Source organism: Williamsia sp. D3 (assembly GCF_000506245.1).
Taxonomy (GTDB): domain Bacteria; phylum Actinomycetota; class Actinomycetes; order Mycobacteriales; family Mycobacteriaceae; genus Williamsia; species Williamsia muralis.
Window position 1 is genome coordinate 1 of sequence record NZ_AYTE01000018.1, and the last position, 57,671, is coordinate 57,671.

Consider the following 57,671-nt stretch of genomic DNA (forward strand, 5'->3'; position numbering starts at 1 on the left):
CGCGGGACCTCGGTGCCCGACCCGGTTGATCCCGGCGCTCTGACCGTGCGGCCCGTGTGCTCGGTGGGGAGGCGCCGTCTCCGCGCCTGGGTCGGGGCGCGTCGGGGGGCAGGGGATCACGCGGCACCCGTCGGCGTGAGGTCTCATCGGCTCGAGGTCTACGGGGAACGTCCGACTCGGTGCCGCGGGGACGTCGTCGCCCGCCGGTGGGACCCTCACCTGGAAGGGGCCGCTGATGACGGCCGCCGGTGGAGTTAGGGCGTCGCCCGCCTGACGGTCGATCCGAAGATGGACGGTCCACGGCGGTGAGCGCTCCTAACGGGTAGTGGACGGATGGCATCGGACGGAGCACGCCCCATCACCGGGAGAGTGCACCTGTTGAAGTAGTGGCAATGTTACGTGCGAATCCGTCTCTGCTCTGGGATGCCGGAAGCGGCGTGTACCGGACCACCGCGACGCGCAGGAGTGTGAATCTCGCCGTGCGAATGGCAGAGCACCTACGCAACCGGACATGATGGACCCCATGGCTACAGGCATGCGCTCTGTCATCGTGACCGGCGCCGGGGGGCAATTGGGCAAACAGTTGAGTACGCGCGCCGAGGGCGCGGTACGTGCGTTGACGTCGGCAGATCTGGACATCACCGACGAGGAGTCGGTGCAGTCGGTACTCGGTGACATCGGCCCGGGGGACGTGGTGGTCAACTGCGCGGCCTACACCGCTGTCGATGCCGCCGAAGACGACCGGGAGACCGCGATGGCGGTCAACGGCAAGGGGCCCGGCCAGATCGCCCGGCTCACCGCCCGTACGGGTGCGCACCTCGTCCACATCTCGACCGACTATGTCTTCACGGGGGTTGCGTCGGGTCCGCTCGAACCGGACGACCCCACCGGCCCGGCCTCGGTCTACGGCATCAGCAAACTCGCGGGGGAGAAGGCAGTGCGGTCGGCGGATGCCGACGCCACGATTGTTCGCACCGCATGGGTGTACACCGGCATGCCCGACTCGTCGGACTTCGTCAGCACGATGCGCCGACTGGAATCGCAGCGCGACACCGTCTCGGTGGTCACCGATCAGGTCGGTTCCCCGACGTATTCCGCCGATCTGGCCGACGGGCTGCTCGAACTCTCCGAACAAATCGTCCACGGCGACTCGCGGGCCCGGGGAGCGACTCTGCACGCATCGAACGCCGGCAGCTGTAGCTGGTTCGATCTGGCGCAGGCCGTCTTCGCCGAGATCGGCGCCGATCCGGCCCGGGTCCTGCCCACCACCTCGGCCGATTTTCCTCGGCCCGCGCCCCGCCCCGCGTATTCGGTGTTGTCGGGACGGGTGTGGCAGGAGGCCGGTCTCACCCCGCTGCGAGAGTGGCGCTCGGCGTTGTCTGCGGCGCTGCACGTCCGGTGAGCTCGGTCGACGGACTGTCCCACGGGGTGCCCGGCGACCCAGTGGTCTCCGGTTACGCTGAGCCGGTGACGACTGAGCCGGTTCCCGAGCGATTCGCAGTGGTGACGGTGACGTACTCGTCAGGCGAGTATCTGTCCCGTTTCATCCAGACGCTCGAACACGCATCGACCACCCTCCCGACGGTGATCCTCGCCGACAACGGTTCCGATGACGGCGCCCCTGAGGCGGCCGCGGAGAAGTACGACCACGTGTCGCTGCTGCACACGGGCGGAAACATCGGCTACGGGGGCGCGGTCAACCGTGCGGTCGCCGAGATCGACCCCTCCATCGAGTTCGTGGTGGTGGCCAATCCCGATGTCGAGTGGGGGCCCGGTTCCATCGATCAACTCCTCGAGGCAGCAGAGCGATGGCCGCAGGCCGGGGCACTGGGACCGCTGATCCACGAACCCGACGGCAGCATCTATCCGTCGGCCCGCCGAGTGCCCGACATCGTGTCGGGGACAGGGCACGCGGTCCTCGGAACCGTCTGGAAGTCCAACCCGTGGACTGCCGCCTACCGGCAGGCGGACGAGGACATCTCCGAACGGCCGGTCGGGTGGCTGTCCGGGTCATGTCTGCTGCTCCGTCGTCGCGCGTTCGATGCCATCGACGGATTCGACTCGCGCTACTTCATGTACATGGAAGACGTGGACCTCGGCGACCGGCTCGGCCGCGCCGGCTGGCTCAATGTTTACGTGCCAGACGCGGAGGTCCTGCATGCCAAGGGGCACGCCGCCGGTCGCAATCCCGAGCTGATGCTCCCCGCGCACCACCGCAGTGCCTACCGATTCCAGGCCGACCGTCACCCGCATTGGTGGCAAGCGCCCCTGCGGCTCGCACTCCGTGCCGGTCTCGGTGCGCGCTCGGCGGTTGTCGTGGCTGCGGCAAAACGAGCTCAACGACGTGAGAAGTCCCCAACCGGATCGGCGAAAGGTACTCCGTGACCACCATCGACACCGCCCAGACAACCAACGACGACCCGGCGCGGCACAGCGACGTCCAGGCGGTGATCTTGGTGGGTGGCAAGGGAACCCGCCTGCGACCACTCACCCTGTCTGCCCCCAAGCCGATGCTCCCGACCGCGGGACTTCCGTTCCTCACCCACCTCCTCGCGCGGATCAGCGCGGCGGGGATCACCAGGATCGTGCTCGGCACCTCGTTCAAATCCCAAGTGTTCGAACAGTATTTCGGTGACGGATCCAAGATGGGGTTGTCCATCACGTACGTCCACGAGTCCGAGCCCCTCGGTACCGGCGGTGGCATCCGGAACGTGCTGTCCGAGCTGACCGCGGAGAACATCCTCGTGTTCAACGGAGATGTGTTGTGCGGCACCGACGTCCGAGCGGTTCTCGACACCCACCAGACCTCCGGGGCGGAGGTGACCCTGCATCTGGTCCGGGTGGGCGACCCACGTGCCTTCGGGTGTGTGCCGACCGACGACACCGGCCGGGTGACCGCATTCCTCGAGAAGACCCAGGATCCCCCGACGGACCAGATCAACGCGGGCTGCTACGTCTTCAAGCGGTCGGTCATCGAGTCCATCCCCGACGATCGGCCGGTGTCGGTGGAGCGTGAGGTGTTCCCGCAACTCCTCGCCGACGACCACCATGTCCAGGGCCACGTCGACTCCGGTTACTGGCGCGACATGGGAACTCCCGAGGACTTCGTGCGTGGCTCGGCCGACCTCGTCCGCGGGATCGCGCCGTCGCCGGCACTCACCGGTCCGCGCGGCGAATCGTTGGTGCACGAAGGCGCCGGCGTGGGGCCGGGTGCACTTCTGATCGGCGGCACTGTGGTCGGACGCGGTGCGGAGATCGGCGCGGGCGCCCGCCTCGACGGCGCCGTGATCTTCGACGGAGCCGTCGTGGAGGCCGGCGCGGTGATCGAACGCAGCATCATCGGCTTCGGCGCGCGCATCGGACCCCGCGCCCTCGTCCGCGACGGTGTGATCGGTGACGGCGCCGACATCGGGGCGCGCTGTGAGTTGCTCCGTGGCGCGCGTGTGTGGCCTGGTGTGACCATCCCCGACGGTGGCCTGAGGTTCTCGACCGATGTCTGAGACGTCTCCCAGCTTCAAACGCTTTGTCGCCATAGGAGATTCGTTCGCCGAGGGCGTGGGAGACGTCGAACCCCGCTGCCCGAACGGGGTGCGCGGCTGGGCCGATCGGGTCGCGGAGGTGATGGCCAGGGAGGACCCCGAATTCCGGTACGCGAATCTGGCGATCCGCGGACGGCTGCTGCCCGCGGTACTCGGCGAACAACTCGAGCCCGCCCTGGCGATGAAACCGGACCTGGCGACCATCTGCGCAGGGGCCAACGATCTGCTTCGTCCCAGCGTCGACATCGACGCGTTGATCGAGTCGTACGACGCGGCGGTCGGCCGGCTCCAGGACGCAGGCGCGACCGTGATCGCTTTCACCGCGTACGACACCGGAGGGAAATCCGTCTTCGGCGCACTGCGCGGCCGGTTCGCCGTCTTCAACGAGTTGCTGCGCGAGGTCGTGGAGGAGCGCAACCTCGTGCTCGTCGACTTCTGGCGGATGCGGATCTTCCGCGAGCGCCGCATGTGGGAGTTCGACCGGATGCACATGTCGTCGGCCGGCCACGTCTACATGGCGATCGAGGTGCTGCGGGCGCTCGGCATCGAGCACGATCTCGTCCCGGTGGATTTCGGTCCGGCGCAACTGGTCTCGCCGACCCAGCGGCGCCGGGAGGGTCGTCAGTGGACGGTCGAGTACGCGATCCCGTGGGTCGGCCGTCGACTCCGTGGGGTCTCCACCGGCGACACCATCGCACCGAAGTATCCCGAGTTGACCGCGATGGCGCCCAGCGCCGACTGACTCGGCCTCACGCGAACCCTCGGCGGGTGGGGCAGACCGCTCAGCCGAGGTCCGTGCGTGCCTTGGCCGCTGCGAGCAGGCCCCGGCCGAGCGGGATCACCACCGGGAGCAGTGTGTCGTCATCGGCGATCAGCAAGGCGCCCTCACGCGCGGCCTGGGCCGCGGGGTCGGTGCTGGCAGGATCTGCGACCGTGCCGTCGGCCGACGCGTTGTGCACGATGAGGATTCCTCCGCCGCGCAGCAGACGCAGGCCCTCGGCGACGTAGCGCGGTTGATCGGTCACCGCGCCGTCGACGAACACCAGGTCGTAGCTCGCGTCGGCGAGGCGGGGGAGCACCTCGGCTGCCCGACCGTTGATCAACCGGGTCCGCGACGGGCTGATCCCGGCGGTGGTGAAGGCAAGTCTCGCTGCCCGGTGGTACTCGGCCTCGGCGTCGATGGTGGTCAGGACGCCGTCGGTCCGCATGCCGTTGAGCAACCACAGCCCGCTGATACCTGCGCCGGTACCCACCTCGACAACTGCTTTCGCGTCGACCAATCGCGCCAGCAGCGACAGGGTTGCCCCGACTGCGGGGGTGATCGCCGGCGCACCCAACTCGTCGGAACGTTCACGAGCGAGGCGCAGTGCCTCGTCTTCGACAATCGCGGATTCGGCGTAGCGGCTCAGCACGGCCGGGTCGATGGCGGGACCGGACGCCCCGGACGGGGCGGTCGCATCTGGATCGGCGGGGGAGCTGTGGTCGGACACAGGGTCGAGGTTAACTCCGGGGTCACCGATAGGGTCGCAGGCGCGCTGAGCAGCGATTCTGCCGCAGCGAGGGCCGCCACACTCTCAGGTAACACTCAGCCCGCTCATAGTGCCCGCACACCCCCGTCGGACAAGGTCATAGGGGAACAACGAGGCAGGCTTTGATGTTGACCGAACTGGGTATGAATACTTCAGCGAATCAGCTAAAAGGGTGCGAACCAATGACCGTCCACCGACGGTCCGCGGAGAAAGTGGAGCTGACCGTGGCTGATGTCAACCGAGACGCCGAGAACACCGGGACCGACGCAGTCGTGGGCGAGTTCGATCTCGCCCGGGAAGACGCGGTCGATGCGGTGGTGCCCGAGTCCGGGACGGCGCGGTTCGATGCCACCGGTGACACGGCTCTGATGCCCGCGTGGGACGACCTGGTTCGTGAACATGCCGACCGCGTGTACCGCCTCGCCTACCGGCTTTCCGGTAATCAGCACGACGCCGAAGACCTCACCCAGGAGACATTCATCCGGGTGTTCCGATCGCTGTCGAGTTACCGGGCCGGAACGTTCGAGGGCTGGCTGCACCGCATCACCACCAATCTGTTCCTGGACATGGTGCGTCGCCGCAACAAGATCCGCATGGAGCATTGCCAGAGGACTACGAGCGCGTGCCGGGCAACGACCCCAATCCCGAGCAGATCTTCCACGATGCGAACCTCGACCCCGACCTGCAGACCGCCCTCGATTCGTTGGCCCCGGAGTTCCGTGCAGCGGTGGTGCTCTGCGACATCGAAGGATTGTCGTACGAGGAGATCGCCGCGACGCTCGGAGTCAAACTCGGAACAGTCCGTAGCCGGATCCACCGAGGTCGTCAAGCCATCCGAGACAACCTCGCGGCCAGCGGCCACCACTCCGGTCGATCGGTTCTCGCTCACGATTTCTGAGCGCCGTCGCCGGACATCGGGCGCGTTGATGGGAACTCCGCCGCAGCGCTGACCGTTCTCCTTCCAGGAAATCCGTCAGTTTCGATGGGTTTCGTGCGGCGTGGAATGGCCGCAGTCCGTACAGTCGAGTCCGGGCAGCATCGAGTAGACGGCAGCGGAAGGGGCGATCGTGATGAGCGACCACACACCCGACGACTCCGCCGACGAGACGGTCGACGAGCGAGACGAGTCCAGGGGCATGCGCAATCGGCGCCGCGTCCTGGGGTGGTTGCCGACCTCGGCGATGGTCACCACCAACAAGAACTATCGGGCGCCCGGCACGCAGGGTGGTCGCAAGTTCCTGTCGACCGAACACCTCGCGACCGAGGCTGTCGCTGCTTACGTCGACGGTGAGTTACGGATGAACGCCTACATGCGAGCGTCTCAGCATCTCGAGATGTGTGCCCAGTGCCGTGCCGAGGTCGAGGCGCAGAGCGCTGCACGGTCGGCGCTCCGGCGCTCCGGCGAGATCCCGATGCCTGCCCGCTTGCTCGGCGAACTCAACCAGATCCCGACCCGGGAGATCGACCTCCGCGCGGCAGGTGACGCCGGTACGCAGGCCAAGGCCGATTCCCACCTCGACGCACCCGGATTCCCCGTTCATCGCGGTCAGCGGCGACGCGATCGTTAGCGACTGTGCCAGGTAGCCTCGGTGAGGATCTCACCGGCGCCGCCGGAGTGATCCTCCAGCGATCAGCCGCAAGCGAGGGGTTCGAGTTTTTCATGACACCGGTGACACGGGCGGGCCGATGACCGAGACCGACAAGCACGGCTCCACGCCATCATCGAATCCCTACACGGCTCCGCCTGCCGCCGGCACAGTCGGTCAGGCACCTCGACTCGCGCCCCAGCCCAACGATCATCCTCCTGTTCCCGAGCGAACGGCCGCCGTCTTCGGTAGGCCCGAGGGGGTCACAGGGGCCTTCGATGCCCCGGAGTATGCCCGGAGTCGTCCCCAGCAGCCCGTGGTCGCCAACCCCGACCCGGTATTGCGCGAGGCCTTCTCTCGGCCTGAGGGTGCCGGCACCCTGCAACGCGACCCGGATTCCCGCTTCGGGGAATCAGAGGAACCCGTGTCCACACCCGACCCCTGGCGGGACCCGGACGCTCCGGCGCAACTGAGTTCGCCTGCTGTGGACACCCCACCGCCTGCCGAACCCACGGTGCCCGGACGCAAACTCGGGGTCCGCGAAGTACTCTTCGACCGCAAGGTCAGCTGGCGGGCCCTGTCCCTGCTCGCCGTGATCGCGCTGGTGGTCGGGGTGATCGGTGGTGTGGTCGGTCGGGTCACCGCGGAGGTCACCGAACCCCTTCATTCGAATACCGTCAGCCTCTCGGGCAGCGATGACGACAACGAAGACGAACCACGTAGTCAGGTCGCCCGCGTCGCCGAAGCAGTGGAAAAAGCCGTGGTGATGGTCGATGTCCGGTTGCCGAACGGCGGGGGAACCGGATCCGGTGTGGTGATCGACAAGGCCGGCTACATCGTCACGAACAACCACGTGATCTCCATGGCGGCGAACGACCGCAGCGCGAAGCTAGAGGTGGTGTTCTCCGACCGCACCCGCGTTCCCGCCCGCATCGTGGGCCGCGACATCCGCACCGACCTCGCCGTGCTCAAGGTCGACGGGGTCGACAACTTGACGGTTGCCAAACTGGGCGACTCGGACAAACTCCAGATCGGCGAAGAGGTGGTGGCGTTCGGCGCGCCGCTGGGACTCGATCGTACGGTCACCAGCGGGATCATCAGTGCCACCAACCGGGCGGTGCCCCTGCGGCCCGACGAGACGTCCGACACCGACGCGGTCATCGATGCCATCCAGACCGATGCCGCGATCAACCCGGGTAACTCGGGCGGGCCCTTGGTCGACGACCAGGGCCGGGTGATCGGCATCAACACGGCCGGCCTGGCCCCGGGCGGCGGATCCATCGGTCTGGGCTTCGCCATTCCGGTCAACGAGTTCCTCCCCGTTGCGCAGTCCCTGATCAAGGACGGCCGAGTGGTTCACGCGCAGATCGGTGTCAACGCCAGTTCGGTTCGTAATGACAGGGTGCTCGGAGCGCAGGTGCGCAACGTCGTCGAGGCATCACCTGCCGCGGCGGCCGGTATTCGCGAGGGCGACGTCATCACCAAGTTCGGCGATCGTGTCATCGAGGATGCCGATGAGCTGACCGTGGCCGTCCGTACGTCGGAGATCGGCACACCGGTGCCGTTCCAGTACTGGCGCGACGGACGCACCTTCGACGGCACCATCACACCCGCCGCGGACTAGACCCAGCTGTGCTGCCGCCGACCGCCCACAGTGACTTGGCAGCCCGTTCGATTCGACAGAGCCGCCGAGGCCAGTAACCTGGAACGGTGTTCAGCAGTGTTGGTTGGGGTGAGATCGCGATCTTGATGATCGCCGGCTTGGTGATCCTCGGGCCCGAGCGTCTCCCGGGTGCGGTGACCTGGGCGATGAAGTCGGTGCGCCAGGTTCGTGACTACGCCACCGGGGCCACCGCGCAGCTCAAGGAAGACCTCGGCCCCGAGTTCGACGATCTGCGCAAACCACTGTCCGACCTGAACGAGCTGCGCGGTATGACCCCTCGATCGGTGATCACCAAGCACCTCCTCGACGGCGATGATTCCTTCTTCACCGGAAAGTTCGATTCCGGCGACGCCAAGATCAAACCGGTCTCCCAGCCACTGCCGACCACAGACGAGAACTCACAGGTGATCTCGCTGAACAAGGCAGGTACCGAGCCGTCGAAGCCCGAGGCTCTGGGCGCAGGCACCTCCACGTCATCACCCGATGCCAACACGGTCGCCCCCGCGCCCTCAGGTGTCGAGCGCTGGGACGCCACCTGAGTCAGCTCGTTCCCGGTCAGGTGCGCAGGCGCCGGTACGACCGCGCCGACAGAGCGATGAACACCGCACTGATCAGCAGTGGCCAACCCACAGCGAGCGGGATGGCCCACTCGGTCAACGGCCCCTCGGTGAGTCCGGTCGGATTCCCGCACAGATCGCGAACAGCGGTGGCGGTGGCGGAGATCGGGTTCCACGCCGCGATCGCTCCCAGCCAGCCCGGCATCGTCTCCGCGGACACGACCGCGGTCGACAAGAATCCCACCGGCCAGACCAGAACCTGAACGGCAGACGTTGCAGCGCTGCCGTGAAAGGTGAGGCCGAGGAAGATGCCCACCCACAGCAGCGCGAAACGCAGCAGCAATAGCAATGCGACGGCGGCCAGGGCAGAACCGACTCCGGCGCCGATCGTCCACCCGATGAGCAGACCTCCGACGATCAGGACAGCAAGCTCGACGACCGAGTTGATCATGTCGGCGCCGACGCGCCCGAGTGAGACCGCGGAACTGCTGATCGGCATCGATCGGAACCTGTCCGTGATCCCCTTCCTGGCATCGGCGGACATGGCCGAGGTGGTGGACTCGACACCGAACATCATCGTCATGGTCAGCATGCCGGGCAGCAGGAAGTCGATGTAGTCACCGCGGTCGGACCCGCCGGTCCCCGGGATCTCGATTGCGCCGCCGAACAGGAACCCGAAGATCAGCAACAGCATGATCGAGAACATCAGGCCGAAGATCGGGGTCCACGGATCTTTCACCCAGTGGGCGAGGTTTCGTCGGGTGATGACCCAGGCGTGCGTGAACAGTGCCGGCGTGGTGGCGATGGGCTGGGTGGATGTCATTTGTCGCCTCCGGTGATATCCGCTGCTTCCGTGGGCCTTTGGGGTGGTTCCGTAGCGCTGTGGTTTCCCTCTTCTGTGCCGCTCCCGGTGAGGTGCAGGAACACCTCGTCGAGTGTGGGTCGGCGCAATGTCAGGTCGATGGGTGTGATGCTCGCGGCCTCGAGCGCATGCACCACCGTGGCCAAACCGATGACCGAGGAGTCGATTTCGAACGTCGCCGAGTGTGTGTGCGCGTCAACCGAGGTCGCGGGGCTTCCGACGGCGTCGGCCAGGCTAGAGGTGAGCCGGTCGAGCGAATCGTCGGCTGTCACGGTCACGGTCACTCGATCGCCGCCGATGCGCCGCTTGAGTTCGTCAGGAGAGCCCTCGGCGATCACACGCCCGTGATTCATCACCGAGATACGGGCGGCCAATTGGTCGGCCTCGTCGAGATACTGAGTGGTGAGCAGCACCGTGGTCCCTGCTGCCGCGACCTCACGGACGGTGCGCCACACGTCATTTCGCCCGCGAGGGTCGAGGCCGGTGGTCGGTTCGTCGAGGAACAGGACGGCAGGCGTCAGGACCAGTCCTGCCGCGATGTCGAGGCGTCGCCGCATCCCGCCGGAGTAGCTGGAGACCGGCCGTCCTGCGGCATCGGTCAGGCCGAAGCCTTCGAGCAGCTCGTCGGCCCGCGCGCCCGCCCTGTTCTTGGTGAGCCCGAAGAGGCGGCCGAACATCACCAGGTTCTGGCGTCCGGTGAGTAGTTCGTCGACGGCCGCGTTCTGCCCGACCAGGCCGATCGCGCGTCTGACCGAACCGGCCCCGCCGCCGACGTCGTGGCCGGCCACCGTGGCGACTCCGGCGTCCAGGTCGATGAGGGTGGCCAGGGCCCGCACGGCAGTGCTCTTGCCGGCCCCGTTGGGACCGAGCAGGCCGTGGATGGTGCCGGCCTCCACGGTGAGGTCGAAGCCGTCGAGGGCGCGGGTGTCGCCGTAGCGCTTGTGGAGGCCGATCGCTGAAATCGAAGGAGGTGACGTCATCGGATCCTTACTTCGTATAGTGTACGAGGTTGAGTGCGAAAGTTCACCGTACACCACACGGGGATAGTGTGGGCGGATGGAAGACGCAGCCGAACAACCACCGAACGTCGACCGGACCCTGACTCTGCTGTGGCGGTCGAAGGTGGGGGAGCCGCAGGGGACGCGCGGCCCTCGGCAAAGGGTCAGTGTCGACGAGGTGGTCGCCGCCGGGATCGCGACCGCGGACGAGGAAGGGTTGGCCGCGTTCTCCATGCGCAAGGTGGCCGAACGCCTCGGCCTCGGCGTGATGTCGGTGTACACGTACGTACCGGGCAAGTCCGAGCTCATCGGGCTGATGGTGGATGAGGTGGCTGGAGAGGTCGATTATGCGCCGCACCGCGGTGACCTGCGCGAACGGATGACCGCCATCGCACGCCAGCTATGGGACGAGTATCACCGGCACCCGTGGTTGCTGCACGTGCAGAAGAGCCGCCCCTGGATCGGACCCCACGCATCGGCGCGGTACGAATGGCAACTCGCGGCCATCGAAGGGATCGGTCTGGACGATCTGGAGATGGATGCCACGCTCGCGGTCATCGCAGGCTTCACCGAGAGCGCTGCCCGCTCGTCGATCGAAGCTGCCCGGGCGCGTACCGAGTCCGGGATGTCAGACGAACAGTGGTGGGAGATCAACGCGCCCGTGCTCGCCCGATTGATGGACGGAGACGACTACCCGGTGTCCGGCCGGGTCGGTACGGCAGTGGGCGCGGAATACCAGTCCATCGGTAGTCCGGAGCGGTCGTTCGAGTTCGGGCTCGCCCGGATCATCGACGGCGTCGAGGCGTTGCTGGATCGCTGAAACCCCGCGGTGGCGTGCGTCAGTTGCGCCGAGTGGTGTCGATCCCGAGGTTCATCCCGGCCAGTCCCCGCTTGCGGATGGCCAGGCGATCGGCCACTTGACGCAGTGCTGCGCCGGCGGCGGAATCAGGGGACGAGAGGACCAACGGGACTCCCGCGTCTCCGCCCTCGCGCAGAGCCGGGTCGAGCGGGATCTGGCCGAGGAGGGGTACCTCCGCGCCGACGGCGATGGTCAGACGCTCGGACACCCGGGCTCCACCGCCGGAACCGAAGGGCTCGATCCGGCTTCCGTCGGGGAGTTCCATCCACGACATGTTCTCCACGACACCCATGATCTTCTGGCGGGTCTGCAATGCGATGGCGCCGGCGCGTTCTGCCACCTCGGCTGCGGCCTGCTGCGGAGTGGTGACCACCAGGATCTCGGCGCCGGGGATGAGCTGCGCGACCGAGATGGCGACATCGCCGGTGCCGGGCGGCAGGTCGAGGAGCAGGATGTCCAGATCGCCCCAGAAGACGTCGGCGAGGAACTGTTGCAGAGCACGGTGCAACATTGGTCCGCGCCAGACGACGGGGGTGTTGCCGCTGGTGAACTGGGCGATCGAGATGAACTTCACGCCATGACTCATCGGCGGCATGATCATCTTCTCGACCTGGGTGGGTTTCGCGTCGTTGCCGAGCATCCGTGGCACCGAGTGGCCGTAGATGTCAGCGTCGAGCACGCCCACCTTGAGGCCCCGATCAGCAAGTGCGGCAGCAAGGTTCACCGTGACGCTGGACTTGCCGACACCACCTTTGCCCGAGGCGACCGCGTAGACCCGGGTGAGTGAGCTCGGCTGAGCGAAGGGGATGACTGGTTCGGCGCGATCACCGCGCAAACTCTTGCGGAGTTCGGTGCGTTGCTCGTCGTTCATCACATCGAGTTCGACCGACACCGATCCGACCCCCGGCACGTCGGCCGCCGCCGCGGTGACCCGTTCGGTGATCTCGGTGCGCAGCGGGCAACCCGAGGTGGTGAGGTAGATACCGATACCCACACTGGAGTCGTCGGCGACGGTGATGGATTTGACCATGCCGAGTTCGGTGATCGGTTTACCGATCTCGGGGTCGTTCACCTTGGCCAGCGCGGCGCGAATCGATGATTCGGTCGGCAACGTTGCTTGTGTCATCAGCCCCGAGTTTACGCGCGCATCAACCTCCCGCCCCCACGGGCTGCCACTGCGCGCGCGGGCGTGCTATCTCGCCGGCGGCGGTGGTGGCGGGAGCGTGGGCAGCACGATCGTCGGCAGGCAGATGATCGGGCACGGTGTGGGCGTGGTGGTGGAGGGTTTGGACGACGACGGGCTCTCACTCGGCGGAGCACTGCTGCTCGGCGAGCTGGTCGACGATGTGCTCGGTGGGGTCGACGAACCCGACGTCGGCGCGGGCAGGGGACCGGTGTCGGTGGGGGTGACGCCCGTTGCGTAACCGGCCGCCCACGCCAGCACGTTGGCCGCGTACTCGGCGGAGTGGTTGTAGCGCATGACCGCGCTGACCTTGGTCTTCTCGGCCATGATGTCGGTGACTCCGGCACAGAGGTAACGGCCTGCCGAGTAGGTGGCGTCGAAGATGTTGTTCGGGTCGGACTTGCCGTCACCGTTTGCGTCGCTGCCCCACGACGCCCAGGTGGAGGGGATGAACTGCATCGGTCCCATGGCCCGGTCGTGGCCGGCGTCGCCGTCGAGACGTCCTCCGTCGGAGTCGACGATCACCTCGTTACCGGCGAGGGTGCCGTTCAGGATGGGTCCTGCGATGGGGGTCACCGTGGTTCCCGAGCTGTCGACATTGCCGTTGCCGGCATGCCCCGACTCGATACGGCCGATGCCTGCGAGCAGGAACCAAGGCAGTTTGCACTGGGGCGACTCTGCGCCGACCCGCTGTTCGGCCAGCTTGTAGGCCTGCAAGACGATGCCGGGGATACCCAGAGGTCCGTCGGGCAGTGCTGCCGCCCTCATCCGGGGGACTGCCAACGGATCCGGCATCGCGGGAAGTGCCGGGCTGACCGCCGGGGGGCGGAACTCGAGTTCGGGCCGGGCCGGGATGGGAAGGATCTCCGGGGCGGCCGCCGCGACCGTCTGATCCGCCGACGCGACGGTGAGGGTGGGCGCGGGTCCGATGTGCGCGCTCGAGCTGACCGCGGCCATCAATCCCACTCCGATGACAGCGCACCCGGTGAGCAGCTGAACGCGTCCCCACCGCACGGAGGAGAGGTCGAAAGCATGCTTCGACGGCTCTGTTCCTTGGTTCCCGCCCTTGCCCAAACGACCCCAGCGCACTTTCGGCACTCCTGTTGACTCCCCGACCCCGAACATCACGAACTGATTGTGACCCACGATACATATTCGTTATCGATGCCCCGCGGGCGAACCATACTTATTGACCGGATCGGCGTGCGTTCGCCGGCGGGCTCGGTGTGGTCGGGAGGGGTCGGGGAGGGTCGACCGGCAGACGAGGGGACCCGGCGGGGAATGGGGTCAGTTCCCGTCGTCGCGCTTCTTGTCTCCGCGTTTGCGGTCGTCGCCCTTCTTGGGCTCGTCCCGTTTGCGTTGGTCGCCGAGGATTCGCTCGGTGAGTTCGGTCAGCAGGTCGTCGAGCTCGCGGCGCAGGTAGTCGCGGGAGACGGTGTCGCCGACGGCCAGGCGTACCGCGGCCAGCTCCCGCGCCAGGAACTCGGTGTCCGCCTTGGTCTGTTCGGCCCGCATCCGGTCCTCTTCGAGTGAGACCTTGTCCCGATTCTCCTGCCGATTCTGGGCCAGCAGGATCAGCGGCGCGGCGTAGGCCGCCTGGGTCGAGAACGCCAGGTTGAGCAGGATGAACGGGTAGGGATCCCACTGCAGGCTGATCACGGCGAGGTTGAGGAAGATCCACACGATCACCAGGGCGGTCTGGATGGCGAGGTACCGGCCGGTGCCGAGGAAGCGGGCGATGCGTTCGCTGTAGACACCGACAAGGTCGCTGTCGAGGTTCAGTTTCGGCATCCACCGGCGGGTTTCGGTGGGGGTGTCGAGACGGCGGGCCGACCGCGACGATTGGCGCTCCGCCCGGCCGGACGCAGCGCGGTCGCGGTCCATGGGCCCCGTCATCGTGGCCCCTCCGTGGTCAGCTCGTCCTCACCCTCGGTTTCTCGCCAGTCCTCCGGCAGCAGGTGGTCGAGGAGGTCGTCGACCGTCACCGCGCCCAGCAGATGACCGTCGTCGTCGATGACCGGACCGCACACGAGGTTGTAGGTGGCGAAATACCGGGTCACCTTCTCGAGAGAGTCCTCGGAGCCCAGATGCGGCAATCTGTCGTCGATGATGCCGCCGACGAGGTTGGCCGGCGGTTCGCGAAGCAGGGCCTGGATGTGCACGCAGCCGAGGTACTTTCCTGTGGGGGTGGCGGTCGGTGGTCGCACCACGAAGGTGAGCGACGCCGACGCGGGGTGAGATCTGGATTGCGTGCCCGGGCCAGGGCTTCGGCGATGGTGGTGGAGGCGGTGACCACCAACGGCTCGGTGGTCATCAGGCCGCCGGCGGTGTCCGGTGAATGCAACATGAGTCGACGAACCGGCTCGGACTCCTGGGGATCCATCAACTGCAACAGCGCCTCGGCCTCGGAATCCGGGAGTTCACCGAGCAGGTCGGCGGCATCGTCGGGGTCCATCGCCTCGAGGACGTCCGCGGCCCGTTCCACCTCCATGTGCCCGAGCAGGTCCGTCTGGTCGTCGGTGGGCAATTCCTGCACCACGTCGGCCAGCCGTTCGTCATCGAAGGCCGACGCGATCTCCTGGCGACGTTTCGACGGCAGTTCCCGGAGTGCGTGGGCGACGTCCGCAGCCCGCATGCCGTCGAATTGCGACAGGATCTGGGTGACGCCCTGACCGGGCAGCGACAGCGCGCTCTGGGTGAGCCCGAGTACGTGATTCCATTCCACGACATGGGTTTCCCCGCGTCGACCGAGCCGCGACCGCGCACCGCGAACCGCGACCCGGGAGATCACCCAGTCGCGTGTGCGGCGACGTTCGATCGCCAGATCGACCACCGTGAGGTCATGACCACGCAGGTGCTCGAGATCCGGATCATCAACTTGCACACGCGATTCCACGATCTGGCCGAGAACCAGCGCCTCGCCGGGGCGCAAAATGAGGCGCCGCAGACTGACCGTTCCGGTGTTGAGCGTCACAGATGTCGGCTCGATTGCCGTGACGCGCAACATCGGAACGAAGATGCGCCGACGGGTGGTCAGTTCCACCGCCAAGCCCAGAACCCGGGGTTGGCCGGTTCCGAATCGGATCGACACCACCACATCTCGGACACGGCCGATGGATTCACCATCGGGGCCGAGTACCGCCAGACCGGCCAGCCTGGCCACGAACGCCTTGCTCACCGCTGCCATGGCTGTAAGGGTAGTGGTCGCGAGCCCCGGTCGACGACAAAGGAGTCCCATGCCAGCTGATGACACCGCGATCCGACGGTCGGTGCTGGCCGTACCCGCCAGCAGTCCGAAGATGCTGACCAAGGCGCGGGGGCTGCCCGCAGACGAGGTCTTCCTCGATCTGGAGGACGCAGTGGCGCCCTCTGTGAAAGAGGCCGCACGCGCGTCGGTCATCGCGGCGCTGGGCGCGGCGGACTGGTCCGGGCAACAGCGGGTGGTCCGGGTCAACGACTGGACCACACCGTGGACCGTCGACGACGTGGTCACCGTGGTGAAGGGCGCGGGCGCTCACCTCGACTCCATCCTGCTGCCCAAGGTCACCTCGGCTGCGCAGGTCACCGCACTCGACCTGATGCTGGGTCAACTCGAGTCGGGTTGTGGTCTGTCGGCGGGGAAGATCGGGATCCAGGCCCAGATCGAGAACGCCGCCGGATTGACATGCATCAACGAGATCGCTTCGGCCAGTCCGCGGTTGCGCTCGTTGGTCCTGGGACCCGCCGACATGATGGCCAGTCTCGGTATGCGGTCGCTGGCCGTCGGTGAACAGCCCCAGGGCTATCTGAAAGGCGATGCGCATCACCACGTGTTGATGACCATCCTCGTCGCCGCCCGCACTCACGGTCTGCAGGCGATCGACGGTCCCTACCTGAAAATCGATGACGCAGCGGGTTTTAGAACAGTCGCCGAGTCCTCGGCGGCGCTCGGCTACGACGGCAAGTGGGTGGTGCACCCGAGCCAGATCGATGTCGCAAACGAGGTGTTCCGGCCGCGGCAGGCCGACTACGACGACGCCGAGGAATTGCTCGACGCCTATGCACACGCGGCGACCGCCGAAGGTGGCGAACGCGGCGCCGTCCGGTTCCGCGGTGAGATGATCGATGAGGCGAGCCGGAAGATGGCCGAGGTGATTGCCGGCAAGGGCCGCGCGGCGGGCATGTCCCGTTCACCATCGCCTGTGGACGTCTGACGGCCGCGAATCGAATCGAGCGTTCGAACAAGGAGTGAAGACATGAGCAATCCGATGAAACCCGCGCCGGGTCCCGGCCTGCCCACACCGCCCAAGGGCTGGCCCATCGGGTCGTACACCACCTATGCCGAGGCGCAGCGTGCCGTCGACTACCTCTCGGACGAGAACTTCGCCGTGCAGGACGTCACCATCGTGGGTGTGGACCTGATGCAGGTCGAGCGTGTGCTCGGCCGATTGACATGGGGCAAGGTGATCGGCGGAGGTGTGGTGTCCGGCGCCTGGCTGGGACTGTTCTTCGGGCTGCTCGTCGGCATCGTGGTGGACACCAATCCATTGGTGCCGCTGCTCTTCGGGCTCGTCGGCGGCATCGTCTTCGGCGTGGTGTCCACCTCTATTCCCTATGCCGCCACGCGCGGCCAGCGTGACTTCTCCTCGACGATGCAGCTGGTCGCCGGACGGTACGACGTGTTGTGCGATCCGCGCAGTGCCGAACGCGCCCGCGACATGTTGAGTCGCCTGCAGCCGTAGCTGCCCCGCCCGGCGCAGGTCAGGGCCTTTCTGCAGTCAACGATTTGGTCTCGAGTTGGCACGATCATGCCGATTGTGTTGCGTGTCACTATTTAACGCCTATAACGTACGTCGCAGGCAATCAATGGTGTGCGCCGAGATCCCTGCGCGCACCGGCGACTCATCGAGGAGGCTGCGTGCAGTGCAACGGTGATCCACCCGCGGTGGACGACAAATCCGCAAGAGCCAAGACAATCGGTGGGCCCAAGAAGGTCGCCGCCTGGAAGAAGCTCGGAATATCTTGTGCTGCAGTGGCTGTGGCACTGCCGGTGCTCAGCGCGTGCAGTTCGGGTTCCACGCCGGGCACGCTCAACGTGTACGCACCCGCCGACGGCGCATCGTTCATCAAGCAGGCCGCCGAGACCTGCGCAGCGAATTCCAAAGGCGAATACAAGATCAACACGTTCGCGCTGCCCAAGGCAGCCGACGATCAGCGTCTGCAATTGGCACGACGGCTCGCGGGCAACGACCACGGCCTCGACCTGATGGGTATGGACGTGGTGTGGACCGCCGAGTTCGCCGACGCGGGCTGGATCGAGCCGGTTCCTGACGAGTTGGCGGCACGCATCAAGGCCGCCACCCTCGGTGGGCCATACGAAACCGCTGTCTGGAAGACCGACGACGACGAGGCCAAACGCCTCTACGCCATTCCCACCTGGACCAACACCCAGCTCCTCTGGTACCGACCCGATGTGCTGCAGCAGTACCTCAACAAGGACACGCCGCCGGTCACGTGGGACGAGATGCTGGCGGACAACGAGATCATCCGCAAGGCCGGTGGACCGAGCTACATCATGGTCCAGGGCAAGCAATACGAGGGTTTGATGGTCTGGTTCAACTCGGTGCTCTCCAGTGCCGGGGGCCAGGTCGTCGACCCGAATGATCCGAACAAGCAGACGCTCAACGACACCCCGGAACATCGCGCGGCCACCGTGAAGGCACTGCAGACCCTCAAGTCGGTCGCCACAGCGCCCGGCGCCGACCCGTCCATCACCAACAGCGATGAGTCCTCGGCCCGCCTGGGCATGGAATCGGGCAAGGCGACCTTCGAGGTCAACTGGCCGTTCGTGTTTCCCTCGATGCGGTCCAACGCCGGAGCCGGTGATGTGGCGTTCCTGCCCGAGGTGAAGCAGGAGTTCGGCCCCTTGTTCGCCGATCCGGACAACCCGCCGCCGGACAACGAACTCGCCCCTGTGAACGACGTGGTGCGCACCAAGTTCGACTTCGCCAGGTACCCGGGTGTCCTTCCGGAGGTTCCCTCCAAGGTGACCCTCGGCGGCGTGAACATCGCGGTCGCCGACACCTCGGAGCAGAAGGATCTCGCGTTCAAGGCTGCCGAGTGCATGACCAATGAGGAGTCGCAGAAGCTGTACTCCATCAGTGGTGGTACCCCGCCCACGTTGGCGGCGATCTACGACGACCCGGACTTCCAGGCCGCGTACCCGATGGGGCAACAGATCAAGACGCAGCTCGAGAGCGAGAACGCTGCGTTGCGTCCGGCATCGCCCGTCTATCAAGCAATTTCGACGTTGCTGGTGGCCAAGCTCAGCCCGGTCGGCGCCTGGGATCCGGAGACCCTGGTCGACCAGCTCGCCGATCAGGTCGACAAAGCCATCAAGGGTGAGGGGCTGATCCCATGACCGCGACCATCGAGACGCAGAACGCGCCGCAGAGCACCGGTAAGAAGAAGCCGGCGCTGAGCGAGGGAAAGCGCGCCGAACGCCGGCTGGGATTGCTGCTCATCGCACCCGCCGTGGTCCTGATGATCCTGGTGACCGGGTACCCGATCGTGTACGCCTTCTGGTTGAGTCTGCAGAAGGCAAGCCTGTCGGCACCCGGGCAGGACGAGTTCATCGGGTTCTCGAACTACGCGACCGTGCTGAGTGACAGCTACTGGTGGACGGCCTTCAGTGTCACGCTGGGGATCACCGTTGTCTCGGTGGTGATCGAACTGGTGCTGGGCATGGCCATCGCACTGGTGATGCACCGAACCCTGTTCGGCAAGGGGGCGATTCGCACCCTGGTGCTGATTCCTTACGGCATCGTCACCGTGGTCGCCGCGTTCTCGTGGTACTACGCGTGGACGCCGGACACCGGCTACCTGGCGAATCTGCTGCCCGACGGCACAGCGCCTTTGACGGAGCAGTGGCCGTCGTTGGCGGTGATCGTGTTGGCCGAGGTCTGGAAGACCACGCCGTTCATGGCGCTACTCCTCCTGGCCGGCCTGGCGCTGGTGCCCGACGACCTGCTCAAGGCCGCACAGATGGACGGCGCCGGAGCGTGGACACGCCTGACGAAGATCATCCTGCCGCTGATGAAGCCGGCGATCCTCGTCGCACTCCTGTTCCGCACCCTGGACGCGTTCCGGGTGTTCGACAACATCTACATCCTCACCCGAGGTAGCAACAACACCTATTCGGTGTCGATGTTGGGCTACGACAACCTCTTCAAGGCATTCAACCTAGGAGTTGGATCAGCGATCAGTGTGCTCATCTTCCTGTGCGTGGCGATCATCGCCTTCGTCTTCATCAAGCTGTTCGGTGCTTCGGCGCCCGGCTCCGACGCAGAAGGACGGTGACTGAGCCATGAACACTGTGATGGGCCGACGTGTCGGCTGGACCGTCATCAATCTGCTGGTTGTCCTCTACGCACTGATCCCGGTGCTGTGGATCATCAGCTTGTCGTTCAAGCCACCCGGCTCTGTCAAGGACGGCAAGTTCATCCCGACGTCCTGGACCTGGGAGAACTACACCAGCATCTTCGACACCAGTGCGTTCACCTCGGCGCTGATCAACTCGATCGGAATCGGGCTGATCACCACGGTGATCGCGGTGACCCTGGGCACGATGGCCGCCTACGCTGTTGCGCGGCTTGACTTCCCGGGCAAGAAGGCGCTGATCGGCGCAGCCCTGCTGATCGCCATGTTCCCGCAGATCTCGCTGGTGACACCGTTGTTCAACATCGAGCGGCGTCTCGGGCTCTTCGACACCTGGGCCGGCCTGATCATCCCGTACATCACCTTCGCGCTGCCGCTGGCGATCTACACGTTGTCCGCGTTCTTCCGTGAGATCCCTTGGGAGCTGGAGAAAGCCGCGAAGATGGACGGGGCCACCCCGGCTCAGGCCTTCCGCAAGGTGATCGCGCCACTGGCCGCACCGGGCATCGTGACCGCTGCCATCCTCGTGTTCATCTTCGCCTGGAACGACCTGTTGTTAGCAATCTCGCTGACATCGACGGAGCGTTCGATCACCGCCCCGGTGGCGATTGCGAACTTCACCGGCAGCAGCCAGTTCGAAGAACCCACGGGATCCATCGCGGCTGCGGCCGTGGTCATCACGATCCCGATCATCATCTTTGTCCTCTTGTTCCAACGTCGTATCGTTGCCGGTTTGACCTCCGGCGCCGTGAAGGGATAGCCAATGGCCGAAATCGTGCTGGACAAGGTGAGCAAGAAGTACCCGGACGGTTCTGTGGCCGTCAACGACGTCGACATCACCATCGCCGACGGCGAGTTCATCATCCTGGTGGGCCCGTCGGGCTGTGGAAAGTCCACCACCCTCAACATGATCGCCGGTCTGGAGGACATCTCCTCCGGTGAACTCCGCATCGCGGGAGAACGGGTCAACGAGAAGGCACCGAAGGACCGCGACATCGCTATGGTGTTCCAGTCTTACGCGCTGTACCCGCACATGACGGTGCGTGACAACATCGCGTTCCCGCTGACCCTGGCGAAGATGCCCAAGGCCGAGATCGCGCAAAAGGTCGACGAGGCAGCACGCATCCTCGACCTCGGTCAGTACCTCGACCGCAAGCCGGCCAACCTCTCCGGTGGTCAACGGCAGCGGGTGGCCATGGGCCGCGCGATCGTGCGCTCTCCCAAGGCGTTCCTGATGGACGAGCCGCTGTCGAACCTCGATGCGAAGCTGCGTGTGCAGACCCGTACCGAGATCGCCCAGCTGCAGCAGCGTCTCGGCACCACGACGGTCTACGTCACCCACGACCAGACCGAGGCCATGACGCTCGGCGACCGGGTTGTGGTCCTGCGCGCCGGCCTGGTGCAGCAGATCGGTTCTCCACAGGAGCTCTACAACCGGCCGTCGAACCTGTTCGTCGCCGGGTTCATCGGCTCCCCGGCCATGAACTTCCTGCCCGGGCGCCTCACCCAGAACGGCATCGAGACCGCGATCGGTGAGGTGGCGGTCAGCGATATGCGGCGAGTGGTGGAGAACGCCAAACATGCTCGCAGCAATGGTGAGGTGCTCATCGGCATCCGGCCGGAGCACTTCGAAGATGCTCGTCTGGTGGACCCGCTGGCGCGGTCCAAGGGAGCCACCTTCACCGTGCAGATCAGCGTGCTCGAGTCGATGGGCTCGGACAACTACGCGCACTTCACCGTCGAGGGCGGCCAGTCGTCCGCCAAGGCGCTTGCGGACATCGCGGCGGATGCCGGTGCGCAGATGGGTAGCGGCCAACTGATCGCCCGCCTCTCACCGGAGTCGAACATCGGCAAGGGGCAGCAGGCAGAGCTCTTCTACGACACCTCCAAGGTGTCGGTGTTCGATCAGGCGAGCGGTCACAACCTCAGCCTCTAGTAGGACTGATCGGCAATCGAGCCCGGCGGGTCATCCCGCCGGGCTCGCTGCGTTGTAGATGCGTGTCGATGCGTTGTGGACAGGGGAGCGTGGGTGACGCGTGCGATCAAGTCGACTTACGCCTGCGACGGGAATGTTCCCGCAGCTCGTCGATGATCGCTTCGTCCCAGATGTGCTTGCGTACTAAGCGGTATCGTTCCGAGGCCAGCCACAGATAGAGCTCGGCGTCGCTCGTGACCTCGGGGAGTATCTCGGCGCGCCGAGCCATCCGCACCACCGGCAGGAACTCCTCGCCGAACCACCGGCGGGCGACCTCCACCCGGCTCAGGAACGTGCCGGTCTCCTGGCTGAGCCGAAACCCCCAGGCCTCGACGTTCTCGGCGCACTCGGCGTAGTCGAAGGGGTCCTCGAACGAAATGGCCTCCCGTTGCTTGCCTTCCAGCGGGACCCGGGACAAGAACAGACGCCGATGGTCCTTGAGGACAAGATCGGATCGAGCGGTGATGCCCTCGGGGGAGATGCGGGTGTGGATGACGGTCACGTACGCGTCGATGGTCGTGAAATGTCGGGAGATCGCGATCGAGACGCGGTGGTGCCCGTCGATGACGAAGTGCATGTCGCCGATGCGGTAGAGCTGCACCGGCGGTACGGATTCACCGCGCCGCTGGGCGGTGGCAAGGCGCTGCCAGCGTTCGCGTACGCGGGCCGACGTGGGCCGGAAGTAACGGTCGAAGTCGCGGGTGCGGTCCACGCTGCCGACGATCGTGGAGACCTCGACAACGGTGAGCCCGAGGAACGTCTCGCCCGTCTTACCCAGGGCCGCAACGACTTCGTCGAACGGCAGAACCGTGTTGACGTCTGCGGGTTGTCGGGTGAGCCAGGCCGACAGACGCGCCAGCTCGGCTCGTCTGCGTTGCCTGCTGAAGTCGTTCTCGGCGTCGGCGCTGGGAAAACCGGTGTCACGCGCCATGGCGCCTCCGGTGTATCCGGATCCCGGTTCCGCCGGGCTCGATGTCGAACAGGCAGTAGCCGACGGTGTTCAGCGAGAGTGTGCTGCGGCGCAGGGTCTTGCCCGGGATCGTCTTGAGCAGGATGGTGTGATCCATCGGGGTCCGGCCGTGGGGGTGGATGTGGCCATGGAGCAGGAGCTGTGGACGCAACCGGTAGACCAGCGGGAGGAAACAGCGGAATCCGCGATGCGGGCCGTCTTCGGCGTCCCCGATGCCGCGCGCCGGACTGTGCGTGAGCAGGATGTCGACAGCCGACTTCCCGGGCATCATCCGATACGCGAAGCGGCGCAGGGCCAGTCGATTGGCCCGCTGACGCTGGGTCGCCTCCCGGTACTGATTGGGGCCGTCGTTGTAGCGGATACAGCCACCCAGTCCGGCAATGCGCACACCGGCCACCGTGACGATGCGGCCGTCGGCGTTCACCGCGCCCTCGGGCCCGGGATCGCGGACCGGCAACCCGGCCTCGGTCCAGCCCGCCCTGGTCTTCTTGAAGCCGGACAGGTCCCGGTCGTGGTTGCCGGGCACAAACACGCATGGAACACCGAAATGGGCCATGAGCTTCTCGAGATAATCGAAGGGCAGGTCACCGGCAGCGACGATCAGGTCGGGCGCCAACTCCTCGGCACCCCCGTAGTAGAGGCTGTCGACGACCTCGTCCGATACCGAAAGCACACGCACCACGTCTTCGACCTAGACGCGGCTGGGTGATGACGCGCCGAAGACCGCGATTACGGGTCAGATGAGGGGGATTACCCTGAGCGTGTGAGCGAGTCGGAGTCGTCGGTGATCGATCGGGTGGCGGCGCACCTGCGTGAGATGTTCGACGACGTCGAACCCCAGCGGGCGTCGGTCACCTTCCTCGGGCTCGAATCGATTGACGTCCTTCGTTTTTCAATCGTGCCCGATAGCGTGGCGTACGTGTCGCTCGGCTGCAGCCGGCATCCGATGGGGGAACCGGACCAGCTGATCGTGGATCCGACGGCGGGACCCCGCGCGGAGGTGGTGATCCGGATGCGTCTGTCCGATGCCTCAGCCCGTTCCACACAGCTGCGCGGGCTGCACCGCACGGTCGCGATGCTGGCCGCGGCGCCGGCGGTGGAAGGGTTGGTCTTGACCGCCGATGCGCTGATCGATCTCGGCGAACCCCTCTGGGAAGGGGCGACCTTCACGGCCGTCGTACTCGAGGACGACAAGATCGCGCCGTGCGAGATACCCGGTGACCTCGAAGACGTGCATTTCTTCCGGGCGATCCCCGTCACGGCAAACGAGGCGGCGTGGGTCCGGCTCAAAGGTGTGGACGCACTCCGCGCAGCGTGGACCGAAGCGGGGATCGACGTGAACGACCCGGTCAGGGCAGGCGCCACCATCGGTTGACCGTCGACCGCGGGCGTGCGCGGCTGGTCACAGCCAGTGATTGCGGCGGAACGTCCGCCAGAGTCCCACGCAGATTGTGGCCAGCAACGTCAGCACCACGAAGTAGCCGTACTTCCAGTGCAGTTCCGGGATGTTGTCGAAGTTCATCCCGTAGATACCCGCGATCATCGTGGGCACCGACGCGATCGCCACCCATGCCGAGATCTTGCGCATGTCGGTGTTCTGCTGGATACCGACCTTGGCCAATGCGGCGTCGATCAGCGATGTCAGGACCTCGTCATAACTCGCGATCCGCTCGTTGACGCTGGTGTGATGGTCCTGGACGTCGCGGAAATAGCGCCGTACCTCTTTCGGGATCAACTTGTCCTCGGACGAGGTGAGTCGGCGCAGTGCCGCGTCGAGCGGGTCGACGGCCCGTCGCAGCTCCATGACCTCACGCTTGAGGAGGTAAACGGGTTCGATCTCGATCCGGCGGCCGGGCGAGAAGACGTTCTCTTCGAGCGCATCGACGTCGTATTCGACGGCGGCGGTCACGTCGACATAGGTGTCGACCACATGGTCGGCCACGGCGTGCATCACCGCGGTGGGCCCCAGAGCCAGTCGCTCGGGGAGTTCCTCGAGTTGCTTGCGAACCCCCGAAAGCCCTGTGTGGTCACCGTGGCGCACCGTGATCACGAACTCGTTGCCCGCCATCACCATGATCTCGCCGGTCTCGACGACCTCGTTCGCCACCTGTAGAGATTCGTGGGCAACGTATTTGACGGTCTTCAATACCAGGAACAACGTGTTGTCGTATTGCTCGAGTTTCGGCCGCTGATGGGCTTGCACAGCGTCTTCGACCATCAGTTCGTGCAGGCCGAACGTGTTGGCCACCCCTTCCATCTGCCTGCTGTCGGGGGAGTGCAGACCCACCCACACGTAGCCCCGCCCGGTCGAGCGCACCTCGTCGAGGGCGTGACTGAACGTGCGCAGCCCCGGTAGGCGTTTGCCGTCGACGTACACCGCACAGTCGACGACTGCACGTGACGGCGGGATGGGCACCCTGGAGGAGGGTTTGCCTGGTGTGCTGGTACGCAGATGCGGCCGTGGCGGCATGGCACCTCCCTTGTCTGTGCGTGGCGAAAGTCCACGGGGGATGCTACGCCCGGAACCGTGGCGCCCGCCGATTCCGGCGGCTGTGCAGGCCCGGGCGGCGGGATTGCGTCTGGATCATCGGTGCTGGTTGATGTCGAATCGGTGGAGTGCGGGCTGCGAACACGTCACGACCACCCGAGACAACCTCACGACTACCAGGTATGGCCGTGAGAGCTTTTGGGTTGAAGTAGCGTGATCGGCGTGACTGACCTGATGGGCAGTGAACTGCCCGCCCCCGACGCCGACGCATCGACAATCACCCGCGACGAGATCTTCGCCGGCCATGAGGGTGGCAAATTGTCGGTGAGTATCACCTCGCCGCTCGACACCAAGCGTGCTCTGTCGATCGCCTACACACCCGGCGTCGCCGAGGTGTCCCGGGCCATCGCGGCCGACCCCGAACTGGCCCGGCGCTACACCTGGACCAATCGTCTCGTCGCGGTGGTCAGCGACGGCAGTGCGGTGCTGGGGCTCGGGGACATCGGTCCGAGCGCCTCACTGCCCGTCATGGAGGGCAAGTCGGCGCTGTTCAAGAACTTTGCCGGGCTCGACTCGATCCCCCTGGTGCTTAGTACCAAGGACCCCGACGAGATCGTCGAGACGCTGATCCGCCTGCGGCACTCCTTCGGTGCGGTGAACCTGGAGGACATCTCGGCACCGCGGTGTTTCGAGATCGAGAAGCGGGTGATCGAAGCCCTTGACTGTCCGGTCATGCACGACGATCAGCACGGCACCGCCATCGTGGTGCTCGCCGCGCTGAAGGCGGCGACCAAGCTGCTGAAGAAAGACCGCAGCACCCTCAAGATCGTCATCTCGGGGTGCGGCGCCGCCGGCGTGGCCTGCGCGAACATCCTGCTCGCCGACGGCATCGCCGACGTCACGGTGATCGACAGCAAGGGCATCGTGCACAGTGGCCGCGACAACCTGCACGACGTGAAGGTCGACATGGCCGGGCGCACCAACCCCGACGGCCGGATCGGATCGTTGTCGGACGCCCTCGTCGATGCCGATGTGTTCCTGGGGGTGAGTGCCGGAAAGGTGCCCGAGGAGGCCCTCGCGACGATGAACTCCGACGCGATCATCTTCGCCCTGTCCAATCCTGACCCCGAGGTCCATCCCGATGTTGCGCGCAAGTACGCGGCAGTGGTCGCCACGGGTCGCAGTGACTTCCCGAACCAGATCAACAATGTGCTGGCCTTCCCCGGAGTGTTCCGTGGAGCGCTCGACGCGGGCGCACGACGCATCACCGAGGAAATGAAGTTGGCCGCCGCCGACGCGATCGTCGAGGTCCTCGGCGATGACCTGTCCGCAGAGATGATCGTGCCGAGTCCGCTGGACCCCCGAGTGGCACCTGCGGTCGCCGACGCGGTTGCCAGGGTGGCCACGCAAGAGTGAATTCCGCTCTGCTGCAACACATCCGACGAGGTCTGCCGGTCCTGGTGGTGGCCTGCGCGCTGATGGTCGCCGGTTGTTCGGACCCGGGACCCGCGCCGCAGGAGCTGGTGATGGGGTCGACGGCCGATACGCCGAGTCGAGTTGCCACAGCCATCTATGCGGGAGCTCTTCGCGGGGCAGGGGCGGCGGTCTCGGACGACCATCCGGTGGCCGACTACAGTGGCCTGCTCGACCAGATGGACAACCGCACAGTGGATCTGTTCCCGGCGTGGTCCGGAGAATTGCTGGCACAGCTCGATCCGGGGGCATCGGGACGCACCTCGGAGGACGTCTACAACCAGCTCAATCAGGCACTACCGCAGGGTGTCTCGGCGGGCGATGCCACCACCGTGCAGAACAAGCCGCTGGTGTTCGTGTCCAGTGACCTCGCCGCCACGGCCGACATCGATGAACTCGCAGAGTGCGCCGCACTCCCGGCAGGGCTGCCTCTGGTCACCGTGGAGGAACCGGCGCCAGAGACGGTCAGCGACTTGGCCGGGGCGGGATGCGCCTTCGGTCCCGCTCGGGTGTTGGACGCGCAGGCGGCGGTCACGGAAGTGGCCGCGGGCCGCGCCGCAGGGTTGTTCTCGGCATTGGGTGTGGTGGCCGACGACGCCGGACTCCAGGGTCTCGACGACGGCAACGATGCGATGCGGGCGCAGGACCTGGTCCCGATCTTCCGCACCGCTGCCCTCAGCCGCACGTTGTTCCGTGCGATGAACAAGGTTGCGGGCGAGTTGACCACCGCCGACCTGACCACCATGGCGGCCGAGGTCGACGGTGGTGCGGAGCTATCCGGCGTTGCGACCCGCTGGCTCGGTGAGCACAGCCTGTGAGTACCGCAGCCGATCACTGAGGAATCGACCCAGGTCGTCAACTGCGGCGGCAGCCTCGGTCACCAGCGGTGCCGCGGTGTGCGCCACGTGCCACAGCGGACCGAGATCGGATGCGGTGACGTCGACCCCTGCCTCACGCAGGGACGCGACGAATTCGGTGACCTGCTCGAGCAACAGTTCACGCTGACCGATCTGGACCAGGGTGGGCGGCAGCCCCTCCAAAGGTCCGACGGCCGGCGCATACCGGGGATCGGTGGGATCACCGTCTCCGAGGTAGGCGGCTGCGCCCTGACGCGACCACTCGAGGTTCACGACGATGTCGGTGCCGAGATCCTCCGACACCCCAGCAGGGTTCACCCATGGTGAGATCAGACCGAGCGCAGCGGGAGTGACCCCGTGCTCGTCGATCAATACCCGCGCAGTGGCCACGCTGAGCCCGCCGCCGGCCGAATCGCCCGCGATCGCCACGGACTCGGGACTGTATCCGCGTTCGAGCAGGGCGAGGTAGGCGGCAACCGAGTCATCGACCGCGGCGGGCATCGGATGCTCGGGTGCAAGCCGGTAGTCGAGGGCATAGACCTCGGCGCCTGCGGCCCGCGCGAGCGTGGTGGTCAGTGCCCGGTGGGTGGTCGGGGACCCGACGATGTAGGCACCGCCGTGCAGATACAGCACCGCCCGACCGTGTTCGGTGGCCCCGACACTGACCCGCTCGGCAGACCGATCACCCAGGGTCACCGACCGGATCACCGAGTGAGGCACCTTCGGCAGCAGCAACGTACTCATCTCCAGCATCTTGCGCTGGGTCTGCGGCGACCATCGCGAATTGAGGGTGAGGGCGAACAGCGGCCGGAAGATGAGTTCACCGGCCGGGACCGACAGAAATGGTTTCAGTTCCATGATCGTCAGGGGTCAGAGGAGCGGAGACGTGGAGGTCACGGGCGACGGGTCCGCCTTCGGCAGCAACCTGACCGCCAGCTTGCTGTTGACGATCTCGTACATGGATCCGCCGGCGCGAACCAGCAGATCGAGCACCTTGGCGTCGGCGCCGACGAGAACCCGTGGACGGTTGCGCTCGATCGCCTTGATGATGATCTCCGCGGCCCGTGCCGAGGTGGTGCGGGCCAGCTTCTTGTCGAACAACTCGGCGGTGTTCTTCTGGTCGTGCCCTTCGGACACGGTGGCGTTGCGGGCGATCGCGGTCTTGATGCCACCGGGATGGACGCAGGTGACGTTGACCGGATGTCCGGCGATCCGCATCTCTTGATACAGCGATTCGGTGAAGCCGCGGACCGCGAACTTCGCCGCGTTGTACGCACTTTGACCCGGCATGGCCAGGATGCCGAACAACGACGAGGTGTTCACGACATGCCCGTCGCCCGATGCGATCAGGTACGGCAGGAACGCTTTGGTCCCGTTCACCACGCCCCAGTAGTCCACGTCCATCACGCGTTCGTACTGCTTGAACTCGGTCAGCTCGACTTCACCGTGATGGGCGATGCCGGCGTTGTTGATGACGAGGTTGACCTTGCCGAAATGCTGGGCGACATCATCCGCGTAGGTGAGGACGGCTTCGCGTTCGGCAACATTGAGCAGCTGCGAATGTACTTCGGCGCCTTGCTCTTTGAGCATGCGCTCGGTCTCTTCGAGACCGGCGGGATTGACGTCCGAGATGGCGACCTTGGCGCCCTTGGCTGCGAGTTGGAGTGCCAGGTCGCGGCCCATGCCCGAACCGGCGCCGGTCACCACGGCCACTTTGCCCCTGAAGTCCTTCATGACGTCACCGCTTCTTTCAGTGTGTTGGTCGTGCCATCGCCATCGCCTTCCGCGGGAGCGATCGCGGCTGCGGTCGAGGTGTCGTACGCAGCCAGGTCGAACTTACGGGTCAGGCGCCGGTAGTTGAAGGTGAATCCGGGCCACAGCGTGGTGATGTTGCCGAACTTGTCCTTGTACCAGCTCGCGCAGCCGCCGGTTTCCCAGACACTCGTCTTGAGATTCTTCTGGATCGTGGCGTTGTAATCGTGCTGTGCGTCGGCCCGCACCTCCACCCGGGAGATGCCGTACTCGCGGGACAGTTTGAAGTAGTCGACAAGGTAGTTGAGCTGGGACTCGATCATGTAGACCATCGAGGTGTGGCCCAGCCCGGTGGACGGTCCCACCATCAGGAACATGTTGGGGAAGCCGTTGACGGTCGAACCCTTGTAGGCGTTCATCCCCTCGGCCTCCCAGACCTGGGCGAGGCTGCGCCCGTCCTTGCCGATGATGTGCTCGAACGTGGGGGAGTCGGTCACGTGGAAGCCGGTCGCGATGACGATGGCGTCGACTTCGCGGCTCACGCCATCGGCAGTGATGATGCCGCTGGTGGTGACTTCCTTGATCGGGTCGGTGACCAACTCGACGTTGGACTGGTTCAGCGCCGGGTAGTAGGTGTTCGACAACAGGATCCGCTTGCAGCCGACCTTCCAGTTCGGGGTGACCTTCGCCCGAAGCGCGGGGTCGGAGATACCGCGAGCGATGTTCTGCTTGCCGATGATCTTCGCGGGTGCCAGGACGTTGGGCTGGTGGGTGAGGCCGAACGAGACCAATTCGTGCGAGGCGTAGATGCTCGCGCGCACCGCACGCTGGAATCCGGGGATGTTCTTGAACGCCCAGTTCTCCTTGGCGGAGTAGGGCCGGTCGGCACGCGGCAGCACCCAGGGGGCAGTGCGCTGGTAGACGTCGAGTCGCCCGACCTTCTTGGCCAGCTCGGGGATGATCTGGATGGCCGAGGCGCCGGTCCCGATCACTGCTACGCGCTTACCGGCCAGGTCGTAGTCGTGGTTCCATCGTGCCGAGTGGAAGATCTCGCCGGTGAAGCTCTCGATGCCGGTGACGTCGGGGAGCTTGGGCTCGCAGAGGGGGCCGATCCCGCCGATGAGGAACTCGGCCTGCCACTGACCCTTGTCGGTGTCGATCACCCAGTGGCCGGCCTTCTCGTCCCAGGCGGTCTTGATGACCTCGGTGTTCCACTGGGTCCGCGACCCCAGGTCGTACTTGTCGGCGACGCCGTTGATGTACTTGTGGATCTCGGGCTGCTGCGAGAAGGAGCGGCTCCACGAGGGGTTGAGCGCAAATGAGTAGGAGTACAGGTGCGAGGGGACGTCGCATGCCGCACCGGGATAGGTGTTGTCGCGCCAGGTACCACCGAAATTGCTGCCGCGGTCGAGGATGACGAAGTCGTCGAAACCGTTCTGCTGCAGCTTGACGGCAGCACCCAATCCGGAAAAGCCTGCGCCGATGATGGCGATCTTTACAACGTTCATGGGTACGAACATACCGCCTATTGACGAGCTGTCAATAGCGGAACGGCGAGCACGGCCCGACTATTGACGAAGAGTCAGTACTATCGGACGCGTGACGACCGCTCGGCGAACCCGGATGAGCCCACAGGCACGGCGTGATCAGCTGATCAGCCACGGCCTGCGGATGCTCGACAACCGCGCGCTCGACCAGGTATCCGTCGAGGAGGTCGCCGAGGCAGCGGGCGTGTCGCGGGCTCTGCTCTTCCACTATTTCGAGTCGAAGCAGGACTTCCTGGTGGCACTGACCACGGAGCAGAGCAGGCGGATGCTCGCGCGAACCGAACCCGATCTGAGTCTCGGCGATCCGATCGAGATCGCCCGGGCATCGCTGGCCCAGTACATCGACTACGTGTCGGCGAACCGTTCGGCTTATCTCGCGATCTTGCAGGGGAGCGGTGCCTCGGATCCGGCGATGCGTGAGGTCGCCGAGCACACCCGGACCGTGATGGCCGAACGGGTGTTGTCGCTGGCCGAGCTACTGGATCTGACGCGCACACCGCTGATCGAACTCGCCGTACACGGCTGGGTCACTTTCACCGAGCAGGTGACCGTTCGGTGGTTGCAAGATTCAGCCGGCGTGGACCGCGACGCCCTCGTCGAATTGATCACCCGCGCACTGCCGCTCATCGCGACACTGGCAGCAGCCACCCCCACCACCCAATGATGGGGCCTTTTGGCGAGTAAAGCCCAGGTGGACTTCGCCAAAAGGCCCCATCATCGGGGTATGACCGGTCAGCCGAAGGCGGTGTCGATGATCTCCTGCTGCTCGACAGCGTGCACCTTCGACGAACCCGACGACGGGGCCGACATCGCCCGTCGCGAGACCCGACGCAGGCCGTTGAAGAACTCGGGCAGCATCTCGGGGAGCGTTAGACCGAAGAAGGGCCACGGACCCTGGTTGGCCGGCTCTTCCTGGACCCAGAAGATCTCTTCCATGCTGGTGTAGCGGCTCAGTGCCGAGCGCAAACGCTTGTGCGGCACCGGGTAGAGCTGCTCGATACGGACGATCGCGACATCGTCACGCTTGTCCTTGGCCTTGCGTGCGGCCAGTTCGTAGTACAACTTGCCCGACACCAGCAGCACCCGCCGGACCTTCTCGCGTTCGGCATCGGAGGTGAAGGCCGGATCGTCGATGACCGACTGGAAACGACCTTCGGTGAACTCCGACACCGGCGACACCGCAGCCTTGTTCCGCAGCATCGACTTCGGGGTGAAGACGACGAGCGGGCGGCTGATGCCATCGAGCACATGGCGACGCAGCAGGTGGAAGTAGCTTGCGGGAGTCGACGGTAGGGCCACGGTCATCGAGCCCTCTGCGCACAGCTGCAGGAACCGCTCGATACGTCCCGACGTGTGGTCGGGACCCTGACCCTCGTGACCGTGCGGCAGCAGCAGCACCACGTCGGAGGTCTGACCCCACTTGGCCTCACCCGACGAGATGAACTCGTCGATGATCGACTGAGCGCCGTTCACGAAGTCACCGAACTGGGCTTCCCACAGCACAAGGGCATCGGGATGACCGACCGAGTATCCGTATTCGAAGCCGACCACCGCATATTCGCTGAGTGCGGAGTCGTAGGCGAGGAATCGGCCCGGCTTGTCCGGGTTGGTCTCGGCGACCGTACGCAGCGGTGTGTACTCCTCGCCGGTCTCCCGGTCGATCAGTACCGAGTGACGCTGGGTGAAGGTGCCTCGGCGGGAGTCCTGACCGGACAGCCGCACGGTGCGGCCCTCTTCGACCAGTGAACCGAATGCGAGCAGCTCACCGAACGCCCAGTCGACATCGCCGTTACGCGACATCTCGTAGCGCTTCTTGAGCACGGGCTGAACACGCTGGTGCACGGTGAAACCCTCGGGCACGTTGATGAACGCGTCGCCGATCCGTTCCATCGTCTCTTTGCTGATGGCGGTGTCCAGCTTCACCGGTGCCTGCTGGTCGGCCTCGACCGACGGGCTCGGTGCAGCCTGGTACTTCTCCAACTCACGGACCTCGTTGAAGACCCGTTCGAGCTGACCCTGGTAGTCGCGCAGGGCGTCTTCGGCTTCCTTGGTGGAGATGTCGCCACGGCCGATGAGCGCTTCGGTGTAGCTCTTGCGCACCGACCGCTTGGTGTCGATGACGTCGTACATCGCCGGCTGGGTCATCGAGGGATCATCACCCTCGTTGTGGCCGCGGCGGCGGTAGCAGACCAGGTCGATGACAACGTCCTTGTTGAACGCCTGCCGGTAGTCGACGGCCAGCTTGGCCACCCACACACATGCTTCGGGATCGTCGCCGTTCACGTGGAAGATCGGCGCGCCGATCATTTTCGCGACATCGGTGCAGTATTCCGACGACCGCGATGCCTCCGGGGCGGTGGTGAAACCGACCTGGTTGTTCACCACGATGTGGATGGTGCCGCCGGTGCGGTAACCCCGCAGCATGGCGAGGTTCAGCGTCTCGGCGACCACACCCTGGCCTGCGAACGCGGCATCGCCGTGCAACATCAGCGGCAGCACGGTGAACGCGCCGTCGCCCTTGTCGTGCAGGTCCTGCTTGGCCCGCACCAGACCTTCGAGGACCGGGTCGACGGCCTCGAGGTGAGACGGGTTGGCGGTGAGGGAGACGTTGATCTCGTTGTCGCCGAACATCTGGTAGTACTTGCCCTCGGCGCCGAGGTGGTACTTGACGTCGCCCGAGCCGTGCGCCTGCGACGGGTTCAGGTTGCCCTCGAACTCGGTGAAGATCTTCGAGTACGGCTTGCCGACGATGTTCGCGAGCACATTGAGCCGGCCACGGTGGGGCATGCCCACAACTACTTCGTCGAGGCCGTATTCGGCGCTCTGATCGATCACGCCGTCCATCATCGGGATGACTGCCTCGGCACCCTCGAGCGAGAAGCGTTTCTGTCCGACGTACTTGGTCTGCAGGAACGTCTCGAATGCCTCGGCTGCGTTGAGCTTGGAGAGGATGTACTTCTGCTCCGCGACGGGTGGTTTGACGTGCTTGATCTCCACCCGTTCCTGCAGCCACTGTTGCTGCTCGGGCTCGAGGATGTGGGTGTACTCGACACCGACATGCCGGCAGTAGGAGTCGCGCAGGATCGACAGGACATCGCGCAACTTCATCTTGTTCTCGCCGTGGAACCCACCGACGTTGAAGCTGCGATCGAGATCCCAGAGCGTCAGATCGTAGGTCAGCACGTTGAGGTCGGGGTGAGCCGACCGTGCGTCCGAATCGATCATCAGAGGGTCGATGTCGGCCATCAGATGGCCACGGTTGCGGTATGCCGCAATCAGTTCCAGTACGCGGGCGTTCTTGTCGACGGCGCCCTCTGGGATGTCGCGACGCCAGCGGATCGGCTCGTACGGGATGTGGAGCGTGGTGAAGATCTGGTCGAAGAACTCGTCCGACAGCAGCAACTGATGGATGGTGCGAAGGAAGTCACCCGACTCCGCGCCCTGGATGATGCGGTGGTCATACGTGGACGTCAGCGTCATCAGTTTTCCGACGCCGAGCGCCGAGATCTGCTCGTCGGAGGCGCCCTGGAACTCGGCCGGGTACTCCATCGCGCCCGCGCCCACGATCGCACCCTGGCCCTTCATCAACCGCGGCACCGAGTGGACCGTGCCGATGGTTCCGGGGTTGGTGAGCGAAATCGTCACGCCCGCAAAATCTTCGGCGGTCAGCTTGCCCTCGCGAGCCCGCCTGACGATGTCTTCGTAAGCCGCGTGGAACTGGGCGAAGTTCATGGTCTCGCAACGTTTGATCGCCGCGACCACAAGCGTGCGGGAACCGTCTTTGCCGGGCAGGTCGATCGCCAGGCCGAGGTTGGTGTGCGCCGGGGTCACCACGTTCGGCTTGCCGTCGACCTCTTCGAAGTGGCGGTTCAAGTTCGGGAACGACTTGATCGCCTGGACGATCGCGTACCCGAGGATGTGGGTGAACGACACCTTGCCGCCACGGGTGCGGGCGAGGTGGTTGTTGATGACCACCCGGTTGTCGATCATCAGTTTGGCGGGCACCGCGCGAACGCTGGTGGCCGTCGGAATCTGCAGCGAGGCCGCCATGTTCTTGGCAACAGCGGCAGCGGCACCACGCAGGACCTTGTTGCTGGCCTCGGTCGGTGCATCGGCTGCTGCCGGCGCAGACTTCTTCGCCGGGGAGTCCTTCTTGGTGGGGGCGTCCTTGCGGGGGGCCGGCGCTGACTTCTTGGCCGCCGGTGCGGCATCCTTGCTCACCGACTCCGCGGACTTGTCGGTGGTCGACTCGGCCGAGGTGGTGGTCGACGACGAGGCGTCCCTGCTGTGCTCGGACTGGCCGGCAGCGGCCTTGCTCGCCGGAGTCGGGTCGACAGCGGGCTTGGCCGCGGATCCGTTGGCGGAGGACTTGGGGGCAGCAGAGCCGTTCGATGAGGCGCCGGCCTTCGGCTGTGACCCAGCAGTCGCCTTCGACGCCGACTTCGGCGGGGATTTCGCCTCCTCGGACCCATTACCCTCTGCGCCATAACTCTTCAGGAAGTCATGCCAACTCGGGTCCACCGAGCTCGGGTCTTCTTTGAAGCGCTGGTACATTTCCTCAACCAGCCACTCGTTCTGTCCGAAGTCTGAAATCGAACTGCTGCTCACGGCAGTATCTCGCCTCAATTCCCTTTACGTATCCATGTCGAGTCCCGCGCCAGGGGCCGTCTCCGCCGCTATCACGCCGCCCGGAACTCCGTTCGAAGTATCCAGGTCTAAAGGTTAGTCCCCGAGTGCCGCCGAAGCTATGCCGGTCGGTTGCCGCCGTGTCCGGCTGTCGGTTCGCTCGCCTCGTCCGGCGTGATACCCGCCGTCCACAGGGCGCGATACCTTCCGTCCAACGCCAGGAGCTCGTCATGTGTTCCGAGCTCCACGATCTGCCCGCCGGCGACCACGGCGATGCGGTCTGCTCGCGCCGCGGTCGCCAGTCGATGCGCGACGATCACCGAGCTCCGTGATCCGGTGAGGTGCCGGCCGGCTGCCATCACCCGTCGTTCGGTGGCCTGATCGAGCGTGGCGGTCGCCTCGTCGAGCAGCAGGAGGTCGGGGTCCACCAGTTCGGCACGGGCGAGCGCGATGAGCTGTCGCTGACCGGAGGACAGTCCTTGCCCCCGCTCACCGATCGGATGGTTCATGGCACCCGGCAGCGCCGCGATCATCGACAACGCTCCCACCGCGCGAGCCGCCGCGACGATCTGCTCGTGGTCGGCGTCTGGTCTGCCATAGGCGATGTTGTCGGCGACGGTGCCGGTGAACAGGTGGGGTTCCTGCGGGACCACGCCCAGTCGGGAGCGGTAGTACGACAACCGGAAGCCCCGGATGTCGGTGCCGTCCATCCGCACCGATCCGCTTGTCGGGTCGTAGAACCGGGCGAGGAGCTTGACGATGGTCGACTTGCCCGCGCCGGTCTCACCCACCAGGGCCAGCGAGGTGCCGGCGGGTAGATCGACGACCACTCCGCCGAGCGCATCGGTTGTCGACCCGGGATAGCGGAACCCGACCTCTCGCAGTTCGGCGTGCCCGGTGAATCCGTTCTCCGGTGTCGCCACGGCGAGTTCGGGCACACCATCGGGACAGCGCACGCTACTGCGGGTGGCGAGCAGATCGGAGATCCGGCGGAGGCCGACCAGCGCCTGTTGGTACCCGTCGAAGACCTGCGAGAGCTGCTGGACCGGACCGAACAGCATGCCGAGATACAGGACGAACGCGACGAGGGTGCCCGCACTGGTGCTGCCGCCGGCAACCTGGTGGGCGCCGAAGGCGATCACTCCCGCGGTCGCGAGGTCGGACATCAGGGTGATGAAGGGGAAGAAGATCGAGATCGCCTGCTGGGACACCATGCGGGCCCGAACGTACGCCGCAGCCCGTGCCGAGAACTGCGCCATCGCGAAGCCGTCGTGCGAGTAGGCCTGGGTGGTGCGCACGCCGCCGACGTTCTCCTGGAAGTCGGCGTTGACCTCGCTGACCAATTCCCGTGAGCGGGTGTAGGCGCGCGACGAGATCCGGCGGAACACGATCGTCGCCACGATGATCGGCGGGAACACCACCAGCATCAGCAGTCCGAGAGAGGCGTCGGTGATGATGAGGCAACCGCCACACCGACCACTGTGAGGGTGCTGACGATCGCGGTCGACAGACCCGTCTGTAGGAACGTCGACAGCGCATCGACGTCGGTGGTCATGCGCGTCATGATCCGCCCGGACAGTTCGCGCTCGTAGTAGTCCAGGCCGAGTCGCTGCAGGTGCGCGTAACTCCGCACGCGCAGTGCATAGAGGACGCGCTCGCCGGCGCGGGAGGTGATCACGGTCATCACGGCGGTAGCCGCGAATCCGATCGCAACGGCGACCAGACCTGCGCCGGCTGCGAACCACAGATGACTCGACCGGTCGGACGTGGCGCCGTCGATGCCGTAGCGGGCGATTGTCGGGAAGGCCAGACCCACCAGGGTGTCGATGGATATGCACAGCACGACCAACGCCAGCAACCAGCGAACCGGGCGCAGCAACTGACGAAGTGAGAAGTCGGGCCGATCGGTGCGGATGTTGTTGTCGTCGACGTCCGGTGACTCGTCGGCCGGGGGGAGCGCCTGCACCGCTTCGAAGAGTTTCGGGGTCGGAGCCATCGCACCGAGCGCGCCGGCCATCCCGCCACCGCCGCGAGAACCCATCGTCGCCGGTGCCGCGACCTTGCGCAGCCGTGGCTCGGGATCGGGTGCTTCGCTCGGCCAGAGCTCATCGACCGCCACCGGCTGATCGGCGGCGAGTTCCTCGTCGAGGTCGTCGTCGCGGACATCCGTGCTCATCAGTGAGCGGAAGAGGGCACAGCGAGCGTTGAGTTCGGCCTCGGTACCGACGTCGATGATGCGGCCTCCGTCGAGAACGGCGACACGATCGGCAAGGGTCAGGGTGGACCGGCGATGGGCCAGGATCAACATGGTCCGCGTGGAGGTGCGCAGATGAGTGAAGATGTCCGCCTCGGTCCGCGCGTCAACCGCAGAGGTCGCGTCGTCGAGGATCAGTACGCGGGGGTCGGCATAGAGCGCGCGGGCCAGTGCGATGCGCTGGCGTTGTCCGCCCGACAGTGTCAGTCCTCGTTCTCCGACGATGGTCCGGTATCCGTGTTCGAGTGCGGTCACGAAACCGTGTGCGCCGGCTCGTTCGGCGGCCGAGATGATGCCCGACGGCAGCGGTGGCTTTTCGTCGGTGGTGCTGTCGAATTTGCCGACGTGGGCGTTCGGGGCGATGTTGGCGGCAACGGTGTCCGAGTAGAGGAAGGCCTCGTCGAAGACCACGCCGACCGTCGACCGGAGTTCCTGTGTCTCCACCGTGGAGATGTCGAAACTGCCGTGGCTGTTCGACAATTCGATCGTGCCGGCCTGGGGCCGGTAGAAGCGGTCGGCGAGTAGGGCGAGGGTCGATTTGCCCGAGCCGGGCGGACCGACGACGGCCACGACCTCACCGGGGGCGATGTGGAGGTCGACCCCGTTCAGCACGGGTGTTCGGGCTCCCGGGTAGGTGAAGGTGACGTTGTTCAGCGCCAGTCCGAGGGCATCACCGGGAAGGGTGCCGCGCGCGGACAGAGCGGGATCGGGTGGTTCGTCGATCACCTGGTACACGCGCTCGACGGCGGCCCGCGCGAGTTGCGCCGACACCAGCAGTGAGGTGAGGAGCCGGGCGAGTCCGGTCATCGTGGTGACGTAGGTGGCGAACGCGAGGAAGGTGCCGACCGTGATCGAGCCCTGCATCGTCAGGTACCCGCCCAGGGCGATGATCGCGACCATCCCCAGCTGCGGCACGGCCGCGAGCGACGGCGCGAAACGTGCGTTGATCTTCGCCGACCGCAGGCGCATGGAGTACAGCCGACGGCCAAGGCCCACGAGCTCGTCGACAGCCCGATCCTCCTGACCGAAGCCCTTGACGACCCGGACGCCGGTCACCGTCTCCTCTACGTGCTGGGCGAGGTCGGCGGCCGATTGTTGCGCGGACCAGGTGGCGGCGAACAGGCGTTTGCGACTGTTGAAGGCGATGGCCGACACGGCCGGGATGACCAGCAGGGCAACCACTGTGAGCAAGGGTGACAGGTAGAACATCACCCCGATGGCGAGAACCACCTGCACCATCGCGCCGAGCGAGAGGGGCACCATAGCGAGGAGGCCCTGCACCAGCTGCAAATCGGTGATGCTGCGCGACACCACCTGCCCGGTGCGGATCTGATCCTGAGCCGCACCGTCGAGGCGGAGCACGCTGTTCAAGATCGACAACCGCAGCGCATTCTGCACGTTGAGCGATAGTCGTCCAGCGGTCAGGCGGCGACCGTACTGGCATCCGAATCGGACAAATGCCAGCGCCACCATGACCCCGGCGATCGCAGCGATCGAGTAACCGTGCTCGGCGGCCCCGGTGGCTTCATCGATCGCGGCCTTGGTCAGCAGGGGGATCGTGAGGTCGATCAGCAGCGCGAGGCCGGTGACAGCGAGGACGATGACAACCAGTCTGCGGTGACGCAGACATTCCCGGGTCAGCCGCCGGATCCACCCGGGTCGAACGTCTTCTGGCGGAGCCGTCAACTAGGGGACGGCCCGTCGTATGGCGCGATGATGTGGGGACGATTCGACGGCCATTCCCTGGGAGCAGGGCCGAAGACCTTGCGCGAGTTGTTGATGATGATCTTGCCGAGTGTGCGGTTGCCGACGCCTCCGATGATCGCGCCGAGGCCGGCGGGAAGGAGTTTGCCGGCCGCCAACGGCAACTTCTGGAGGGTGTACTTGCGCAGGTAGCGTTTGACCAACCGCTGATTGAGTGTGCGCATGACCGGTGCCGGTATGACGCCACCGAGCGCGCGGCCCATGGTTCCGCCGGACTTCGCGCCGAGGGAGTCACGCACCACAGCCAGCCCCGACTCACCGAGCGCCACCGTCAGCACGAGGGCTTTGCGGCGTTCGCGGTCGTCGATCGGGATGCCGTGCACATCGGCGATGGCCAGCGACAGGAGTGCCGATGCCTCGATGAAGAAGGCCGTCTCGGCACCCAGGGATGCCAGGGACATCACGGTGCCCACGCCCGGAAACGCAGCCGCGGCGCCGACCGCTCCGCCAGATCCGGTGACAGCCATCAGGAAGCGCTGTTCGAGCCGGGCGATGATCTGTGCCGGTGACTCGTAGGGGTGTTCTTGACGCAGGTGGTTGACGTACTTCGCGACGGCGGGTGCCTGCAGGTGCTGCGCCTGACCGACCAGGGCGTCCAGGATGCCCTCCGGTTTGCGTCCGGCCCCCACGATCTGTCCATCGCCGATGGACGACAGCTGCTTTTTGGCCATGGGTCAGGCTCCTTGTCCGGCGGGAACCACTTCGCCGTCGATGGGCGGCGGTGGCGGGGTGCCGTCGCCGAACGGTCGACCGCCGAGTTCTTCACGGTGATGGGCGGTGCGCCAGCCGGACAGATCCGGTCCCTTGGGCACGATCTTCGTGGGATTGATGTCCTCGTGAACGATGTAGTAGTGCTGTTTGATCTGGGTGAAGTCGACGGTGTCGCCGAATCCGGGGGTCTGGAACAGGTCGCGCGCGTACGCCCAGAGCACGGGCATCTCACTCAGTTTGGACCGATTGCACTTGAAGTGTCCGTGGTAGACGGGGTCGAATCTGACCAGGGTGGTGAACAGGCGCACGTCCGCTTCGGTGATGGTGTCGCCCACCAGGTAACGCTGCTCGCGTAGCCGGTCGGAGAGCTGGTCGAGACGTGTGAACAGACGATCGTAGGCGGTTTCGTAGGCGTCCTGACTGCCGGCGAAGCCGCACCGGTACACGCCGTTGTTGACGTCTTTGAAGACGACGTCGATGACCTCGTCGATCTCGCCGCGCAGATGTTCGGGGTAGAGGTCAGGAGCCCCGTCCCGGTGGTGGTCGACCCACTCGGTGGAGAAGTCGAGGGTCATCTGGCGGAACTCGTTGGTGACCACGGCGCCGGTGGGGATGTCGACGATGGCCGGGACGGTGATTCCCCGCGGGTAGTCCGGGTATCGCGTCAGGTAGGCGTCTTTCAGGCGCGGGATCTTCAGGACCGGGTCGAGTCCGTCGGGGTCGAGGTCGAAGGTCCAGCTGTCCGAGTCATGGGTCGGGCCACACAGGCCCATCGACAGCACCGACTCCAGACCCAGCAGTCGGCGCACGATGATCGCCCGGTTCGCCCAGGGGCATGCGCGGGCGACGATCAGCCGGTACCGGCCGGGCTCGACCTTGAATGTCTCGCCCGCGGGTCCGACGCCATCACGCGTGATGCGGTTGTCGATGTATCGGGTGTCCCGCACGAACTCTTCACCGGTGGTCACGTAGGTGCCGGGGGTGTCGTGCGCTGAGTGTGTCGACTCGGTGCTCATCGTTTCCAGGGTAGCCGTTGATCAGGGCTGGGCAGACGGACTTCGGAGCGGTATATTCCACATGGACTATTCGGGCGGGCCGAAGGCCGGGTGGGGGAGGACGATGACGCAACGCAGTGCTGCTGCCGATGTCGAATTGACCCCGTTGGCCGTTCTTGTCCTCGGGCTCGCGGCGGAACGGCCGATGCATCCGTATGAAATGGTCCAGACGTTGCTCGAACGCAACGAGGACCGTTTCGCCAAGACCCGACCCGGATCGCTCTACCACACAGTCGACCGGCTGCACGCCCAGGATCTGTTGCAGATCAACAGTGTTCAGCGTTCCGGCAACCGGCCCGAACGAACCGTCTACGCCATCACCGACGCGGGCACCAGCGCTTTGCGCCGCTCTCTCACGGCAATGCTCCGCACCCCCGCGGTCGAGTACCCGAGCTTTTACCTCGCCCTGGCCGAGGCGCACTCGCTGGGCCGGCATGAGGTCGTCGGGCTTCTCACCGAGCGGCTCGGTGCGATGCGAGGTGAACTCGAATCGGTCAACCGGTCGGTGGAAGCGGCCTCGGAAGGCGGCATCCCCGAGATGTTCCTGCTGGATGCCGGTTGCCGGCAGGCGGTGATGCAGGCTGAGATCGCCTGGACCGAGAGCCTGCGTGATCGGCTGGAGAACGGCGACCTCCTGTGGATCGAGGAGTGGTTGGCGCGCACGACCCCATCGAACAGAACAGAGGAAGACAGTGAGTAGCCCCAGCCCCACCCCGGCAATCACCACCAGACCTTGGCTCGCGCTGGGCGCGTTGTGCATCGGGTTCTTCATGATTCTCGTGGACATGACCATCGTCTCGGTTGCCCAGCCCGCCATTCAGCGGCGCTCGACACCGATGTCAATGGGGTCATCTGGGTTTCGAGCGCTTATCTGCTTACCTACGCGGTGCCCATGCTGGTCGCCGGACGTCTGGGTGACCGGTACGGACCGAAGAACGTGTATCTCGTAGGCCTCGTGGTGTTCACGGTCGCGAGTGTGTGGTGCGGGTTCGCAGGTTCGATCGAGATGCTCATCCTCGCGCGCGGTCTGCAGGGTGTCGGCGCGGCGCTGATCACGCCGCAGACGATGGCACTGATCACGAGGATCTTCCCCGAGAACAAGCGTGGCGCGGCGATGGGTGTCTGGGGCACCGTCGCGGGTGTCGCGACGCTGATCGGGCCGCTCGCGGGTGGCGGGCTCGTCGACGGTCTGGGCTGGGAGTGGATCTTCTTCGTCAACGTCCCCGTCGGCATCATCGGTCTGGCGCTGGCGTGGAAGCTGGTGCCGCAGGTGTCCACGAGCAAGCGCCACTTCGACCTGGTCGGCATGGCGCTCAGCGGCATCGGTCTGACGTGCCTGGTCTTCGGTATTCAGGACGGTGAGAAATACGACTGGGCGGCCTGGATCTGGGGACTCATCGGCTTCGGCCTGGTGTTGATGGCGTTGTTCGTCTATTGGCAGCACAAGATCTTGACCGTGCGGCGGTCGGCTGAACCGCTTGTGCCCCTGCGCCTGTTCCGCGACCGGAACTTCTCGCTGGCGAGTATCGGCATCACGACGATGGGTTTTGCGACGGCTGGGATGATGGTCCCGCTGATGTACTACTTGCAGCTGGTCGCGGGTCTGACCCCGACGGAGTCGGCGGTGGTGACCGTGCCGATGGCGGTTCTCACCGGCGTGCTCGCGCCCATAGTCGGCCGGCAGGTCGACCGGGTCCACCCTCGATACATCGTCGCCACGGCCCTCCTGCTCAACGCGGTGGCCATCGGCTGGCTCGCGATGATCGCCACGCCGACCACCCCGATCTGGCAGCTTCTGCTGCCCGTGGCGCTCATGGGCGCGGCGAGTTCGGGTATCTGGGCGCCGTTGGCTGCCACCGCGACGCGAAACCTCCCGATGACCAGTGCCGGGGCCGGTGCCGGCGTGTACAACACCACGCGTCTCATCGGCTCGGTGCTCGGTAGCGCTGCGGTGGGTGCCCTGATGCAGACCCGCCTCGCCGCAGAGGTCCCCGGGTTCGGGTCTTCGTCGATTGATCAGGCCGGACGGCTCCCGGAGTCGGTTCGGGACGGTTTCTCCGCAGCGATGGGGCAGTCGCTCCTGCTGCCGGCTGCGGCCCTGCTGATCGGTGTCGTCGCTGCTGCAGCCTTTGCCAGGCCGCGGCACATGATGGAAGCGGTGGTACCCGCGGGCGGGTCGCAACCAGGTGATGTCCCCGCCGGCACCGAGGGCGCAGCCGGCGTTCCGAAGGCGAACAGCACTGCGAAAGCCGCGGCGCAATCTGGCGCGGGGGACTGACCAGCCGTGTGTCCACCGTGGTTGACGTCGGCGCTCGTCTCGGGATGTACTGTGCGCCATGCGCAGTGACGTTCCAGGTTCGCGCCGGTTGTCGGTGGAGGACCGCCGCGCACAATTGGTGAACTGCGCTCTGACGCTTGCCGACCGCGGCGGGATGAGCGCGGTGACCGTGCGTGGTGTCGCCGAGGAAGCCAAGGTCTCCCTTGGCGTGGTGCATTACTGCTTCGACGACAAGGAACAACTTGTCGCCGCGATGATCGAGAAGGTGATCGCCGAACAACTCGAGGCGCTTCTCGCTTCGGTGCCCACCGAAAACCTCGGTACCGGCCGGGACGCGCTCCGGATCTCCATCCAGGAGGCGGTCACTGCGGTGTGGGCACGCGCGGCCGAATTCCCGAATCGTTGGCTGCTCATGATCGAGTCCATGCTGTTCTCGTTGCGGCAGCCGACGGAATCGGCGTCGGCCGGTCAGGCGCTGCTGCAGCACACGATCGCCGAGAAGTACGGACACACCTATCTTTCCGAGATCGGCGATCGCTGCGGGATGCGATGGGAAGTGTCCGAACGTGAACTGGTGCGGTCGGCGTTGCAGATGCTGTTCGGCACCGTGCAGTGGTGGCTCGTCGACCGCGACGATGCCGCAGCGCGGAGGTCGCTGGCTTTGCTCGCCGGATGGATGGCCGACTGCGCCGAGCCGCGATAGCTCAGGGCCGGCCCTGCACCTCGACCGAATGCAGTCCGGTCGCTCCGTCCGGCACCGACGGCGTCTCCGATTCGATCTGCGCTGCGCCGTCGCCGTCGATGGCCCGAACCCTCAGGCGGTGCTCGCCGGATGGGGCATCCCACTGCCACCTCCACAGTCGCCATGCGTCGATCACGTTGGGATCCAACAGTTCTGCGTCGTTCCACGGCCCGTCGTCGACCTGCACCTGTACACCCTTGATACCGCGGTGCTGTGCCCAGGCCACGCCTCCCACGGTGACCGGGCCGCTGGTGAGAGAGGAACCGCTCCTCGGCACGTCGATGCGCGAACTGGTCTTGATCGGCCCCTTCTCGGCCCAGCCGAGAGTGGTCCAGTACGCCTCCGCGCGATCGAATCTGGTGACCTCGAGCGACACGACCCACTTGGTCGCCGAGACGTATCCGTACAGGCCCGGGACGACCATCCTGACCGGGTAGCCGTGTTCGAGCGGCAACGGTTCACCGTTCATCCCCACCGCCAGCATGGCGTCGCGGCCGTCGGTCAATGCGGTCAGCGGCGTACCGGCGGTCCATCCGTCGGCACTGGTCGACAACACCATGTCGGCGTCCGCGGACGGACCGGCCGCAGCCAGGAGGTCCTTCAGGCGATAGCCGGTCCAGGTCGCGTTGCCGACGAGGTCGCCGCCGACTTCGTTGGACACACAGGTCAATGTGATGACGGCGTCGAAGGCGCTGTTGTCTTGTTGTAACCGCTCGAGATCGAGCCTGATCTCTCGATCGACCATCCCGTGGATGCGCAGCGACCAGCTTGTGCTCTTGACCTGTGGCACCACGAGCGCGGTGTCGATGCGATAAAAGTCGTCGTTGGGGGTGATGAACGAGCTGACCTGAGCAATGGACGGCGCTTGTGTGGTGACCGGATTGCTCGCATCGGGTACGGCGAAGGCGGCACGATCGGCTCCCACCCCGCCACTGACCCGTCGGACGGTCACACCGCCGAGTCCGGCCAGGACCGCCCCGCTGCCGACTGCACCGGCTCGGACCAGGAACCGGCGTCGGTCGGTGGCAGTGGCAGACCCGTCGCCGTGCGCATCGTTGTGGTCTGCGGGTTCGCCGACCCGCGGGGGCAGTGCCCGTATCAGCCAGTGCAGTACGAGCATGGCGACCACCACCCCGGCGATCGTGGGTAGTGCCCACCCGAGCGACGCGTTCGGCCGCGCCACCGCCGCTGCGGCCCCGAGTGCTCCGACCAGGGCCACCATGACGAGCCCGGCCGGGGGACGCCGGTATTCGGCCACTCCTGCGCAAGCGGCGAGCACCGCCATGATTGCCGCGATGGTCACCAGCAGCACTGTCTTGTCGGCGGTGCCGAACGCATCGATGGCCGATTCCCTCAGACCCTCGGGCATACGGTCGATCACCTCGGACCCCACGGCCTGTAGAGGCGACGAACTCCGATCCACGGCAGGTGCCAGCAGGTAGCCGACGCCGAGTCCCAGCGCCACACTGGATGTTCCGGCGGCGGCAGCGAACACCATGTGGCTGCGGGGGGAGGGGTTCATCTGCCCAGTATCCCTGCGCCGAATGGATGACAGGATTTTCCTTCACCCTGACCTACGATGTGACCTGCATTGGTGCCCAACGGGAGGAGCGCACTTTGCAACCAGGAACGGTGCCCCCATCGCAACCCTCGGATGTGTTGCAACGTTCGCCTTCGGCCTCGCTTGTCGGTGGCGCACCGTGGACACCCACGAGAGCAGACCGGGTTCGCGACTTCTTGGCGGCTGTGGCGCTGTTGGCCTCGCTGGGTCTGGACTGGGACGCCGACACCCTCGCGTTGTTCCGCGTCGACGTCGCGATCGTCACGGGCCTCTCGCTGCTGTCGCTGTTGTTGCCGGCCGCGAGTCGGCGGGGAATGTTCGGGCAGACGTGGACGCCGGCGAAGCTACGTGCGCTCAAACTGATCTGCGTGGCCCCCTATCTCGCAGTGGTCATGGTCTGCCTTGGCTGGGATATCTCATGCCGCTGGACCGAATGGGATTACGGCGGTACGGGTTTCGGTCCGGCGGTATGGATCGGGCTGGCGGGAGCGGTTCTCGCGGGGCAGCCGCGTGAGGCCGATCTCTTCGATGTCTCGGGCCACGGCGGCTTCGGCGTCGCAGGTCGGCAGTCGCGGGCTCTTCTTCTTGTCGCCGGCGGGCTGTTCGCGGTGATGACGGTGTCCGCTGTGGTGATCGATGTGCTGCGTTTCGTGGAGAACCTAGATGCCGTCGCAGGCCTGCGCGTGAGCGTCCTCGATCCGCTGGTCTCCGCGGCCGCAGCCGTGGCCTGGCTGATCGTGGTCGGCCGCCTGATCCTGTCGGCGGCCACCGGTAAAACTGGTTCGTCTCTGTCGCTTTCGCTTCTGGGATGGGCTGCTGCAGGGTGGGCGCTGATGGTGTCGTTGCCGGGAGTGCCATACGAATCGGTTGATTCGGTGACCACGGGCTACCTCGGTATCGCCGTCCTCGGTGGGATCGGGGCTGCCGCGTTGTCGCCTGCGCTACCGCGCCGGATCGCGATGACGCAGCACGAGTACTACAGTGCGCCGCTGGGTGTGGTGATGGCGGTGTCGTTGCTCTGGGTGGCGTTGTCGGTCGCCGGGCTCACCCTGTACTCGGCAACGTCCGCCGTGCTCGCAGCGCTGGTGTTCTTCACGCTCGCCCTGGCCGGGGCCACACTCGTGCGCGACAGGATGTCGAGTGGCCCGGGGGACCAGCAGAAAGCGTTGTTCGGCTTTGCGATCGGACTCGTCATCACTGCGATAGCGGTCCTGGTGGTGATGAGTGTCCGGGTGAACTGGAACCTGCCGGCGCCCTTGGCGCTCTGGCTTGTCGGGTTCGTGGTGCCGGCGTTCATCGTGTGGCGTGAGGCATTGGCGCCGTCCCTGGCCCGAAGTGGTGTGATCCGATGACCTACTCGTCGAATCCCGGCCCCGTTGCGCCGCAACCCGGACCTCCCGGCCCATCACGTAACCCCGGCCTTCTCAAGGCCATTGCGATCGTGGCTGCGATAGTTCTGGCGGCGACGGGCGGATTCGCGGTGAACCGGCTGCTCGTCACCCAGGTCAACGGGGCGTCGAGCGCCACGAACTCGGTGAAGGACTTCCTGGGCGCTCTCGAGGATGAGGACTGGACGAGGCTCGGGCTACTGTTGCCGCCGGATGAGACCGACCAGCTGGCCGGACTCATCGGTGACATCGGAGACCTGCAGAGCAAGCTGGGATCCGCCGGGCAGTCACCCATCGATCAATTCGAAGGCATCTCGGTGGAGATATCGGATCTGCGTCTGACGTCCGAGGCGGTGGAAGCCGATCTGACGAAGGTCTCGATCGAACGCGCCACCATCATCCTGAAAATCGACGCCAGAACAATCGAGTCGCTGGCCGACCTCGTCCCCGACGTTGATCCGGCGGCGGTCGGTGCCGTCGAGATCGAGGTCTCGATCAACGGACCCGAGGTCACCTACAAGACCACCACAGCCGACGACGTCGACACCGGCACCGAGACGGCGGTGGTCGGTGACCGCGAGCAGGCGCCTTTCCTGATGTCGGTGCGGCGCGACGGTGGCTGGTTCGTCAGTCCCACATTCACTGCGGCCCAGTACACCGCGGAGGAATTGGGCTGGCAGACAGCTGATCCCGGCCCGCCCGAAGCCGGTTATGACTCTCCGGAACAGGCGCTGACCGGATTCGTCGAGGGACTGGTCGAGACCCTCCAGACCGCTGACGTCACTCATGTCGCGGACGCGATGGGCGGGGTCGAGTCGCGACTGCTCAAGACATACGCCCCCGGCATCAATGCTGAGCTGGATGCGGACTCCGACTTCGACTTCGACTTCGGAATAGAGTCGCCGGTGACGATCGACGATCTTGATGTCGAGGTCACCAGGGGGGACAACGACCAGGCGCGCGTCCGGATCGACAAGTTCGAGGCCACACTGCGTTCCGAGGGCACCGGGGCAACAGTTGTCTTCGACGGTGACTGCATACGCACGGTCGGGGAGAGCGACCAGGGATGCATCTCCGATGGCGGCCCTTCTGCCGAGCGTCTGTACGGTGCCTTCGGTCATGTGGTCGCGGTGCCGGCCGACGGCGGTTGGAAGATCAGTCCGGTGGCAACCTACTTCGACTGGGTCGCCATCGCCCAGCGGGCCATCTCACGGGTCGACGCCGACCTCCTGAAAGCCGTTGTCGGATTGGACTTCTCGGGGCTGGCCGCCCGAGATCCCGCGGCCACGATCGGATCGGGAGACGAGGTCACCGTCGATGTCGAAGCCGTGAGCCCGGAAATCTATGCCGGGGTGTCGGTGGTCGACCCGCAGCCGTCGCCGGAGCTGATCGACTACTCGTGCAGCGCCGAGACCCAACCGGGATTGTGCGAGATCATCGTGGTCGACGGAAGTGGTCGCCGACAGGACCGCGATTCGCGCTACGACATCGACACGGGATACCAGTTCGGCTACGAGATCGCCGACGACACACGGCTGATCGTGCTCGCGGTGGCCGGACCGGTGGTGATCGAGAGCGAGCGATACTGAAAGCCGGTGTGTCCGCCTCGACAAGCGATGCGTGACCCACCGCTGAAGATCCAACGCTCTGTCGGACACCACTCGTAGGATCGGACCAGTCGTCACTGTGTTCGATCCGGGCCACGAGGGGAGGTCACCCATGAGTGCAGCTCTGCCGTTGTCGCTGCCTGCGCAGGAGGTGACCTTCATCCACACCGCGGACTGGCAGCTCGGCATGACCAGGCACTTCCTCAAGGGCGATGCCCAGGCGCGGTACACAGCAGCGCGTCAGGAGACCATCGGACGCATCGGTCAGCTGGCCGCCACGCACAACGCCGAGTTCGTCCTGGTGTGCGGTGACGTGTTCGAGGACCGGCAGGTGTCCTCGCGCGTCATCCGTCGAAGTCTCGACCACATGCAGCAGATCGGGTGCCCGGTGTACCTCCTCCCGGGCAATCACGACCCACTCGACGCCGCGAGCATCTACAACTCGCGCGTGTTCACCGACCACAAACCCGACCACGTCCACGTTCTCGGAACGGTCGGTGCGTTTCAGGTGCGCCCCGGCGTGCAGTTGATCGCCGCGCCGTGGACCAGCAAGATGCCGCTGGCCGACACCATCGCACAGCAGGTCTCCATGCTCGGGCCGAGCGAGGACATCCGCATCGTTGCCGGTCATGGACGGGTCGACACGCTCGCGCCCGACTCCGACGACCCGACCCTCATCCAGGTCGCCGAACTCGAACGCGCCATCGCGGACGGGTTGATCGACTATGTGGCGCTGGGAGACCGGCATTCGGTCACCGATATCGGTGACACCGGACGGATCTGGTATTCCGGGGCGCAAGAAGTCACCAACTACGATCACCGCGAGGAGGATCCGGGCCGAGCGCTGGTGGTCACCCTCACCCGCGGCCAGTACATGCCGGGTGTCACCCCTGCGCGCGATGAGAACACCGTGCATGTCACCGCCGAACCCGTGGGGCAGTGGGCTTTTCGTACCGTCGAGCACGACATCAACAGCGCCGACGACATCTCCGGGTTGCGGCGGCGCCTCGACGCCTTCGACCACAAGGCGAACACCGTGGTGCAATTGGCGCTGCGTGGGTCCGTGAGCATCACCGAACGGTCAGAACTCGATGCGATGCTCGAGGAGTTCTCGGATCGATTTGCCGCACTGACGTTCTGGGATCTGCGTCACGACCTGGTGATCAGACCCGACGACGAGGACTTCGCCGAGATGGCACTGACGGGGTTCATCGGCGACGCCGTCACCGAACTGTCGGAGCTGGCACGCGCCACCGACTCGCAGGCAGCCGTGGCGCAGGAGGCCCTCGCCCTGCTCTTCCGGCTGGCCGGTGGTAGCCGGTGAAGCTGCATCGACTGAGGCTGAGCCACTTTCGCGGGATCACCGAGCGGGAGATCATCTTTCCCGAGGTCGGGGTCACCGTGGTGGAAGGTGCCAACGAGGCCGGCAAGACATCGATGATCGAGGCTCTCGATCTGCTGCTGGAGGTGCGCTCGGACAGCAAGAGCGCCAAGGTACGTGCCGTCGCCCCATCCGGTCTCGATGTCGGGTCGGTGGTGGAGGCCGACATCAGCTGCGGCCCCTACCGATTCACCTACACCAAGCAGTACAACAGGGGTGCCCGCACGGAACTGGTCATCGATGAGCCGGTGAGAGAGCAGCTCAGTGGCCGCGCGGCCCACGAGCGTGTGTGCGCCATCCTCGATGAGCGTGTCGACGCGGGCCTGTTCAAGGCGTTGCGCCTGCTCCAGGCGGGAGACCCGGTGGTCGGCGAACTGTCGTCGAGCGCAGCGTTGTCTCGTGCATTGGACACCGCAGCGGGCACGACGTCGTCGGGAACCGACCCCGGGTCGGATGACTCGGCGTTGCTCGACGCTGTACGTACGGAGTACGAACGCTATTTCACTGCGGCACAAGGTCGTCCTGCCCGGGAACTGGCCGCGGCCACAGCCGACATGGAACGCGCCCAGGCTCGTCACACCGAGCTGGCCGCTGCGATGGACCAGGTGACTGCGGACGCGGCGCGCCTGGAGACGCTCACCACCACGCGCCGGGAGCTGGCGAACTCGCTGGAGATGGCAAAGGTGGAACTGGCCTCGCTCACCGAGCAGCGAGAGCAGGCTGTGGGGCTGCAACGGCGGCATGACGAGGCCCGAACCGAAATGCGCTCTCTCCAGAACGAATTGCAGTCTCTCGACCGCGAGAAGGCCCAGCGCGCCGCAGCCTGCAAGCGGGTCAACGACTGTGAGCACACCATCGACGTGACCGTCCGGGCGGTCGAACACGTCAGAGGTGTCGCGGACACACGACGGGTCGAGCTGACGCGCCTCGACCGCGACATGGAGGATGCGCGGCTGGCAGAGGTCCGGGCGGCCGAGGAGGTCGCCGCCGCCAGGGCTACGGCGAAGAACGGTGCGCTGCGCTCGCGCCGCGACGAGATCACCGCACTGCTGGAGCGCGTCGGATCGCTGCGCGAACAGCTGACGGCCGCCCGGCGCCAGGTCGCCGCTGTCACCAGTGACCACGACGACCTCGACATCGCCGAAGACCTCGCCCAGCGAGTCACCATCGCGCGCGCCGAATCACGTTCTGCTGCAGCAATTGTCACGGTCACGAAACTCGGAGACCACGCCATCACCGTCGACGGTGTCGACACGGCATCCACCGAGTTCGCCCTCACCGAGGGCACGGTGGTGGAGGTGGACGGTGTGGTGCAGGTGGCCGTGGCGCCCGGGGCCGAGTCGGCAACCCTGGCCGGCCGACTGGCCGGTGCGGAGCGGGCCCTTGCGGGTTTCCTTGACGAACGCGGTGTCGCGGACGTCGCGGAATTGCGGGCCCAGGTGCGCCGTCGCGAACGGGCGTCAGACGCGGTCGACAGCGCTCGGTCACAGCTGGCCGCGGTTCTGGGCGACCGTGACGAGGACACACTGCGTGCCGAATTGGCCGAGCTGACATCTCGGATCGACGCCCAGCCGACGACCACAGCCACCGTCGGCGTCGAGGAGGCCGAACGGCGTGCAGGTGCCGCCTCGGTTCGGCTCGCCGGGGTCACCCAGCACCGAGCAGAGGTGCAGAGCGAGCTGCGCAGTCTGGACAACGAGCACCGGATCCTGGACGAGCGTCTCGTCCAGCTGCGCGCCGATCGTGATGATCTCCGAGACCAGCACCATCAATTGTGTGACGGTCGTACCGATGAGGCGCTGGACGAGCGGCGCGTGGCGATCCTCGAGCACATCGCACAAGCGGAGAAAGCGATGGCACGTGCCGCCCACGACATCGACGAGGCAGACCCGGAGACACTGGAACTGCACTACGCCAACGTCTCGGCACTGGTGGAGCATGCAGAGCCGCGCCTGGCCGGTCTCGGGACCGAGATCGCCGAATTGCGTACGCGCATCGAGATCCGTCGCGACGATGGCCAGCTGGACCAGTTACATGTCGCAGCAACCGAATTGGAAGGCGCGCAGGGCGTCCTGGAGCGCGTCAGGGTCCGTGCGCAGGCGGCAGAACTGCTGCTCCACACGCTGCAGCGTCACCGCGACAACACCCGGCGCCGCTATGTCCAGCCGTTCACCGACCAGGTGCTCCGGCTGGGCAAGGTTGTGTTCGGGTCGAGCCTGGGCGTCGGGATCGATGAGGAGTTGCGCATCACCACCCGGACGCTCGACGGGGTCACCGTCGACCACGATGCCCTCTCCGGCGGCGCGAAAGAACAGCTGGGCATCATCAGCCGGCTGGCGTGCGCCATGCTCGTCGACCCCGCAGACGGCGTTCCGGTCATCATCGATGACGCCCTGGGTTACACCGACCCCGAGCGCCTGGCCAGCATGGGAGCAGTCCTGGGACACGCCGGACGGAACACCCAGGTCATCGTGCTCACGTGCACACCGCAGCGCTATCAGGGTGTGGGCGGGGCGCACCTCGTGGCCGTGTGAACGCGCCCGGCCCATCCGTTTTGGGATGCCCACACCCGATGCGCTAGGCTGACTCTCGCCCAATGAGCCCCCGTAGCTCAGGGGATAGAGCGTCCGCCTCCGGAGCGGAAGGCCGCAGGTTCGAATCCTGCCGGGGGCACAGATTCAGGCGACATCTCCGGCTCAGATCGCTGCTCTGGTACCGGGTGTCACACGATCGGTCACGTTCTGGACCGCCTCGAGAAACACCGGAACCCACCCTGTTGCCCCCAACACGATGGCCGCGTGCCCACCGCGTGCGGTGAAGACCTGGGCGCCGGGTATCGAGTCGGCCAACTTGCGCTGGCGGCGTGCGGGGATGATGTGGTCTTTTCCGGTCACCACCACAGCAGTCGGAACGTCGACCCCGCCGATCCAGGCCGCAGAGTCGAAACGACCGAGCTCACCGAGCGCCTCGGGTAGGGACCAGGCGCTGGTACTGCGGAACTCGACCTTGCTCCACGCGGTCGGGTTCGCCACTTCCACCGACGGCAGCTCGGGGAGGGTCTGTGCCAGCCGGTCGACATGCGACAGCGCGAAGCTGGCCAACGGATGCATCGCCGCGGTCATCAGTGGGAAGAACAGGCGCTCACCCTTCTTTCCACGGAAGTTCCTCGCGGTGGAGCAGAGCACCAGGCCCGATACACGCCTCCGGTGCCGCTGCCACGTCAACTGGGCCACTGCGCCGCCCATGGAGTAGCCGGCCACGACTGCTTGTTCGATGCCCAGGGCGTCCATCACGGCCACCACATCGTCTGCACAGTCGACGAACCGGAAACGCGACGACCGGATACCCCGCCCATGCCATCGCTGATCGAACGTGACAACCCGGTAGTGCTGCGACAGCTCGCTGAAGGTGGCCACCCAGCTCAGATACGAGGTGCATCCCAGCGCGTGCAGCAACACGATCGTGGGGGCGGTGGGTGAGGGGCCGGGCACGTCGACGACGAATGTCCGGCCACGACCGGGAAGCTCGACGATCCGGCCCTCGGGCACGGCGTCGACTGCAGGTGCGGACGGCATGATCTGCTTCAGTCCTGCCCCCACCCCGCTGCGTAGGGCGTCGGCACTGGTACTCGCGACCCGGTTCAGGGCCTTGCCGGCCAGCTGCACTGTCATATGGTCGTCCTCTCGCTCGAACTGCTCAGTCGGGCATGTTCGCCAGTTCATCGAGAGCCGGACGCATACGTGCCACGAGCGGACCGAGATCGTCCACCAGGTCTGGGCAGCTCAGGATCGAGACGTTGAGCCGACCGGCGTAGGACCACGCGGTCACGTTGAGGCCGATACCTTCGATGAGTGGTCCGACGCTGAAGAGATCACTCAGCTTCGAACCGGCGATTGTCACGTCCTGCGCCGGACCCTTGACGTTGGACACGATGACGTTGAACGGCGGCGAGTGTCTGGCCGCCATGTTGTATTTCGAATAGAGCTTGAGGGCCGCACTGAAGGGTGCCGGTGGGGTGAACTGCACCCAGTCGGTGAGCATGTGAGGACCCAGGTGCTGTTGCACCTTCTTCGAGGCGGCGGTTGTCCGCGAGATCTCGAGCAACCGTTCACGTGGGTCGTCCACATCGGTCGCGAGGGTTGTGAACAGATTCGACACCCGGTTGCCACCGAGACGAGCGGGGCCCTCGGGGTCGTCGGTCGACACCGGCACCCCGGCCAGAAGTGATCCGGACAGGTTTTCGCCGCGCGACCGGGTCCAGTCGCGCAGCGCTCCGGCGACGATCGCCAGCACCACATCATTTACGGTGACGCCGTTGGCTTTTCGCACCTGCTTGATGTCGTCGAGGGGGAGCGTGCACGTGGCGAAGATGCGCGAGGCGCCGAGGGCGCCGTTGAACGATGCCCGGGGCGCGTCGAGGACCGGTCGGGGTACCGACACCGATTCACCCCGACGATGCCGCACCACCGCATTGACTCCGGACGCTGTACGCGACAGGAGGCCGTGCACCGTGCCCATCTGGCGGATGGCATCGGACAGGGCAAGCCGGGTCTGCTCGGCCTTGGTGGGCGTCGGTTCGAGGTCCCAGCTGTCAGACCTCGAATCCTCATGTGGCGCAGGGTTCTGTTCGGGATCATCACTCTGGTCGGTGATGTTGCCCAGCAATGCGTTGGCCGCCACGCCGTCCGCGAGCGCGTGGTGCATCTTGCCTATCACCGCTATTCGCCCGTCGGCCATGCCCTGGCACACATGCATCTCCCACAACGGGATCGACCTGTCGAGCGGGGTTCCCGCGATCTCGCCGGTGACCGCCTCGAGCTCCGCCATACCCCCGGGGTCCGGCAGGTCGTGCAGAAAGAGGTGCTGCGCGGGCTCGATCGGCTGGTCACTGATCCACAGCGGGTGATTGAGCGAGAGTGGGACAGGCAGAGCCCGCCGCTGCAGCGGGGGAAGCTGGCCGAGCCTGGCCAGCATCTGCTCCTGGAAACGCTCGAACGTGAAACCCTCTCGCGGCTCGATGATGGCTATCTTCAGCGTGTGCATGTGCATGGTTGGCGTTTCCATGTACAGATAGCCGGCATCAACCCCTTCCATTCGCTCCATTCCGGAAGTATGGAGGGGTCCGGGGCGCGTCACCGGCGACTTACCCAAACTGTTCCGCGTTTGTCATCACGCGGGTCCGGTGAGTTCGCGTTTGACCACCTTGCCGGTGGCGTTGCGGGGGAGGGCGTCGAGGAACTCGACGTCGCGGGGCACCTTGAAGCCGGCCAATTGGGACTTGACGTGTGCCTTGAGATCGTCGCAGGAGGCATCTTCGCCGGGCTTGAGCACAACGTAGGCCGCCAGCCGTTGTCCGTACTTGTCGTCGTCCACTCCGAGCACTGCAGCTTCGAGGACCGAGGGGTGGGCGTTGAGCGTCTCCTCGACCTCCAGGGGATAGACGTTCTCGCCACCCGAGACGATCATGTCGTCGTCGCGGCCGACCACGAACAACCGGCCGTTCTCGTCCAGACGGCCCACGTCGCCCGACAACATGAAGTCGCCGTGGAAGTCCTTGGAGTCACCCGACGTGTACCCCTCGAAGTGAGAGTTGCTGAACACGGCGATCTTTCCCACTTCGCCGACAGGCAGCTCGTCGAGGTTGTCGTCGAGGATCCGCACCTCGGTACCCGCCGCGGGCCGGCCGGCAGTGTCTGTCGCAGCGCGCAGGTCCGCAGGTGTCGCCGTACTGATCAGGCCCGCCTCGGTGGCGTTGTAGCTGTTATAGACCACATCGCCGAACCGGTCCATGAACCCGGTGACGGCGTCGGCCCTCATCCGCGATCCGCTGACCGTGGCGAAACGCAGTGAGCTCAGCTGGTAGTGGTCGAGGACGTCGGACGGCAGGTCCATGATGCGTTCGAGCATCACCGGCACGAGCGCAAGACCGGTGGCCCGGTGCTCGGCAACCAACTTCAGCGTCGCCTCCGGGTCGAACTTGCGGCGCATCACCACGGTGCAGGTCATCGTCCCGGCCACGGCGAGCTGCCCGAAGCCCCAGGCGTGGAACATGGGCGCCGCGACGACGATCTTCTCTTCCGCCTTCCAGGGGATGCGGTCGAACATGGCCGCGAGCGCTCCGGCGCCCCCGCCACCGGAGCGGCGTGCGCCTTTAGGGGTCCCGGTGGTGCCGGAGGTCAGCAGGACGATACGTCCCGGGGAATCGGGACGTCCCGGACGTTTGGCGCCACGATGTTTGTTGATGAGCCCTTCGACGGTGGGAGCGTCGGTGCTGCTGTCGGTCCACGCGACCACTTCGGCGAGATCCTCGACGTGCGAACGGGCGTGGGCCACGAGTTCGGCGAACTCGTCGTCGTAGATGAGGACGCCGGTGTGCTCGCGAAGGAGTACCTCCGTGAGCTGAGGGCCCGAGAACCCGGTGTTCAGCAGGAGCGAGTCGGCGCCGAGTTTTGTTGATGCCAAGAGGCTTTCGACGAGGCCACGGTGGTTGCGGCAGAGGATGCCGACGGTCTGGTCAGGCTGTCGCCGCAGGTCGCGCAACGCCGTGGCGAGAGCGTCGCTACGGGTGTCGAGCTGCGCCCACGTCAGGCTGCCCAGTTCGTCGACGAGGGCAGTGGCGTTCGGCCGCCGTACTGCTGCCAACCCGAGGCCGGTCATCGGTGTGGTGCCCTGACGCCAGATCACGAGTCCCATCCGCAGGTACTTGTCCGGGCGCAGCGGGGCGAGCATGCCGCTGCGGACGAGTACCCCGATGGTCCACAGCATCCGGCGAATTCGGCCAATCAACTCGGTCACGACGTGGCTCCTGATCCTGTGGTCATCCGAGCACCGGGAAGCGGCGTGCCCGGGCCATCTCATCCAACGTGGACTGCATACGGTCGCGGACCACACGATCGACTTCAGCGATGTCGGGGTCGGGTCCGAACTCCGCGACGATGTCGATCGGTTCGAGCACCCGTGTCTCGATCTTGGTAGGCATCGGCAGGTTCGGAGGGAACTGCAGCGACAACCCGAAGGGAAATCCGAAGGACAGCGGAGCGAGCTTGGTCC

44 protein-coding genes, 1 tRNA gene and 5 pseudogenes (1 of these 50 running past the window's edge) are annotated in these 57,671 nt (G+C 65.9%); 28 read left to right on the top strand and 22 right to left on the bottom strand.

Going from position 1 to position 57,671, the window contains the following annotated elements:
* The 5 genes and pseudogenes from W823_RS58800 to W823_RS41840 all read left to right on the top strand — a co-directional run.
* Positions 1–258 (top strand): annotated as a pseudogene (locus W823_RS58800) (hypothetical protein); the annotation flags it as partial.
* A gap of 265 nt (positions 259–523) precedes the next feature.
* Entirely contained in the window at positions 524–1,402 is an 879-nt protein-coding gene (rfbD, locus tag W823_RS41825) for a dTDP-4-dehydrorhamnose reductase (RefSeq protein ID WP_235189514.1), read from the top strand.
* Positions 1,403–1,467: 65 nt separating this feature from the next.
* Complete coding sequence (locus tag W823_RS41830) at positions 1,468–2,385, top strand: glycosyltransferase family 2 protein (protein ID WP_031332182.1); 918 nt, start codon at positions 1,468–1,470, stop codon at positions 2,383–2,385.
* A 5-nt stretch (positions 2,386–2,390) separates the two neighbouring features.
* The gene (locus W823_RS41835) at positions 2,391–3,500 is read left to right on the top strand and encodes a sugar phosphate nucleotidyltransferase (RefSeq protein WP_051406504.1); all 1,110 of its coding nucleotides are present in this window, start codon (positions 2,391–2,393) and stop codon (positions 3,498–3,500) included.
* Positions 3,493–4,281: an SGNH/GDSL hydrolase family protein gene (locus tag W823_RS41840; protein WP_023957767.1), complete on the top strand. Its 789-nt coding sequence runs from the start codon at positions 3,493–3,495 to the stop codon at positions 4,279–4,281. The genes W823_RS41835 and W823_RS41840 overlap by 8 nt, the downstream gene beginning before the upstream one ends.
* 40 nt (positions 4,282–4,321) lie before the next feature.
* On the opposite strand, the gene W823_RS41845 is transcribed toward W823_RS41840, so the two are convergent.
* Entirely contained in the window at positions 4,322–5,029 is a 708-nt protein-coding gene (locus tag W823_RS41845; protein WP_023957770.1) for an O-methyltransferase, read from the bottom strand.
* A gap of 311 nt (positions 5,030–5,340) precedes the next feature.
* Here W823_RS41845 and sigE point away from each other — a divergent pair.
* The 4 genes and pseudogenes from sigE to tatB all read left to right on the top strand — a co-directional run bounded on the left by sigE (position 5,341) and on the right by tatB (position 8,856).
* Positions 5,341–5,966 (top strand): annotated as a pseudogene (sigE, locus tag W823_RS41850) (RNA polymerase sigma factor SigE).
* Between the two features lie 172 nt (positions 5,967–6,138).
* Complete coding sequence (locus tag W823_RS41855; RefSeq protein WP_023957772.1) at positions 6,139–6,636, top strand: hypothetical protein; 498 nt, start codon at positions 6,139–6,141, stop codon at positions 6,634–6,636.
* A gap of 118 nt (positions 6,637–6,754) precedes the next feature.
* A complete protein-coding gene (locus tag W823_RS41860) occupies positions 6,755–8,278 on the top strand; it encodes a S1C family serine protease (protein WP_023957774.1) in 1,524 nt (507 codons plus the stop codon).
* Between the two features lie 86 nt (positions 8,279–8,364).
* Positions 8,365–8,856: a Sec-independent protein translocase protein TatB gene (gene tatB, locus W823_RS41865; RefSeq protein WP_023957776.1), complete on the top strand. Its 492-nt coding sequence runs from the start codon at positions 8,365–8,367 to the stop codon at positions 8,854–8,856.
* Between the two features lie 16 nt (positions 8,857–8,872).
* Here tatB and W823_RS41870 read toward each other — a convergent pair whose 3' ends face one another.
* On the bottom strand, positions 8,873–9,697 hold the full coding sequence (locus W823_RS41870) for an ABC transporter permease (protein WP_023957778.1): 825 nt from the start codon (positions 9,695–9,697) through the stop codon (positions 8,873–8,875).
* Positions 9,694–10,716 carry a daunorubicin/doxorubicin resistance ABC transporter ATP-binding protein DrrA gene (locus W823_RS41875; RefSeq protein ID WP_023957780.1) on the bottom strand — a complete coding sequence of 341 codons (1,023 nt, stop codon included), beginning with the start codon at positions 10,714–10,716 and terminating at the stop codon, positions 9,694–9,696. The genes W823_RS41870 and W823_RS41875 overlap by 4 nt, the downstream gene beginning before the upstream one ends.
* Positions 10,717–10,792: 76 nt before the next feature.
* Between W823_RS41875 and W823_RS41880 the strand changes: the two genes are divergently transcribed.
* On the top strand, positions 10,793–11,554 hold the full coding sequence (locus W823_RS41880) for a TetR/AcrR family transcriptional regulator (protein ID WP_023957782.1): 762 nt from the start codon (positions 10,793–10,795) through the stop codon (positions 11,552–11,554).
* 19 nt (positions 11,555–11,573) lie between these two features.
* Here W823_RS41880 and W823_RS41885 read toward each other — a convergent pair whose 3' ends face one another.
* From W823_RS41885 to W823_RS41900, 4 genes and pseudogenes are all read right to left on the bottom strand, one after another.
* Entirely contained in the window at positions 11,574–12,719 is a 1,146-nt protein-coding gene (locus W823_RS41885) for an Mrp/NBP35 family ATP-binding protein (protein ID WP_023957786.1), read from the bottom strand.
* Between the two features lie 66 nt (positions 12,720–12,785).
* The gene (locus tag W823_RS41890; protein WP_023957788.1) at positions 12,786–13,922 is read right to left on the bottom strand and encodes a lytic transglycosylase domain-containing protein; all 1,137 of its coding nucleotides are present in this window, start codon (positions 13,920–13,922) and stop codon (positions 12,786–12,788) included.
* A 141-nt stretch (positions 13,923–14,063) separates the two neighbouring features.
* Positions 14,064–14,660, bottom strand: coding sequence for a DUF1003 domain-containing protein (locus tag W823_RS41895; protein ID WP_023957790.1), 597 nt, complete (start codon positions 14,658–14,660; stop codon positions 14,064–14,066).
* 8 nt (positions 14,661–14,668) lie between these two features.
* A pseudogene (locus tag W823_RS41900) lies at positions 14,669–15,963 on the bottom strand (magnesium transporter MgtE N-terminal domain-containing protein).
* 49 nt (positions 15,964–16,012) lie between these two features.
* Here W823_RS41900 and W823_RS41905 point away from each other — a divergent pair.
* The 6 genes from W823_RS41905 (at position 16,013) to W823_RS41930 (ending at position 22,128) form a co-directional block, all read left to right on the top strand.
* Positions 16,013–16,969, top strand: coding sequence for a CoA ester lyase (locus tag W823_RS41905; protein ID WP_023957792.1), 957 nt, complete (start codon positions 16,013–16,015; stop codon positions 16,967–16,969).
* A gap of 42 nt (positions 16,970–17,011) precedes the next feature.
* Positions 17,012–17,497, top strand: coding sequence for a general stress protein (locus tag W823_RS41910; protein WP_023957794.1), 486 nt, complete (start codon positions 17,012–17,014; stop codon positions 17,495–17,497).
* A 233-nt stretch (positions 17,498–17,730) separates the two neighbouring features.
* Positions 17,731–19,176 carry an extracellular solute-binding protein gene (locus W823_RS41915; protein WP_369792614.1) on the top strand — a complete coding sequence of 482 codons (1,446 nt, stop codon included), beginning with the start codon at positions 17,731–17,733 and terminating at the stop codon, positions 19,174–19,176.
* A complete protein-coding gene (locus W823_RS41920) occupies positions 19,173–20,114 on the top strand; it encodes a carbohydrate ABC transporter permease (protein WP_023957798.1) in 942 nt (313 codons plus the stop codon). Before W823_RS41915 ends, W823_RS41920 begins: the two co-directional genes overlap by 4 nt.
* Before the next feature lie 7 nt (positions 20,115–20,121).
* Positions 20,122–20,952, top strand: coding sequence for a carbohydrate ABC transporter permease (locus W823_RS41925; protein WP_023957800.1), 831 nt, complete (start codon positions 20,122–20,124; stop codon positions 20,950–20,952).
* A gap of 3 nt (positions 20,953–20,955) precedes the next feature.
* Positions 20,956–22,128, top strand: a complete 1,173-nt coding sequence (locus W823_RS41930) for an ABC transporter ATP-binding protein (RefSeq protein ID WP_023957802.1) — start codon at positions 20,956–20,958, stop codon at positions 22,126–22,128.
* Positions 22,129–22,234: 106 nt separating this feature from the next.
* On the opposite strand, the gene W823_RS41935 is transcribed toward W823_RS41930, so the two are convergent.
* Both W823_RS41935 and W823_RS41940 read right to left on the bottom strand, forming a co-directional pair.
* Positions 22,235–23,098: a hypothetical protein gene (locus W823_RS41935; RefSeq protein ID WP_023957804.1), complete on the bottom strand. Its 864-nt coding sequence runs from the start codon at positions 23,096–23,098 to the stop codon at positions 22,235–22,237.
* Positions 23,088–23,819 carry a metallophosphoesterase gene (locus tag W823_RS41940; RefSeq protein ID WP_023957806.1) on the bottom strand — a complete coding sequence of 244 codons (732 nt, stop codon included), beginning with the start codon at positions 23,817–23,819 and terminating at the stop codon, positions 23,088–23,090. Before W823_RS41940 ends, W823_RS41935 begins: the two co-directional genes overlap by 11 nt.
* 135 nt (positions 23,820–23,954) lie before the next feature.
* On the opposite strand from W823_RS41940, the gene W823_RS41945 reads away from it, so the two are divergent.
* Positions 23,955–24,512, top strand: a complete 558-nt coding sequence (locus tag W823_RS41945; protein WP_051406505.1) for a suppressor of fused domain protein — start codon at positions 23,955–23,957, stop codon at positions 24,510–24,512.
* Between the two features lie 27 nt (positions 24,513–24,539).
* Here the strand turns inward: W823_RS41945 and corA are convergent, their stop codons facing one another.
* Positions 24,540–25,607 carry a magnesium/cobalt transporter CorA gene (gene corA, locus W823_RS41950; RefSeq protein WP_031332191.1) on the bottom strand — a complete coding sequence of 356 codons (1,068 nt, stop codon included), beginning with the start codon at positions 25,605–25,607 and terminating at the stop codon, positions 24,540–24,542.
* 252 nt (positions 25,608–25,859) lie between these two features.
* Between corA and W823_RS41955 the strand changes: the two genes are divergently transcribed.
* Together W823_RS41955 and W823_RS41960 are read left to right on the top strand one after the other, a co-directional pair.
* A complete protein-coding gene (locus W823_RS41955; protein ID WP_023957813.1) occupies positions 25,860–27,041 on the top strand; it encodes an NADP-dependent malic enzyme in 1,182 nt (393 codons plus the stop codon).
* Complete coding sequence (locus W823_RS41960; protein ID WP_023957815.1) at positions 27,038–27,916, top strand: glycine betaine ABC transporter substrate-binding protein; 879 nt, start codon at positions 27,038–27,040, stop codon at positions 27,914–27,916. The genes W823_RS41955 and W823_RS41960 overlap by 4 nt, the downstream gene beginning before the upstream one ends.
* Here W823_RS41960 and W823_RS41965 read toward each other — a convergent pair.
* Genes W823_RS41965 through W823_RS41975 form a run of 3 tightly spaced genes read right to left on the bottom strand, consistent with a single transcriptional unit; the run spans position 27,872 to position 31,215 of the window.
* Positions 27,872–28,813: an alpha/beta hydrolase gene (locus tag W823_RS41965; protein ID WP_023957817.1), complete on the bottom strand. Its 942-nt coding sequence runs from the start codon at positions 28,811–28,813 to the stop codon at positions 27,872–27,874. The genes W823_RS41960 and W823_RS41965 overlap by 45 nt on opposite strands.
* Positions 28,814–28,825: 12 nt before the next feature.
* Entirely contained in the window at positions 28,826–29,689 is an 864-nt protein-coding gene (locus tag W823_RS41970; RefSeq protein WP_023957819.1) for an SDR family oxidoreductase, read from the bottom strand.
* Positions 29,686–31,215 (bottom strand): NAD(P)/FAD-dependent oxidoreductase, encoded by a 1,530-nt coding sequence (locus W823_RS41975; RefSeq protein ID WP_038253090.1) that lies wholly within the window; start codon positions 31,213–31,215, stop codon positions 29,686–29,688. The genes W823_RS41970 and W823_RS41975 overlap by 4 nt, the downstream gene beginning before the upstream one ends.
* 91 nt (positions 31,216–31,306) lie before the next feature.
* Here W823_RS41975 and W823_RS41980 point away from each other — a divergent pair, with 91 nt between their 5' ends.
* Complete coding sequence (locus tag W823_RS41980; protein WP_235189515.1) at positions 31,307–31,918, top strand: TetR/AcrR family transcriptional regulator; 612 nt, start codon at positions 31,307–31,309, stop codon at positions 31,916–31,918.
* A gap of 68 nt (positions 31,919–31,986) precedes the next feature.
* Here W823_RS41980 and W823_RS41985 read toward each other — a convergent pair whose 3' ends face one another.
* The 4 genes and pseudogenes from W823_RS41985 to W823_RS42000 form a co-directional block, all read right to left on the bottom strand.
* Positions 31,987–35,862 (bottom strand): multifunctional oxoglutarate decarboxylase/oxoglutarate dehydrogenase thiamine pyrophosphate-binding subunit/dihydrolipoyllysine-residue succinyltransferase subunit, encoded by a 3,876-nt coding sequence (locus W823_RS41985; RefSeq protein WP_023957826.1) that lies wholly within the window; start codon positions 35,860–35,862, stop codon positions 31,987–31,989.
* A 137-nt stretch (positions 35,863–35,999) separates the two neighbouring features.
* Positions 36,000–39,820 (bottom strand): annotated as a pseudogene (locus W823_RS41990) (ABC transporter ATP-binding protein).
* Positions 39,817–40,569 (bottom strand): hypothetical protein, encoded by a 753-nt coding sequence (locus W823_RS41995; RefSeq protein WP_023957828.1) that lies wholly within the window; start codon positions 40,567–40,569, stop codon positions 39,817–39,819. Before W823_RS41995 ends, W823_RS41990 begins: the two are co-directional and overlap by 4 nt.
* A gap of 3 nt (positions 40,570–40,572) precedes the next feature.
* Positions 40,573–41,625, bottom strand: coding sequence for a glutathione S-transferase family protein (locus W823_RS42000; protein ID WP_023957829.1), 1,053 nt, complete (start codon positions 41,623–41,625; stop codon positions 40,573–40,575).
* A gap of 103 nt (positions 41,626–41,728) precedes the next feature.
* Between W823_RS42000 and W823_RS42005 the strand changes: the two genes are divergently transcribed.
* The 3 genes and pseudogenes from W823_RS42005 (at position 41,729) to W823_RS42015 (ending at position 44,645) form a co-directional block, all read left to right on the top strand.
* Entirely contained in the window at positions 41,729–42,364 is a 636-nt protein-coding gene (locus W823_RS42005; RefSeq protein WP_023957831.1) for a PadR family transcriptional regulator, read from the top strand.
* Positions 42,357–43,942, top strand: a pseudogene (locus W823_RS42010) (DHA2 family efflux MFS transporter permease subunit). The gene W823_RS42005 and the pseudogene W823_RS42010 overlap by 8 nt, the downstream one beginning before the upstream one ends.
* A 58-nt stretch (positions 43,943–44,000) precedes the next feature.
* Positions 44,001–44,645, top strand: coding sequence for a TetR/AcrR family transcriptional regulator (locus W823_RS42015; RefSeq protein WP_023957834.1), 645 nt, complete (start codon positions 44,001–44,003; stop codon positions 44,643–44,645).
* Between the two features lies 1 nt (position 44,646).
* On the opposite strand, the gene W823_RS42020 is transcribed toward W823_RS42015, so the two are convergent.
* Positions 44,647–46,206, bottom strand: a complete 1,560-nt coding sequence (locus W823_RS42020) for a molybdopterin-dependent oxidoreductase (protein WP_031332202.1) — start codon at positions 46,204–46,206, stop codon at positions 44,647–44,649.
* Positions 46,207–46,301: 95 nt separating this feature from the next.
* Between W823_RS42020 and W823_RS42025 the strand changes: the two genes are divergently transcribed.
* From W823_RS42025 to W823_RS42045, 5 genes are all read left to right on the top strand, one after another.
* Positions 46,302–47,597, top strand: coding sequence for a hypothetical protein (locus W823_RS42025; RefSeq protein WP_235189516.1), 1,296 nt, complete (start codon positions 46,302–46,304; stop codon positions 47,595–47,597).
* Positions 47,594–49,222, top strand: a complete 1,629-nt coding sequence (locus tag W823_RS42030) for a hypothetical protein (protein WP_023957840.1) — start codon at positions 47,594–47,596, stop codon at positions 49,220–49,222. Before W823_RS42025 ends, W823_RS42030 begins: the two co-directional genes overlap by 4 nt.
* A 169-nt stretch (positions 49,223–49,391) precedes the next feature.
* Positions 49,392–50,564: an exonuclease SbcCD subunit D gene (locus W823_RS42035; RefSeq protein WP_031332203.1), complete on the top strand. Its 1,173-nt coding sequence runs from the start codon at positions 49,392–49,394 to the stop codon at positions 50,562–50,564.
* Positions 50,561–53,155, top strand: coding sequence for an AAA family ATPase (locus tag W823_RS42040; RefSeq protein WP_023957844.1), 2,595 nt, complete (start codon positions 50,561–50,563; stop codon positions 53,153–53,155). The genes W823_RS42035 and W823_RS42040 overlap by 4 nt, the downstream gene beginning before the upstream one ends.
* Before the next feature lie 66 nt (positions 53,156–53,221).
* Positions 53,222–53,294, top strand: a tRNA-Arg gene (locus W823_RS42045).
* 23 nt (positions 53,295–53,317) lie between these two features.
* Here the strand turns inward: W823_RS42045 and W823_RS42050 are convergent.
* From W823_RS42050 to W823_RS42065, 4 genes are all read right to left on the bottom strand, one after another.
* Positions 53,318–54,292: an alpha/beta fold hydrolase gene (locus W823_RS42050; RefSeq protein WP_023957846.1), complete on the bottom strand. Its 975-nt coding sequence runs from the start codon at positions 54,290–54,292 to the stop codon at positions 53,318–53,320.
* Positions 54,293–54,317: 25 nt separating this feature from the next.
* The gene (locus tag W823_RS42055) at positions 54,318–55,724 is read right to left on the bottom strand and encodes a wax ester/triacylglycerol synthase family O-acyltransferase (RefSeq protein WP_023957848.1); all 1,407 of its coding nucleotides are present in this window, start codon (positions 55,722–55,724) and stop codon (positions 54,318–54,320) included.
* Between the two features lie 66 nt (positions 55,725–55,790).
* Positions 55,791–57,386 carry an AMP-binding protein gene (locus W823_RS42060; protein WP_031332205.1) on the bottom strand — a complete coding sequence of 532 codons (1,596 nt, stop codon included), beginning with the start codon at positions 57,384–57,386 and terminating at the stop codon, positions 55,791–55,793.
* A gap of 52 nt (positions 57,387–57,438) precedes the next feature.
* Positions 57,439–57,671, bottom strand: the end of a protein-coding gene (locus tag W823_RS42065; RefSeq protein ID WP_023957852.1) for a lysophospholipid acyltransferase family protein. Its footprint extends 613 nt past the window's final position; only the last 233 of its 846 coding nucleotides appear in the window; its start codon lies beyond the right edge, outside the window; its stop codon occupies positions 57,439–57,441.

Excerpts from the sequence above, each read along its gene's own strand:
- rfbD (WP_235189514.1), top strand. The coding sequence starts at position 524 with ATGGCTACAGGCATGCGCTCTGTCATCGTGACCGGCGCCGGGGGGCAA.
- W823_RS41840 (WP_023957767.1), top strand. The coding sequence starts at position 3,493 with ATGTCTGAGACGTCTCCCAGCTTCAAACGCTTTGTCGCCATAGGAGAT.
- W823_RS41855 (WP_023957772.1), top strand. The coding sequence starts at position 6,139 with ATGAGCGACCACACACCCGACGACTCCGCCGACGAGACGGTCGACGAG.
- W823_RS41860 (WP_023957774.1), top strand. The coding sequence starts at position 6,755 with ATGACCGAGACCGACAAGCACGGCTCCACGCCATCATCGAATCCCTAC.
- W823_RS41870 (WP_023957778.1), bottom strand. The coding sequence starts at position 9,697 with ATGACATCCACCCAGCCCATCGCCACCACGCCGGCACTGTTCACGCAC.
- W823_RS41875 (WP_023957780.1), bottom strand. The coding sequence starts at position 10,716 with ATGACGTCACCTCCTTCGATTTCAGCGATCGGCCTCCACAAGCGCTAC.
- W823_RS41880 (WP_023957782.1), top strand. The coding sequence starts at position 10,793 with ATGGAAGACGCAGCCGAACAACCACCGAACGTCGACCGGACCCTGACT.
- W823_RS41885 (WP_023957786.1), bottom strand. The coding sequence starts at position 12,719 with ATGACACAAGCAACGTTGCCGACCGAATCATCGATTCGCGCCGCGCTG.
- W823_RS41895 (WP_023957790.1), bottom strand. The coding sequence starts at position 14,660 with ATGGACCGCGACCGCGCTGCGTCCGGCCGGGCGGAGCGCCAATCGTCG.
- W823_RS41905 (WP_023957792.1), top strand. The coding sequence starts at position 16,013 with ATGCCAGCTGATGACACCGCGATCCGACGGTCGGTGCTGGCCGTACCC.
- W823_RS41910 (WP_023957794.1), top strand. The coding sequence starts at position 17,012 with ATGAGCAATCCGATGAAACCCGCGCCGGGTCCCGGCCTGCCCACACCG.
- W823_RS41920 (WP_023957798.1), top strand. The coding sequence starts at position 19,173 with ATGACCGCGACCATCGAGACGCAGAACGCGCCGCAGAGCACCGGTAAG.
- W823_RS41925 (WP_023957800.1), top strand. The coding sequence starts at position 20,122 with ATGAACACTGTGATGGGCCGACGTGTCGGCTGGACCGTCATCAATCTG.
- W823_RS41930 (WP_023957802.1), top strand. The coding sequence starts at position 20,956 with ATGGCCGAAATCGTGCTGGACAAGGTGAGCAAGAAGTACCCGGACGGT.
- W823_RS41935 (WP_023957804.1), bottom strand. The coding sequence starts at position 23,098 with ATGGCGCGTGACACCGGTTTTCCCAGCGCCGACGCCGAGAACGACTTC.
- W823_RS41945 (WP_051406505.1), top strand. The coding sequence starts at position 23,955 with ATGTTCGACGACGTCGAACCCCAGCGGGCGTCGGTCACCTTCCTCGGG.
- corA (WP_031332191.1), bottom strand. The coding sequence starts at position 25,607 with ATGCCGCCACGGCCGCATCTGCGTACCAGCACACCAGGCAAACCCTCC.
- W823_RS41955 (WP_023957813.1), top strand. The coding sequence starts at position 25,860 with ATGGGCAGTGAACTGCCCGCCCCCGACGCCGACGCATCGACAATCACC.
- W823_RS41965 (WP_023957817.1), bottom strand. The coding sequence starts at position 28,813 with ATGGAACTGAAACCATTTCTGTCGGTCCCGGCCGGTGAACTCATCTTC.
- W823_RS41970 (WP_023957819.1), bottom strand. The coding sequence starts at position 29,689 with ATGAAGGACTTCAGGGGCAAAGTGGCCGTGGTGACCGGCGCCGGTTCG.
- W823_RS41975 (WP_038253090.1), bottom strand. The coding sequence starts at position 31,215 with ATGAACGTTGTAAAGATCGCCATCATCGGCGCAGGCTTTTCCGGATTG.
- W823_RS41995 (WP_023957828.1), bottom strand. The coding sequence starts at position 40,569 with ATGGCCAAAAAGCAGCTGTCGTCCATCGGCGATGGACAGATCGTGGGG.
- W823_RS42000 (WP_023957829.1), bottom strand. The coding sequence starts at position 41,625 with ATGAGCACCGAGTCGACACACTCAGCGCACGACACCCCCGGCACCTAC.
- W823_RS42005 (WP_023957831.1), top strand. The coding sequence starts at position 41,729 with ATGACGCAACGCAGTGCTGCTGCCGATGTCGAATTGACCCCGTTGGCC.
- W823_RS42015 (WP_023957834.1), top strand. The coding sequence starts at position 44,001 with ATGCGCAGTGACGTTCCAGGTTCGCGCCGGTTGTCGGTGGAGGACCGC.
- W823_RS42020 (WP_031332202.1), bottom strand. The coding sequence starts at position 46,206 with ATGAACCCCTCCCCCCGCAGCCACATGGTGTTCGCTGCCGCCGCCGGA.
- W823_RS42030 (WP_023957840.1), top strand. The coding sequence starts at position 47,594 with ATGACCTACTCGTCGAATCCCGGCCCCGTTGCGCCGCAACCCGGACCT.
- W823_RS42050 (WP_023957846.1), bottom strand. The coding sequence starts at position 54,292 with ATGACAGTGCAGCTGGCCGGCAAGGCCCTGAACCGGGTCGCGAGTACC.
- W823_RS42055 (WP_023957848.1), bottom strand. The coding sequence starts at position 55,724 with ATGGAGCGAATGGAAGGGGTTGATGCCGGCTATCTGTACATGGAAACG.
- W823_RS42060 (WP_031332205.1), bottom strand. The coding sequence starts at position 57,386 with ATGCTGTGGACCATCGGGGTACTCGTCCGCAGCGGCATGCTCGCCCCG.